This window comes from Isoptericola haloaureus, assembly GCF_036689775.1.
Taxonomy (GTDB): Bacteria; Actinomycetota; Actinomycetes; order Actinomycetales; family Cellulomonadaceae; genus Isoptericola; species Isoptericola haloaureus.
Genome location: NZ_JBAGLP010000110.1, coordinates 1 through 57,167, shown reverse-complemented (window position 1 = coordinate 57,167; position 57,167 = coordinate 1). Strand labels below are relative to the sequence as shown.

Annotated in this window: 51 protein-coding genes and 1 tRNA gene (1 of these 52 running past the window's edge); 20 read left to right on the top strand and 32 right to left on the bottom strand. The window is 73.3% G+C overall.

Going from position 1 to position 57,167, the window contains the following annotated elements; translation table 11 throughout:
• On the top strand, window positions 1-814 hold the 3' portion of the coding sequence (locus tag V5O49_RS04170; protein ID WP_332901122.1) for an NAD-dependent epimerase/dehydratase family protein. The gene continues 104 nt to the left of window position 1, outside the view; only the last 814 of its 918 coding nucleotides appear in the window; its start codon lies off the left edge, out of view; it ends in the stop codon at window positions 812-814.
• 127 nt (window positions 815-941) lie between these two features.
• Entirely contained in the window at window positions 942-3,251 is a 2,310-nt protein-coding gene (locus V5O49_RS04165; RefSeq protein ID WP_332901121.1) for a helicase-associated domain-containing protein, read from the top strand.
• 56 nt (window positions 3,252-3,307) lie between these two features.
• Here V5O49_RS04165 and V5O49_RS04160 read toward each other — a convergent pair whose 3' ends face one another.
• From V5O49_RS04160 to V5O49_RS04110, 11 genes are read right to left on the bottom strand one after another with little or no spacing between them, the layout of a single operon-like run.
• On the bottom strand, window positions 3,308-4,423 hold the full coding sequence (locus V5O49_RS04160) for an oxidoreductase (RefSeq protein WP_332901120.1): 1,116 nt from the start codon (window positions 4,421-4,423) through the stop codon (window positions 3,308-3,310).
• On the bottom strand, window positions 4,420-5,802 hold the full coding sequence (locus tag V5O49_RS04155; protein ID WP_332901119.1) for an MFS transporter: 1,383 nt from the start codon (window positions 5,800-5,802) through the stop codon (window positions 4,420-4,422). The genes V5O49_RS04160 and V5O49_RS04155 overlap by 4 nt, the downstream gene beginning before the upstream one ends.
• The gene (locus tag V5O49_RS04150) at window positions 5,799-6,713 is read right to left on the bottom strand and encodes a polysaccharide deacetylase family protein (RefSeq protein WP_332901118.1); all 915 of its coding nucleotides are present in this window, start codon (window positions 6,711-6,713) and stop codon (window positions 5,799-5,801) included. The genes V5O49_RS04155 and V5O49_RS04150 overlap by 4 nt, the downstream gene beginning before the upstream one ends.
• Window positions 6,710-7,651 carry a polysaccharide deacetylase family protein gene (locus V5O49_RS04145; RefSeq protein ID WP_332901117.1) on the bottom strand — a complete coding sequence of 314 codons (942 nt, stop codon included), beginning with the start codon at window positions 7,649-7,651 and terminating at the stop codon, window positions 6,710-6,712. Before V5O49_RS04145 ends, V5O49_RS04150 begins: the two co-directional genes overlap by 4 nt.
• The gene (locus V5O49_RS04140) at window positions 7,648-8,325 is read right to left on the bottom strand and encodes an isochorismatase family protein (protein WP_332901116.1); all 678 of its coding nucleotides are present in this window, start codon (window positions 8,323-8,325) and stop codon (window positions 7,648-7,650) included. Before V5O49_RS04140 ends, V5O49_RS04145 begins: the two co-directional genes overlap by 4 nt.
• A complete protein-coding gene (locus tag V5O49_RS04135) occupies window positions 8,322-9,662 on the bottom strand; it encodes an MmgE/PrpD family protein (RefSeq protein ID WP_332901115.1) in 1,341 nt (446 codons plus the stop codon). Before V5O49_RS04135 ends, V5O49_RS04140 begins: the two co-directional genes overlap by 4 nt.
• Window position 9,663: 1 nt before the next feature.
• Complete coding sequence (locus V5O49_RS04130; RefSeq protein WP_332901114.1) at window positions 9,664-10,362, bottom strand: ABC transporter ATP-binding protein; 699 nt, start codon at window positions 10,360-10,362, stop codon at window positions 9,664-9,666.
• Window positions 10,355-11,086 carry an ABC transporter ATP-binding protein gene (locus V5O49_RS04125; protein WP_332901113.1) on the bottom strand — a complete coding sequence of 244 codons (732 nt, stop codon included), beginning with the start codon at window positions 11,084-11,086 and terminating at the stop codon, window positions 10,355-10,357. The genes V5O49_RS04130 and V5O49_RS04125 overlap by 8 nt, the downstream gene beginning before the upstream one ends.
• Window positions 11,083-12,153 (bottom strand): branched-chain amino acid ABC transporter permease, encoded by a 1,071-nt coding sequence (locus V5O49_RS04120; protein WP_278235373.1) that lies wholly within the window; start codon window positions 12,151-12,153, stop codon window positions 11,083-11,085. Before V5O49_RS04120 ends, V5O49_RS04125 begins: the two co-directional genes overlap by 4 nt.
• The gene (locus V5O49_RS04115; protein ID WP_332901112.1) at window positions 12,150-13,154 is read right to left on the bottom strand and encodes a branched-chain amino acid ABC transporter permease; all 1,005 of its coding nucleotides are present in this window, start codon (window positions 13,152-13,154) and stop codon (window positions 12,150-12,152) included. Before V5O49_RS04115 ends, V5O49_RS04120 begins: the two co-directional genes overlap by 4 nt.
• Before the next feature lie 41 nt (window positions 13,155-13,195).
• Window positions 13,196-14,455, bottom strand: a complete 1,260-nt coding sequence (locus V5O49_RS04110; protein ID WP_278235375.1) for an ABC transporter substrate-binding protein — start codon at window positions 14,453-14,455, stop codon at window positions 13,196-13,198.
• A gap of 235 nt (window positions 14,456-14,690) precedes the next feature.
• On the opposite strand from V5O49_RS04110, the gene V5O49_RS04105 reads away from it, so the two are divergent.
• Entirely contained in the window at window positions 14,691-15,461 is a 771-nt protein-coding gene (locus V5O49_RS04105; RefSeq protein ID WP_278235376.1) for an IclR family transcriptional regulator, read from the top strand.
• Between the two features lie 88 nt (window positions 15,462-15,549).
• On the opposite strand, the gene V5O49_RS04100 is transcribed toward V5O49_RS04105, so the two are convergent.
• The gene (locus V5O49_RS04100; RefSeq protein WP_332901111.1) at window positions 15,550-17,226 is read right to left on the bottom strand and encodes a tannase/feruloyl esterase family alpha/beta hydrolase; all 1,677 of its coding nucleotides are present in this window, start codon (window positions 17,224-17,226) and stop codon (window positions 15,550-15,552) included.
• Between the two features lie 217 nt (window positions 17,227-17,443).
• On the opposite strand from V5O49_RS04100, the gene V5O49_RS04095 reads away from it, so the two are divergent.
• Together V5O49_RS04095 and V5O49_RS04090 are read left to right on the top strand one after the other, a co-directional pair.
• Window positions 17,444-19,123: a DNA repair helicase XPB gene (locus V5O49_RS04095; protein ID WP_332901110.1), complete on the top strand. Its 1,680-nt coding sequence runs from the start codon at window positions 17,444-17,446 to the stop codon at window positions 19,121-19,123.
• A 138-nt stretch (window positions 19,124-19,261) separates the two neighbouring features.
• On the top strand, window positions 19,262-20,515 hold the full coding sequence (locus V5O49_RS04090; RefSeq protein ID WP_332901109.1) for an AI-2E family transporter: 1,254 nt from the start codon (window positions 19,262-19,264) through the stop codon (window positions 20,513-20,515).
• Window positions 20,516-20,532: 17 nt separating this feature from the next.
• Here the strand turns inward: V5O49_RS04090 and V5O49_RS04085 are convergent, their stop codons facing one another.
• Window positions 20,533-21,312, bottom strand: a complete 780-nt coding sequence (locus tag V5O49_RS04085) for an SCO4651 family lipoprotein (RefSeq protein WP_332901108.1) — start codon at window positions 21,310-21,312, stop codon at window positions 20,533-20,535.
• A gap of 148 nt (window positions 21,313-21,460) precedes the next feature.
• Between V5O49_RS04085 and V5O49_RS04080 the strand changes: the two genes are divergently transcribed.
• Together V5O49_RS04080 and V5O49_RS04075 are read left to right on the top strand one after the other, a co-directional pair.
• Window positions 21,461-23,620 (top strand): TPM domain-containing protein, encoded by a 2,160-nt coding sequence (locus V5O49_RS04080; protein ID WP_405001138.1) that lies wholly within the window; start codon window positions 21,461-21,463, stop codon window positions 23,618-23,620.
• A gap of 79 nt (window positions 23,621-23,699) precedes the next feature.
• Window positions 23,700-24,440: a PspA/IM30 family protein gene (locus tag V5O49_RS04075; protein ID WP_332901106.1), complete on the top strand. Its 741-nt coding sequence runs from the start codon at window positions 23,700-23,702 to the stop codon at window positions 24,438-24,440.
• 251 nt (window positions 24,441-24,691) lie between these two features.
• Here V5O49_RS04075 and V5O49_RS04070 read toward each other — a convergent pair whose 3' ends face one another.
• Window positions 24,692-25,546 carry a type 1 glutamine amidotransferase gene (locus V5O49_RS04070; RefSeq protein ID WP_332901105.1) on the bottom strand — a complete coding sequence of 285 codons (855 nt, stop codon included), beginning with the start codon at window positions 25,544-25,546 and terminating at the stop codon, window positions 24,692-24,694.
• A gap of 73 nt (window positions 25,547-25,619) precedes the next feature.
• On the opposite strand from V5O49_RS04070, the gene V5O49_RS04065 reads away from it, so the two are divergent.
• Window positions 25,620-26,222, top strand: coding sequence for an NYN domain-containing protein (locus tag V5O49_RS04065; protein ID WP_332901104.1), 603 nt, complete (start codon window positions 25,620-25,622; stop codon window positions 26,220-26,222).
• A 69-nt stretch (window positions 26,223-26,291) separates the two neighbouring features.
• Here V5O49_RS04065 and V5O49_RS04060 read toward each other — a convergent pair whose 3' ends face one another.
• Complete coding sequence (locus V5O49_RS04060) at window positions 26,292-27,683, bottom strand: hypothetical protein (RefSeq protein ID WP_332901103.1); 1,392 nt, start codon at window positions 27,681-27,683, stop codon at window positions 26,292-26,294.
• Between the two features lie 132 nt (window positions 27,684-27,815).
• Here V5O49_RS04060 and V5O49_RS04055 point away from each other — a divergent pair, with 132 nt between their 5' ends.
• The 4 genes from V5O49_RS04055 to V5O49_RS04040 all read left to right on the top strand — a co-directional run bounded on the left by V5O49_RS04055 (window position 27,816) and on the right by V5O49_RS04040 (window position 31,369).
• Complete coding sequence (locus V5O49_RS04055) at window positions 27,816-28,562, top strand: response regulator transcription factor (RefSeq protein WP_332901102.1); 747 nt, start codon at window positions 27,816-27,818, stop codon at window positions 28,560-28,562.
• The gene (locus V5O49_RS04050) at window positions 28,559-30,052 is read left to right on the top strand and encodes a sensor histidine kinase (protein WP_332901101.1); all 1,494 of its coding nucleotides are present in this window, start codon (window positions 28,559-28,561) and stop codon (window positions 30,050-30,052) included. Before V5O49_RS04055 ends, V5O49_RS04050 begins: the two co-directional genes overlap by 4 nt.
• A gap of 104 nt (window positions 30,053-30,156) precedes the next feature.
• A complete protein-coding gene (locus V5O49_RS04045) occupies window positions 30,157-30,885 on the top strand; it encodes an HD domain-containing protein (protein ID WP_278235388.1) in 729 nt (242 codons plus the stop codon).
• Between the two features lie 193 nt (window positions 30,886-31,078).
• Window positions 31,079-31,369 (top strand): WXG100 family type VII secretion target, encoded by a 291-nt coding sequence (locus V5O49_RS04040; RefSeq protein WP_278235389.1) that lies wholly within the window; start codon window positions 31,079-31,081, stop codon window positions 31,367-31,369.
• Between the two features lie 197 nt (window positions 31,370-31,566).
• Here V5O49_RS04040 and groL read toward each other — a convergent pair whose 3' ends face one another.
• The 3 genes from groL to V5O49_RS04025 form a co-directional block, all read right to left on the bottom strand.
• Entirely contained in the window at window positions 31,567-33,198 is a 1,632-nt protein-coding gene (gene groL, locus V5O49_RS04035; protein ID WP_278235390.1) for a chaperonin GroEL, read from the bottom strand.
• A 438-nt stretch (window positions 33,199-33,636) separates the two neighbouring features.
• Complete coding sequence (locus tag V5O49_RS04030) at window positions 33,637-34,287, bottom strand: LytR C-terminal domain-containing protein (protein WP_332901100.1); 651 nt, start codon at window positions 34,285-34,287, stop codon at window positions 33,637-33,639.
• Window positions 34,288-34,368: 81 nt separating this feature from the next.
• Window positions 34,369-34,683 (bottom strand): DUF3263 domain-containing protein, encoded by a 315-nt coding sequence (locus tag V5O49_RS04025; protein ID WP_405001137.1) that lies wholly within the window; start codon window positions 34,681-34,683, stop codon window positions 34,369-34,371.
• A gap of 206 nt (window positions 34,684-34,889) precedes the next feature.
• Here V5O49_RS04025 and V5O49_RS04020 point away from each other — a divergent pair, with 206 nt between their 5' ends.
• Together V5O49_RS04020 and V5O49_RS04015 are read left to right on the top strand one after the other, a co-directional pair.
• Window positions 34,890-35,540, top strand: a complete 651-nt coding sequence (locus V5O49_RS04020) for a uracil-DNA glycosylase (RefSeq protein WP_405001141.1) — start codon at window positions 34,890-34,892, stop codon at window positions 35,538-35,540.
• Window positions 35,541-35,575: 35 nt separating this feature from the next.
• Window positions 35,576-36,409 (top strand): SGNH/GDSL hydrolase family protein, encoded by an 834-nt coding sequence (locus V5O49_RS04015; RefSeq protein ID WP_332901099.1) that lies wholly within the window; start codon window positions 35,576-35,578, stop codon window positions 36,407-36,409.
• A gap of 51 nt (window positions 36,410-36,460) precedes the next feature.
• Here V5O49_RS04015 and V5O49_RS04010 read toward each other — a convergent pair.
• From V5O49_RS04010 to V5O49_RS04000, 3 genes are all read right to left on the bottom strand, one after another.
• Window positions 36,461-36,536: transfer RNA gene (locus V5O49_RS04010), tRNA-Thr, on the bottom strand.
• 111 nt (window positions 36,537-36,647) lie between these two features.
• Entirely contained in the window at window positions 36,648-37,517 is an 870-nt protein-coding gene (locus V5O49_RS04005; protein ID WP_332901098.1) for a DsbA family protein, read from the bottom strand.
• Window positions 37,518-37,665: 148 nt separating this feature from the next.
• On the bottom strand, window positions 37,666-39,543 hold the full coding sequence (locus V5O49_RS04000) for a serine/threonine-protein kinase (RefSeq protein ID WP_332901097.1): 1,878 nt from the start codon (window positions 39,541-39,543) through the stop codon (window positions 37,666-37,668).
• Window positions 39,544-39,697: 154 nt separating this feature from the next.
• On the opposite strand from V5O49_RS04000, the gene V5O49_RS03995 reads away from it, so the two are divergent.
• From V5O49_RS03995 to V5O49_RS03980, 4 genes are all read left to right on the top strand, one after another.
• On the top strand, window positions 39,698-41,170 hold the full coding sequence (locus V5O49_RS03995) for an alpha,alpha-trehalose-phosphate synthase (UDP-forming) (protein ID WP_332901096.1): 1,473 nt from the start codon (window positions 39,698-39,700) through the stop codon (window positions 41,168-41,170).
• Entirely contained in the window at window positions 41,163-41,996 is an 834-nt protein-coding gene (gene otsB, locus V5O49_RS03990; protein ID WP_332901095.1) for a trehalose-phosphatase, read from the top strand. The genes V5O49_RS03995 and otsB overlap by 8 nt, the downstream gene beginning before the upstream one ends.
• Window positions 41,997-42,210: 214 nt before the next feature.
• Entirely contained in the window at window positions 42,211-43,332 is a 1,122-nt protein-coding gene (locus V5O49_RS03985) for an ABC transporter ATP-binding protein (RefSeq protein WP_332901094.1), read from the top strand.
• 125 nt (window positions 43,333-43,457) lie between these two features.
• On the top strand, window positions 43,458-44,744 hold the full coding sequence (locus V5O49_RS03980) for a DUF4032 domain-containing protein (protein ID WP_332901093.1): 1,287 nt from the start codon (window positions 43,458-43,460) through the stop codon (window positions 44,742-44,744).
• A 180-nt stretch (window positions 44,745-44,924) separates the two neighbouring features.
• Here V5O49_RS03980 and rlmB read toward each other — a convergent pair whose 3' ends face one another.
• Genes rlmB through V5O49_RS03965 form a run of 3 tightly spaced genes read right to left on the bottom strand, consistent with a single transcriptional unit; the run spans window position 44,925 to window position 48,568 of the window.
• Window positions 44,925-45,911, bottom strand: coding sequence for a 23S rRNA (guanosine(2251)-2'-O)-methyltransferase RlmB (gene rlmB, locus V5O49_RS03975; protein WP_332901092.1), 987 nt, complete (start codon window positions 45,909-45,911; stop codon window positions 44,925-44,927).
• Window positions 45,911-47,341: a cysteine--tRNA ligase gene (gene cysS / locus V5O49_RS03970; RefSeq protein ID WP_332901091.1), complete on the bottom strand. Its 1,431-nt coding sequence runs from the start codon at window positions 47,339-47,341 to the stop codon at window positions 45,911-45,913. Before cysS ends, rlmB begins: the two co-directional genes overlap by 1 nt.
• Before the next feature lie 42 nt (window positions 47,342-47,383).
• A complete protein-coding gene (locus V5O49_RS03965; RefSeq protein WP_332901090.1) occupies window positions 47,384-48,568 on the bottom strand; it encodes a type III PLP-dependent enzyme domain-containing protein in 1,185 nt (394 codons plus the stop codon).
• Between the two features lie 45 nt (window positions 48,569-48,613).
• Between V5O49_RS03965 and V5O49_RS03960 the strand changes: the two genes are divergently transcribed.
• Window positions 48,614-49,978, top strand: a complete 1,365-nt coding sequence (locus tag V5O49_RS03960; protein WP_332901089.1) for a D-arabinono-1,4-lactone oxidase — start codon at window positions 48,614-48,616, stop codon at window positions 49,976-49,978.
• Between the two features lie 96 nt (window positions 49,979-50,074).
• On the opposite strand, the gene ispF is transcribed toward V5O49_RS03960, so the two are convergent.
• From ispF to V5O49_RS03945, 3 genes are read right to left on the bottom strand one after another with little or no spacing between them, the layout of a single operon-like run.
• On the bottom strand, window positions 50,075-50,557 hold the full coding sequence (gene ispF, locus V5O49_RS03955; RefSeq protein ID WP_332901088.1) for a 2-C-methyl-D-erythritol 2,4-cyclodiphosphate synthase: 483 nt from the start codon (window positions 50,555-50,557) through the stop codon (window positions 50,075-50,077).
• Window positions 50,554-51,291 (bottom strand): 2-C-methyl-D-erythritol 4-phosphate cytidylyltransferase, encoded by a 738-nt coding sequence (gene ispD / locus V5O49_RS03950; protein WP_332901331.1) that lies wholly within the window; start codon window positions 51,289-51,291, stop codon window positions 50,554-50,556. Before ispD ends, ispF begins: the two co-directional genes overlap by 4 nt.
• Complete coding sequence (locus V5O49_RS03945; protein WP_171247024.1) at window positions 51,288-51,770, bottom strand: CarD family transcriptional regulator; 483 nt, start codon at window positions 51,768-51,770, stop codon at window positions 51,288-51,290. Before V5O49_RS03945 ends, ispD begins: the two co-directional genes overlap by 4 nt.
• Window positions 51,771-52,015: 245 nt before the next feature.
• On the opposite strand from V5O49_RS03945, the gene V5O49_RS03940 reads away from it, so the two are divergent.
• Window positions 52,016-52,480 (top strand): hypothetical protein, encoded by a 465-nt coding sequence (locus V5O49_RS03940; RefSeq protein WP_332901087.1) that lies wholly within the window; start codon window positions 52,016-52,018, stop codon window positions 52,478-52,480.
• 150 nt (window positions 52,481-52,630) lie between these two features.
• Here the strand turns inward: V5O49_RS03940 and pstB are convergent, their stop codons facing one another.
• From pstB to V5O49_RS03915, 5 genes are all read right to left on the bottom strand, one after another.
• The gene (gene pstB / locus V5O49_RS03935) at window positions 52,631-53,410 is read right to left on the bottom strand and encodes a phosphate ABC transporter ATP-binding protein PstB (protein ID WP_332901086.1); all 780 of its coding nucleotides are present in this window, start codon (window positions 53,408-53,410) and stop codon (window positions 52,631-52,633) included.
• 44 nt (window positions 53,411-53,454) lie between these two features.
• Entirely contained in the window at window positions 53,455-54,414 is a 960-nt protein-coding gene (pstA, locus tag V5O49_RS03930) for a phosphate ABC transporter permease PstA (protein WP_332901085.1), read from the bottom strand.
• A complete protein-coding gene (gene pstC, locus V5O49_RS03925; RefSeq protein WP_278235406.1) occupies window positions 54,414-55,397 on the bottom strand; it encodes a phosphate ABC transporter permease subunit PstC in 984 nt (327 codons plus the stop codon). The genes pstA and pstC overlap by 1 nt, the downstream gene beginning before the upstream one ends.
• 136 nt (window positions 55,398-55,533) lie before the next feature.
• Window positions 55,534-56,673: a phosphate ABC transporter substrate-binding protein PstS gene (pstS, locus tag V5O49_RS03920; RefSeq protein WP_332901084.1), complete on the bottom strand. Its 1,140-nt coding sequence runs from the start codon at window positions 56,671-56,673 to the stop codon at window positions 55,534-55,536.
• 393 nt (window positions 56,674-57,066) lie between these two features.
• Window positions 57,067-57,167 (bottom strand): winged helix-turn-helix domain-containing protein (locus V5O49_RS03915; protein WP_332900460.1); only part of this gene is annotated, 101 nt, incomplete at its 5' end.

Sequence of the window (57,167 nt, the reverse complement as noted above, 5' to 3'; positions counted from 1 at the left end):
GGACACCGGCCTGGACCGCGTGCGCCACGTCGCCGTCGACGCGGCCGATCCGGACGCCCTCTGCGCCGTCGACCCGAACGCCGACGTGCTCTACAACTGCGCCAACCCGGCCGACTACACCCGCTGGGACGAGCTCTGGCCGCCGCTGGCCGCCTCGCTGCTGACCAGCGCCGAACGGCTCGGCGCCGTGTACGCGATCACCGGGAACCTCTACCCCTACGGCCCCGTCGACGGCCCGATGACCGAGGGGCTCCCCGACGCCGCCACCGACCACAAGGGCCGGCTGCGGGCCCAGATGTGGGCCGACGCGCTCGCCGCGCACCGAGCCGGGCGCCTGCGGGCCGTCGAGGTCCGCGGCTCCGACTACGTCGGGCCCGGCGTCGGCGAGAACGGCCACGTCTCGCGCGTGCTGCCCGCCGCCCGGCAGGGCCGCGCCGTGAGCATGCTCGGCCGCACCGACCAGCCGCACACCTTCACCGACGTGCGCGACGTCGCCCGCACCCTGGTGGCCGCCGCCGCGGACCACGACGCGCACGGACGGGTCTGGCACGTGCCCTCCAACCCGCCGGTCAGCCAGCGCCAGGTGCTCACCGACGCGCTCGCCGCCGTCGGGAAGCCGCCCGTGAAGGTGCGCGAGCTGCGCGGCGCCACCGTCGCCGTGGCCTCCTGGTTCTCCCCTCTGGTACGAGAGCTGCGCCAGCTGATGTACCAGTGGGAGCGGCCGTACGTGCTGGACTCCACCGCCGCCCGGGAACGGTTCGGGATCGCCCCGACCCCGTGGCCCGAGGTGTGCCGGGGGACCGCCGCGGACTGATCCCCCTCGGCCCCCCCGTTCCCCGTGGCGTCCCCGCTGTGGGCATGAAATCTGCAGTCCAACCGGCAGCGGGATCTGCAGATTTCATGCCCACAACTTCGGGGGGAGCGGGCGTAGCATCGATCAGATGGCCGGTACGTTCACCGAGTGGGTGCGCTCGCGCACGGACGACGAGCTCGTGACGTTGCTCCGCGTGCGCCCCGACCTCGGCACCCCCTCCCCGTCGACGCTGCGCTCCCTCGCCGCGCGCGCCGCCAGCCGCACCAGCACCGAGCGGGCCGTCGCCCACCTGGACGCCGGCACGCTGCAGGTCCTCGAGTCGCTGCTCGCGCTGTCCGACGGCGACACCCCCGTCGGGGCGGGAGCGGTCACCGACGCGCTCGGCGCACCGGGGTCCGCAGACGCCGTCGGTCGCGTCCTGGCCGCCGCCCGCGACGCGGCCCTGGTGTGGGACGACGACGGCGGGGTGCGGCCCGCACCCGGCCTCGACGAGGTGCTCGGCCCCTACCCCGCCGGCCTCGGCCCCGTCCGGGAGGACGACGCCCCGACCGTCGACGTCGGGGCCCTGTCCCCCGCCGCCCGGCAGGTCCTCGACGCGCTCGCCTGGGGACCGCCCGTCGGCGTCGTCCCGCCCGCCGGCTCCGCGCCCCGCGCCGCCGTCGACCAGCTCGTCGGCGACGGGCTGCTGCAACGCTCCGACGCCCGGCACGTGGTGCTGCCCCGCGACGTCGGTCTGGCCCTGCGGGGCGGTCGCACCCACCGGGCACCCGACCTCGACCCGCCCCGTCCGGACGGACGCACCGTCCCGGAGCCGACCGTGGACGCCGAGGCCGCCGGCGCCGCGCTGGAGATCGTGCGTCAGGTCGCGCACGTCCTCGTCGCCTGGGACGACACCCCGCCCGTCGTGCTGCGCGCCGGCGGGCTCGGCGTCCGCGACCTGCGCCGCACGGCGCGGCTGCTCGAGACCGACGAGGCCACCGCCGCGACCGTCGTCGAGCTGGCCGCGAGCGCCGGACTGGTCGCGGACGACGGCGACGCTCCCGCGTCGTTCCGGCCGACCACGCGCGCCGACGGCTGGGAGGAGGCCGACGACGCCGACCGGTGGGCCACGCTGGCCGAGGCCTGGCGACGCTCCCGCCGCACAGCGTGGCAGGTCGGTACCCGCGACGAGAGGGGCACGGTGCGCGCGCCGCTGTCCGCGGACCTGCAGCGACCCTGGGTGCCGCGGCTGCGCCAGCAGGTGCTCGAGGTGCTCGACGCCCAGCCGGGCGTGGCGCTCGGGGTCGACGACGTGCTCGCCGTGCTGCGGTGGCGGTCGCCGCGGGCGGTGCCCCCGGAGGCCGCGGTGGCGGGGCTGCTGCGCGAGGCGGCGATGCTGGGCGTCACCGGCGCCGGGGTGCTGTCCACCCCCGGGCGCGCGGTGCGCGAGCCCGGGGACGACGCCCCGGCCACGGACCTGGGCACGGTCATGCGGTCGGTCTTCCCCGAGGAGGTGCACGAGTTCCTCCTGCAGGGCGACCTGACCGGGATCGTGCCCGGGCGTCCCTCGCCCGACCTCGCGCGGCTCATCGACCAGTCCGCCGAGGTCGAGTCCCGGGGTGCCGCCACCACGGTGCGGTTCACCACCGGGTCCGTGACCCGGGCGCTGGACCACGGCCGCAGCGGGGAGGACCTGCTGGCCGAGATCGCCCAACGGTCCGCCGTCCCGGTGCCGCAGCCGCTGGAGTACCTGGTCAAGGACACCGCACGCCGTCACGAGGCGCTGCGGGTCGGCTCGGCGCAGTCCTACGTGCGGGCCGCCGACCCCGCGATGCTCGCCGGCCTGGCCGAGGACCCGCGGCTGTCGGCCCTGGGACTGGTCCGGCTCGCCCCGACGGTGCTCGCGGCGTCGGTCCCGGCCGCCGAGCTGCACGAGGTGCTGCGCGACCGGGGCCTGCTCTCGGCGCTCGAGGGTCCGGACGGCCGGCCGCTCGGCCGGGTCCGCCGTCCCGACCGGCTGGACCGCGACGCCTGGTCACGACGCCGCGGGACCGGGGCGGTCCGCGGCGTCACCGACGCCGCACGGCGCGAGCTGGTCGACCGGATGCGGGGAAAGAGCACGGGTCGCGGTGCCGGGACACCGTCGGACGGCGCGGGCCAGGATCTGCCGCCGGCGACCGGGGGCGCCCCACCCGGCCCCGGGGGCGCCGTCGGACCGGGTGCCGTCGTCGGGGAGCCCGTGCGCGAGCCCGGGGACGTGCAGGCCGAGCTGAGCGAGGCGCTGCGCGACGGGCGCTCCGTGTGGGTCGAGCTGGTCGGGGCGTCCGGCGGGCTGGAGCGGCGCGAGCTGCGTCCGATGCGGCTCGAGGGCGGTCGGCTGCGCGCGCTGGACGCCGTGCGGGAGGCCGAGCTGACGATCGCCGTGCACCGCATCGCCTCGGTGCAGCCGACCGACTGAGCGGGCGGGCCGCGCCGGCCCCGGACCTCAGACCCGGGCCGCACCGGCCCCGGACCTCAGACCGGGGTCGGCACGGTGAGCCCGTCGAGGACGGTCCCGCGCCACGCCCGGTAGTAGCGCGGCTCGACCGGCGCACCCGGCGCGTCGAGCTCCGCAGCCGCGTGCCGGGCCCAGTGCGGGTCGCGCAGCATGGCGCGCCCGATCATCACCGCGTCGGCGCTGCCGTCGCGCAGGACCTGCTCGGCCTGCCACGCGTCGGTGATGCGTCCGACGGCGGCCGTCGGCACACCGCCCTCCGTCCGGACGACCGCGGCGCCGGGCACCTGGTAGCCGGGCTCCTCGGAGTAGTCGGCGCCCGCCACGAGCCCGCCCGAGGAGCAGTCCACGAGGTCGACCCCCACCTCGCGCAGCCGACGGGCCAGTCGGGCGGTGTCGTGCGCGTCCAGCCCGCCCGGGGCCACGTCCTCGGCGCTGACCCGCACGAGCAGGGGCACCTCGTCGCCGATCGCGACGCGCACGGCCGCGGCAGCGGCCACGAGCAGCCGCTCCCGCCCGCCGCCGCCCCAGTCGTCCTCGCGGCGGTTGGTCACGGGCGACAGGAGCTCGTGCAGCAGGTACCCGTGCGCGCCGTGGAGCTCGATGGCGTCGAACCCGGCCTCCACCGCGCGGCGAGCCGAAGCGGCGAACGCCCGGACCACCTGGTCGAGCTCGTCGCCGGTCGCCGACCGCGGCGGCGCGTAGTCGCCGAACGGCTCGTCCGAGGCGCCGAGCGTCGACCAGCCGCCCTCCTCGACCGGCACGGACCGGTTGCGGTGGGCGTCGCCGGGCAGACCGCGGTACTTGCCGCCCTTGCGGCCGGCGTGGGCGAGCTGGACCGCGATCTTCCCGCCCACGGCGTGCACGGCCTCGGTGACGGTGGCCCACGCCGCCGTCTGGCTGTCGTTCCACAGCCCGGCGTCCTGCGGGGTCACGCGACCCTCGGGCAGCACGGCCGTGGCCTCGGTGACGACGAGACCGGCCCCGCCGAGGGCGAACTGGGCGTAGTGCGCGCGGTGCCAGGCCGTGACGCGGCCCGTGCGGTCCTCGCAGGCGTACATGCACATCGGCGACGTCCAGGCGCGGTTGGCGAACGTGGTGCCGCGCAGCGTGAGGGGGGTGAACAGGGCAGTCATCGTGCGGTGGACCTCCGGGTGACGAGGAGCGCGGCGAGGGAGAGCAGGACGAGCAGCAGCCCGATCCCGCCGACCCAGGCGCCGAGGGCGTGGATGCCGTCGTCGCCGCCGGGGGTGACGCCGGCGGCGACGACGACGGCGGCCAGCGCGGCGCCGACGTACTGGGACGTGCGGTACAGCCCGCTGGCCACACCGGCCTGCTGCTGCTCCACCGCGGAGTGCAGCTGGAGCTGGTTGCCGATGTTGTTGAACCCGTTGGGCAGCCCGAGCAGCCCGCCCAGCAGGACGAACAGCCACACCGGCGAGTCGACGGTCACGGCCCAGACGGCGAGCGCCCCGGCCGCCACCATCGCCGCCCCGCCGACCACCAGCAGCAGGTGGGCCGGGACGCGGGAGCCGAGCCGGGTGGCGACCACGGTCGACACGACGCCGACGCCGAACACCGGGACCATGAGCAGCCCGGCACCGACGGGCCCGAGCCCGCGCGAGGCCTCGAGCCACTGCGGCAGGCCGTAGAAGATCGTGTAGAAGGAGACGAAGGTGACCATGGCGCGCACGCAGGTGCGCCACAGCGCCGGGTTCCGGGTGAGCAGCCGCACGTCGAGGAACGGCTGGGGCGACCGTGCGGACCACAGGACCAGCACGACCACGCCGACGGCGGCCGCGACGAACCACCACCACCGGGCACCGGTCTCCAGGGACAGCAGGCCGAGCATGAGCGTGGCCAGCGTCGCCACGAACGCGACCAGCCCGACCGGGTCGATGGCGCGCAGCGTCCCGACGAACCCGACGGAGGCGCGGGGCGGGTCGGCGGGCACCGTGCGCAGCACCCAGAAGGCCGCGTTGGCCACCATCGGGACGTTGACCCAGAAGATGCCCTCCCAGCCCCAGACCGCCACGATCGGCCCGCCGACGGCGGGGCCCAGGGCCGCGGTGGTCTGGCCGCACAGGGCGATGACGCCCAGCGCCGACGCCGGGGACGTGCGTCGACGCTGCGCCTCGCGGCGGATGATCGCCATCGCCGTCGGGAACTGCAGCGCCGTGCCCACCCCGAGCAGGAACCGGTCGGCGACCAGCCACTCCAGGCTGGGCACGAACGGCCCCGCCACCGAGGCCACCAGCGTGATCGCCAGGCCGACGAGGTAGACGCGGCGCGGGCCGAACAGGTCGGCGAGCCGGCCGCCGGTCGGCGAGCAGACCGCCGCGGACAGGTACAGCGCCGACACGATCCACGCCGTCGCCGGCCCGGTGCCCAGGTCGGCACCGATGGAGACCAGCGCGACGGCCAGGACCGCCGAGTTCAGGCCCTGCAGGATCGTGCCCGAGCCCAGGGCCCAGCTCATCGGCCGCGGGAGCTGTGCCGCCGTCGTCGTGGTCACGGGGCGACGTCCCCCGGCGGGACGACGACGACCCCGGGCTCGGCCGCCAGACGCCGCAGCACCCGCTCGGCCACGTCGGCGAAGCAGGCCTGGCCGAGCACCCAGCCGAACCAGCTCAGCCCGAGGAACCGCGGTCCGAGCACGTCGGCGTCGGCCAGGAGCTGGTCGATCGTGGCGTGCAGGATCCGCTCGTACGCGTCGGCGGTCACGCCGCGCGTGTACAGGGCGAACACGTCCTCGGTCTCCAGCGAGAACGGCAGGGCGGTCAGCCCCGTCGCGTCCCCGTCGAGGGCCACCGGTCGCTCGTCGACCGGCCAGTCGCCGAACCAGCGCAGCCCGGCGTCGCGCAGGGCGCGGGTGGTCCGCGGCGTCTCGGCGCGCTCCGGGGAGAACCAGCCGGTGACGTCCCGCCCGGTGGCGGCGGCGACCGTGTCCACGCTCGCGCGCACGGCGGCCGTCTCGGCGGCCAGGTCGGCGTCGGGCGGGGTGAGCACGTTCGCGGCCCGGCCGCGCGCGACGACCTCGGCCGCCCGCTCCCCCACGAGCCGCCCGAGGCCCGGCATGCGCCGCACCCCCCGCTCGTCGAGCGCGACGGCCACCGGGACGCCGGCGTCCGCCGCGGCGTCGAGCAGCCGCCAGACGCCGACCGTGAGCCCGAAGTCCCACTGCGAGAGCCGGGCCACCTGCCCGTGCCGCGGTTCGGACGTGTCGCGGCCGACGCCGCCGGGCATCGACTGCGGCGTGGTGGTGCCGGCCGGCACGACGTCCTGGTAGGCCGGGGCGTGCAGCAGCACGCTCACGACCAGCCGGGCGTCCTGGCGGGGCGCCCACGGGTCACGCCGCAGGTCGTTGCTCGGGGGAAGGGTCGGCGCGAGGACGACGGCGTCGTCCGGGTTCGTCACGAGGCTCACGCGGCCACCTCCTCGGCCAGGGCCCGCGCGTGGGCGAGCTGGGTGTCGTAGTGGTGGGCCAGGTAGTGGTCGGCGATGTCGCCGGCCCGCGTCAGCCACAGCCGGTCGTCGCCGCGCAGCCGGTCGAAGATCTCCTCCAGGTACCGCAGCATGTGGGGCTGGCCCAGCAGGAAGGGGTGCGTGGCCAGGCAGGCCACCCGCGCCTGGCCGTCCCGCTCGGCGTCCCGGGCGAGCCGGTCGACCTGGGCCAGCACGAGGGACACGAAGTCCTCGGGCGACAGGTTCTTGGCGTGCAGCATCGGGACGTCGTTCAGCATGTAGCTGTAGGGCATCGACACCAGCCGGCCGCCGTCGCGGGTGACCAGCGGCCGCGGCTGCTCGTCGTGGATCCAGTCGGCGTGGTACGTCATGCCGTGCGCGACCATGAGGTCGGGCGTGGCGTCGGTGCCGGAGATCTTCGGGCCGAGCATGCCCCGCAACCGCGTGCCGTAGTACGTCTCGGCCAGCCGCTGCGACTGCGCGAGGAAGGCGTCCTCCTCGGACCACGACAGGTCGTAGATCGGCCGCAGGTTGGAGATGCCGTGGCTCATGACCTCCCAGTCACGCTCGCGCATCGCGTCGCGCACGTCCGGGTCGTCCTCCAGCAGCGTCAGGCTCAGCGACACCGTGGACGGGATCTCGTAGCGGTCCACGGCGCGCAGCATCCGCCACAGCGCCACCCGGTTGCCGGCCGCGCGGTGCATGTAGTGCTGCACGTCCGGCGCGGCGACCCGGCCCTGGGGGCTGCCGCCGCCCGGCGGGACGTAGTCGTAGTGCTCGACGTTCGGGGCGTGCCACACGGCCACGCCCTTGCCGCCGGGCCAGGTGACCTGCGGGCGCAGGGGCAGCGGGGCGTAGACGAGCCGGTCGTCGGTGGTCAGCGGGGCCGCGGGCGTCACGCGTGCACCGCCGCGTCGTCGACCGTCCGGCCCGGTCCCGCCGCCCGGGCGGCGAACCGCTCGAGCGTCTCGTCCAGGGAGACGACGTCGCCGAACCGGTCCTGCATGTCCCACAGGCTGGTCTCGCCGGACAGCACGCGGAAGTCGTCGCAGCACTCCTCGACGACGCTCACGCGCAGGCTGCGGTAGGCCGCGTCGACGACGGTGGCACGCACGCAGCCGCTGGTCGACGTGCCGGTCATGACCAGCTCGTCGACCCCGAGCTCGGCGAGCAGGTCGTCCAGGCGGGTGCGCCAGAAGCCGGACGCGACGGTCTTCTCCACGACGTGGTCCTGCGGGGCGGGCGGCACGACGGGGCTGATCTCCGTCCACGGGTCGCCGCGCAGGCAGCGCTCGGTCAGCGACGAGCGCACCCGCTGGGCGAGCATCCGGTCGTCGAGGTCGTCGAGGACCATCACCAGGTAGATCACCGGGACGTCCGCGGCGCGGGCCGCCGTGAGCAGCCGCTGGGTGTGCTCGAGGGCGACGGCGGTGCCCGGACCGATGTTCTCGTGCTCGGTGAAGGCGCGCTGGAAGTCGACGACGACGACCGCGGGACGCTCGCCCGGTCCGACCTTCGTGCGCTCGGCGCGCCGGCGGCGGATGGTCTCGACCTCCGCGTTCCAGTCCGTCATGGGTGGTTCCTCCTCGTGGTCGGGCGGGGCCGCAGCCTCGCGAGCGGCTCGTCGCACCGCGGTGCGTCGGCGAGCGAGCGCACGACGTCGGCGACGTCGTCCGCGGTGACGCGCGACGCCCCGGCGGCGAGCGCCTGGGTGAGCAGACGCCGCCGGTCGGCGGCGTCGAAGGGGGTCAGGTCGCGGTCCCCGGCCGGGTGGTCGACGGCGGCCTCGAGGACCGTGCCGTCGTCCAGCGTCAGCCGGACGCGCGCCGGACGGGTGCCGGGGTCGCCGGGTTCCACCGTCTCCAGCTCGACCCGGTCGGCGACCCCGTACACGGCGGGCGCCCGGAGGGGGTCGGACCGGTGCGGGGCCACGTCGCCGTGCACGAGGGCGCTGGCGACGGCGAACGGGGTGGAGAAGTGCGCACCGTGCGGGGTGCTCCACCGACGGGCGGCGAGCCGCGCCCCGGCCGGGGCCGTGGCGACGGTGATCGAGGTGACGTCGTCGAGGTCGCGTCCGGCGGCGGCCAGCCGCTCGCGCACCGCGAGCGCGGCGTCCGCAGGGGCGTGCGTGTACGCGCAGGCCGCGTGCTGCTTCAGGTAGCCGTGGGCGAGGAGCAGGTCGGTGCCGACGGGCACCAGCTGCTCCGGGCCCAGGTCGCCGACGGCCGGCGGCATCCCGGTGCCGGGTGCCGCCCAGCCGGCTCGCGCGACGCGGGCGGCGGCCAGGCCGGCGACCGCTCCGGTGCCCGCCCAGGTGTCACGGACGTCCGAGCCGGCGAGCACCGGGGTCCAGGAGGTCGCGACGAGCCCCCCGAGCGCGGTGCGCACGGCCCGTTCGACGACGTCGGCACCGGCGTCGGCCAGCACCGCGCACCCGGCCGCCGTCCCCGGTGCACCGAGCGTGCCGTGGGTGTGCACGTCGGCCGCGAGGGTGGTGGCCCGGCCGATCCGCGCGGAGACCTCGTACGCCACGACGAGCGCCTCGAGCAGCTTGCTGCCGCTCGCGCCCGTCGCCTCGGCCTGCGCCAGCACGCCGAAGAGGCTCAGCGCGGCCGGGTGACCGGCGGCGAAGCGGTTGCCGTCGTCGAGCTCGGTCCGCACGGCCGCGGCCGAGTTCAGCCACGCGGCGGCCTCGACGGTGACCCCTGCCGCGGGGACACCGACGAGCGTGCACGGTCCGGGTGCGGGGTCCCAGACGTCCACGAGCCGGCGCATCGCCGGTGTCCCGTGCCCGCCCGCGGTGACGGCCAGCAGGTTCGCCAGCACGTCCTCCAGGGCGGTCCGCGCGTCCGGGGTGACGTCGTCGAGCCGCAGCGCGGCGGCCCAGGACGCCAGTCCGCTGAGCGTCATGTCAGCCCCCGAGGTAGGCGGCCTGGACGCGCGCGTCGTCCGCCAGGTCGGCACCGGACCCCTCGAGCACGACCGACCCCGACTCGAGCACGTAGGCCCGGTCGGCGAACGACAGCACCTGGGAGGCGTTCTGCTCGACGATCAGCACGCTGACCCCGCGGTCGCGGATCGCCGTGACGGCGTCGAACACCGTCCAGGTCAGCTTCGGCGACAGGCCGGTGGACGGCTCGTCGAGCAGCAGGAGGTCCGGCGACCCCATGAGCGCCCGGGCGATGGCGAGCATCTGCTGCTGACCGCCCGACATGGTCTCGGCGAGCTGCGTGCGCCGCTCGCGCAGGATGGGGAAGAGGTCGAGGATCCAGTCCTTCTCGAACCCCCAGCGCCCCTTGCGGGCGCGGGCGCCCATGGTGAGGTTCTCGTCGACCGTCAGCGACCCGAACAGCGCCCGGTGCTCGGGCACGAGCATGAGCCCGCGGCGGGCGAGCTCGTGGCTGCGCCCGCCCACGACGGGCTGGTCCTTGAAGGTGACCGACCCGCCCTGGAGCTTCACCTCGCCGACGATCGTGCGCAGCGTGGTGGACTTGCCGGCGCCGTTGGCACCGACGATCGCGACGATCTCGCCCGGCTGCACCGTCAGGTTCACCTCGTGGAGGATCTCCAGGCCGTGGTAGCCGCTGCGGACACCCGTGAGCTCAAGCATCGGAGGCCTCCTTGCCCAGGTAGGCCTCGACGACCTGCGGGTCGGTGAGGACCTCGTCGGCCGAGCCGGTGGCCAGCACGGCACCGGAGTCCATCATCACGACGTGGTCGGACAGCCGCCGGACCGCGGCCATGATGTGCTCGATGAAGACCATCGTCATCCCTTCGGTGTCACGGAGGTTCTCCAGCAGGTCCAGCACGGGAGCGCGCTCGGCCGGGACGAGCCCGGCGAGCACCTCGTCGAGCAGCAGGACCCGAGGACGCATGGCGAGCGCGCGGGCCAGCTCGAGACGCTTCTGCATCGCGGCGGGCAGCGAGCCGGACAGCTGGTCGGCCCACTCCCCCAGCCCGGTCCGCTCGACGGTCTCGCCGGCTTCCCGGCGGGCCGTGCCGCCGCGCGCGCCGCGGCTCATCGCCGCGATCTCCACGTTCTCCAGCACGGTCATGGTGTGGAACGGCCGCATGAGCTGGAACGTGCGGACCATGCCGCGGTGCGCCAGCCGGTGGGCCGGCTGCCCGGTGACGTCCGCGCCGTCGAGCCGGACCGTGCCGGACGTCGGCGGGAAGTTGCCGGTGATGCAGTTGAACAGGGTCGTCTTGCCGGCGCCGTTGGCGCCGATGATGCCCAGGATCTGCCCCTCCTCGACGGAGATGTCGACCCCGCGCAGGGCCTGCAGGCCGCGGAAGGACTTGCTGATGCCGGTGGCCTCGAGAACAGCGGTCACGACTTCCTCCGACGGGACACGAGCGTGCCGTACACGCCCTTGGGGAGCAGGATCACGACCGCGACGAGGATCACGGCGTAGAGGATGATGTCGAGGCCGCCGTGTCCGGCGAGCCACTCGAACCCGGGCGGCGGTGTGCGCAGGAACCCGGTGACGACGTCCGACAGCGGCGCCATGATGATCGCGCCGACGATCGGGCCCCAGATGGTGCCCGTGCCGCCCACGACCGCGGTGATGATGGCGTCGTTCGAGGCGGCGGCGCCGAAGGCGATCTCCGGGTCGACGAACATGTAGTACTGCACGTAGTACGTGCCGGCGACGGCGGTGATCGCGGCCGAGACGGCCACGGCGAACAGCTTGTGCCGCAGCACGTCGATGCCGAGCGCGGCGGCGGCCACGTCGTCGTCCCGGGCGGCGATGGTGAAGCGGCCGGGCCGGGACCGGACGAAGAGGATGGAGGCCAGCAGGCACATGCCGAGCAGGCCCAGCCCGATCCAGTAGTACCAGGGCGAGCCCGCCGGGAACTGGAAGTCCACCAGGGACGAGCCCTGCTGCACGGGGATCGTGAAGCCGACCGTGCGGTTCAGCGCGTCGTTGCCGATGACGAACAGGCGCAGCGCCTCGGCGAACGCGAACGTCGACATCGTGTAGTAGGCCCCGGTGAGCTTGTACCGCAGCGCCAGGTAGGAGATGCCGACACCGGCCGCGACGGAGATCGCGATGCCGAGGAGCATCCCGAGCCAGGGACTGAGGCCCAGGACGACGACGCCGTAGGCGGTCGCGTAGGCCCCGATGCCGAAGTAGGCGGCGTGGCCGAAGGAGAACATGCCCCCGAACCCGGCCATGATGTTCCAGCCCACACCCATGATCGCGAAGATCAGGACGCGGTTGGCGATGGCCATGTCCGAGGCGGACAGGACGAACGGCACGGCCGCGGCGACGGCGACGAACACGGCGAGGACGACGTAGTCGCCGCGCGAGCGCTGCGACCCGGTGTCCGTGGTGAGGCGGCCGGTCAGCCCGCCGCCTGCGGAGGTCGAGGTGCGTGGGGTTGCGGTGGTGGTCACGAGGCCCTCCCGAAGACACCCTTGGGGCGGATGAACAGGACGATGAGGAAGACGACGAACACGGCCAGCAGCGGGCTCTCGTCCGGCAGGATCAGACCCGCCAGCTGCTCGGTGAGCCCGACGACGAGCCCGCCGACCAGGGCGCCGGGGATGTTGCCCATCCCGCCGAGGACGACGACGACGAACGCCGTGAGGTTGAAGATCGCCCCGCTGGTGGGCTCGATCGTCGTGAAGGGGGCGACGAGCACGCCGGCGGCTCCGGCGGCCATGGCGCCGAGCGCGAAGGTCACCGAGTAGATCGCCTTGGTGTTGATGCCGACCAGCCGGGCGCCCTCGGGGTTGGCGGCCACGGCGCGGATCGAGGTGCCGATCGCCGTCCTCTGCAGCACGAGCGACAGGATCGCCACGAGCACCAGCGCGCCGACGAACGCGTAGATCCGCGACAGCTCGACGGTGGCGCCGAGGATGCTGACCCCGACGTTGCCGGGCAGCTGGACGGAGCGCGGGGTGGGCCCGAACACCAGGAGCAGGACGTTCTCGATCGCCAGCGCGAGGCCGATGGTGACCAGGAGCTGGATCTGGATCGGCGCCCGCATGACCGGGTTGAGCAGCGACGTCTGCAGCAGGGCGCCGAGCACCCCCATCGCGGGGACGACGACCAGCAGGGCGGTGTAGGGGTGGACGCCCATCGTGTCGACGGTGACGAACGTCAGGTACATCGCCAGCGCCACGAGGGCGCCGTTGGCGAAGTTGATGATGTGCAGGACCCCGTAGATGAGCGTGAGGCCCATGGCCACGAGGCTGTAGATGCCGCCGGTGAGCACGCCGGTGACGAGTGCCTGGACCAGCACGGTGCTGCTCCCGGCGCGGAGCGCGGCGACCGCGGTCACGACCGCCAGGACCGAGACCGTGACGATCGCGACCTTCTGGCGTTCGGACAGGGTGGGCCGCCGCGCGGCCGAGCCGGTGGTCTCCGGCGCGTTCTGCAGGCTCGTGGCCATGGGACCTCCTCAGGAGTCGTGGACGGGCGCGGGGAGCGCGGTCACTCGGTCGGCGGAGCGGGGAAGACGTAGTCCGTCTCGGCGAACTCCTGCGGGAAGACCTGGACGATGTCGCCGTCCTGGATCTGCATCACCACGACGGCCGCGTTGGTGTTCTGGCCGGTCTCGTCGAAGGTGACGGGTCCGTCGGCGACCATCAGCGGCGCGTACCCGGTCTCGGTGACCGCGTCGCGCACGGCCGTGGTGTCGGTGGACCCGGCGCGCTCGAGCGCCTCGGCGATGACCATCACGGCGTCGTAGGACAGGACGGCGGAGCTGCGGATCGGCTCGCCGTGCTCGGCCTCGAACGCCTCGGCCAGCGCCTGGGAGTCGGCGTTGGTGACGTCCCAGTGGTAGTTGGCGTCGAAGTAGCCGTCGCCGCCGTTCGGGGCGTCGTTGACGAAGTCGGGCTGGTCGTAGGCGCCGTTGGCGACGCCGTACACGGCCTGCAGGTCCGGCTCGACGATGTCGACCGCCTGCGCCACGAGCAGGGAGTCGCGGTAGTAGCCGGTCACCACGAGCGCGTCGGCGTCCGAGGCGGCGACCTGCGTGATCTGCGTGGTCATGTCGTTGACCGCGGCGGGGTCGTACTGGATCACCGGGTCGACGGTCAGCCCGGCCTCCTCGGCCTCGGCGAGGAAGGTCTCGTAGGCCGCGGCACCGTAGTTGCCCTGCTCGTACAGGTAGGCGACCTGGTCCACCTCGGCGCCGGAGTCCTCCACGAGCGACAGCAGCGACTCGGCTCCCTGGGTGCCCATCTGGCTGGCGCTGGGCTGGAGACGGAACGAGTAGGTGTAGCCCTGCTCGAGGATCTCGTCGAGGGCGGAGACGTCCATGACGAACGGCACCTGGTTGCGCTCCGCCACCGAGGCGACGTTCGCGCTGGTGCCGCTCTGGAAGGTGCCGAGCAGCGCGACGGCCCCCTCCTCGATGAGGCGGGTGGCCTCGCTCTGGCCCGTCTCGGCCTCGCCCTGGGTGTCCGCCGAGTCGAGGACGAGCTCGGCCCCGCCGAGCGACTCGATGCCCCCGGCCTCGTTGACGGCGTCGACGGCCATCTGGGCCGCAGCGGCCATCTGCTGGCCGTCCGCGGCGTTGGACCCGGTGAGCGGGTGCAGGGCGCCGATGTGGATCTCGGCCACGTCCTCGGTGGTGGCCTCCGCGTCGCCGCCGGCCGCGCTGACGGCCGAGCCGGCGCACCCGCTCAGTGCGAGCGTCGCTCCGGCCAGTCCGACCACGGACCAGTTCCGCAGGCTGCGCTTCATGTCTCCTCCTGGGGTGGGCTTGTTCCGAAAAACGGAACAAATGTCGATCCGCCACGCGATCCGAGGCGTCTCGGCTCGCATCAACGTTCTGGCGTGATTGCTCGCCCAATCTAGGCTCCACCAACCACTTGGTTGGTTTCTAGGCTGTTAAGTCTTGGTTTCCATGCGCATACACGTTCCGTTCAATGGAACACCCGCTGCTAGGGTCGGCAACACCACGACCAAGGAGGATCACGTGCCCGAGGACCACCGTTCGTCGACGACGCACCGCGTCGCACAGGTGCTGCTGGCGTTCACGGGGCAGCAGCGCTGGCTGGGTGTCACGGAGCTGGCCCGGCGGCTCGGGCTGGGCAAGGCCGTCGTGCACCGCATCCTGCAGGCGCTGGTGGAGACGGGCCTCGTCCGCTACGACGAGAACCGCCGGCTGTACGCGCTCGGCCCCACGGCGGTGGCGCTGGGCCGCGGTGCGGACGCCGGCAACGAGCTGCTGACCGCGGCACGCCCGGTGATCGCCCACCTCAGCCACGCCACCGGCGAGACGACCACCGTCACCCAGCGCACCGGGCACACCCGGACCTACGTCGGCCAGGTGGAGAGCGCCCAGCACATCCGGATCGCCATCACGCTCGGCGAGCACCAGCCGCTGACGAACGGGGCGAGCGGGCTGAGCATCCTGGCCTTCCTGCCCGAGGAGGACGTCGACCTGGTCCTCCAGGTGCCGCTGCCGCAGTTCACCCCTCGCACCGTCACCGACCCGGACGCCATCCGCGAGCGCCTGGCCGAGATCCGCGAGCGCGGCTGGGCCTACACGGCGTCCGAACGCGTGCCGCACTCGAGCAGCGTGGCCGCGCCGATCCACGACGTCACCGGTGCCGCCGTCGGCTCCCTGTCCGTGGCCTACCTCGACTCGCGCTTCGACGAGCGCGAGGTGCCGCGCCTGGCCGACCTCGTCGTCGAGGCGGCGGAGTCGGCGACGCAGCGGCTCGTCGCCGCCCAGCGCGGCTGAGACGACGACGCCCCGGGATCCCGTGCGGGATCCCGGGGCGTCGTCCGGCGGGAACGCCCGTGGGCGGGCCCGCCGGTCGTCACGCGCCTCAGCCGTCGTGACGTCCCGCGGCGGTCACGGTGAGCCCGGGAGCCGTGCCGGCCCGGCCGGGCGCGGTCCCGCCGTGGCCGGGGTTCTGCCCGGTGCGACCCGGGGCGTCGCCGGACGCGCCCGGGGCCGGGGCCTGCGGCGCACCGATCCAGTCGACCGTCTCGACGCCGCCGGCCTCGTACCGCTCGACCACGCGGGTCGCGCCGTTGCCGGTCGCGGTGACGGACTCGGGGGCGACGTCGTCCTCGACCCAGGCGGAGATCGCGGACATCCAGTCGACCTCGTCCTGCCCGGGCCCGCCGCTGCAGTGGTAGACGCCCGGCAGCATGAAGGTGCGCAGGTAGGAGTCGGTCACGCGCGCCCCGCCGTCGGCGTCGACCACGCGCTCGTAGTAGTCGAGGGTGCCGTACGGCGTGATGAGCGGGTCGGCCCAGCCGTGCCAGAGGATGAGCTTGCCGCCGCGCTCGCGGAACGCCGACAGGTCGACGTCGTCGGCGTTGTAGACCGCGGCCTGGGTGTGCAGCAGGTCGGCCTCGGTCGACGGGTCGAAGTCACCCAGGGAGTACGCGACGCCCGGGTCCTCGGGGAAGGCCAGGTAGCGCAGCACGTTCTGGGCGTAGTCGCCGCTGATGGACATCGAGCCCTCGCTCGTGGCCACGGTCATGAACGGCCAGCCGGCCTCCGAGCCGACGGCGAGGCCGTCGGGGTAGAGCAGCTCGCCGTCGTCGGTGGTGGGCGCGCTGTAGAGCGCCTCGAGGGTCTCGACCTGGGTGGCGGTCAGGCAGTCCGTGCCGTCCCCGCCGTCGGCGCACAGCAGGGTCGCCGGGTCGAAGGCACAGGACAGCGGGTCCCCCACGACGCCGTCGGCCCGGCCGTCGTCGAGGTCGCAGGACGCCAGCACGGCGTCGGACACCAGGCCCACGTCGGTCGTGTCGAGGATCAGGCCACCGTCGGCGTCCCGGTTGACGGTCTCGAAGTGCCCCTGGGAGAGCACCGCCAGGTAGTTCTGGTAGAGCGCGGGGGCGCCGGCGACGATCCCGTCGAAGTCCTCCGGGTAGCGCTGGGCCTCGCTGAGGGCCTGGCGACCGCCCGTGGAGCAGCCCATGAAGTACGAGGTCGACGGCGGCGTGCCGTACAGCTCGGCGAGGGTGGCCTTGGCGACGACGGCGAGCACGTGCGGGGACCGGTAGCCCCAGTCCGCCTCGGCCTGGGCGTCGTCGAGGAACGCGTCGGCGCTGGAGCCGACGTGCCCGGTGTTCTCGGCCCCGACGGCGAACCCGTCGGCGAGCGGCTCGGCGCAGTCCGCGATGGGCACATAGCCGCAGAAGCCGCCGCAGCCCGTCTGGAAGTAGCGGCCGTTCCAGTCCTCCAGCGGCAGCTGCAGGGTGAAGCCGACGGTGCCGCCGGCCGTCCCGCTCAGCGCGCAGGACCCGTCGACGACCTCGGCGGTCTCGACGACCGCGGACAGCGTGCCGGACTCCTCGGCGTCGTCGGGGGCGGTGATGGTGGTGCCGGCCATGGCCGTGCAGTCGGCGGCGGCGAGCGTCACGTCGACCGTGCCGGCGTCGTCGGTGGCCGTCGCGGGGGCGAGCGGCGCGGCGAGCGCCAGCATCGCGGCCAGCGCGGCGACGAGGCGTGCGCCGCGGCGCAGGCGAGATCGGGGATGGTTCGTCATGATGACCCTTTGTTTCGATGAACGGAACAGCCCCCTGGTGGGTTCACGACAGTAGGTCGGCATCTCCGATCAATGGTTACCACTCGGTAAACTTGTCGCGTTGTTCCCCCTGGTGGAACAGATCCAGGGTCGCGGCGGAGACGCAGGAACACGACGGCGCCGCGCGACGTTGGCATCCTGGACGTCTGCCCGGCGTCCAGCCCGCGGAAGGACACGCATGCCCGACGGCCCCCTGATCGTCCAGAGCGACAAGTCGATCCTGCTCGAGGTCGACCACGCGCGCGCCGAGGAGGCGCGCCGCGCCATCGCGCCGTTCGCCGAGCTCGAGCGCGCCCCCGAGCACGTGCACACCTACCGGCTGACGAACCTCGGCCTGTGGAACGCGCGCGCCGCCGGCCACGACGCCGAGCAGGTCGTCGACACCCTCATCGCGTACTCGCGCTACCCCGTCCCCCACTCGCTGCTGGTGGACGTCGCCGAGACGATGGGCCGCTACGGCCGCCTCACGCTGCACTCCCACCCCACCCACGGGCTCGTGCTGGAGTCCACCGACGCCGCGGTGCTGGCCGAGGTGCTCAAGTCCAAGCGGACCACCGGGCTCGTGGGCGAGCGGGTCGACGGCAGCTCCGTGGTCGTCCACCCCTCCGAGCGCGGCAACCTCAAGCAGGCCCTGGTCAAGCTCGGCTGGCCCGCCGAGGACCTCGCCGGGTACGTCGACGGCGAGGCGCACGCGATCGACCTGCGGACCACCACGACGCCGGTCTACCCGGGCGAGGAGGCCTCCGACTGGACGCCGCGGCCCTACCAGCAGCAGGCCGTCGACGGGTTCTTCCACGGCGGGTCCGGCGTCGTCGTGCTGCCCTGCGGTGCCGGCAAGACGATCGTCGGGGCCGGGGCGATGGCCGAGGCGAAGACCACCACGCTGATCCTGGTGACCAACACCGTCTCCGCGCGCCAGTGGCGCGACGAGCTGGTGCGCCGGACCTCGCTCACCGAGGACGAGATCGGCGAGTACTCGGGCTCGCGCAAGGAGATCCGCCCGGTCACCATCGCGACCTACCAGGTGCTGACGACCAAGCGGAAGGGCGTCTACACCCACCTGGAGCTGCTCGACGCCCGCGACTGGGGCCTCATCGTCTACGACGAGGTGCACCTGCTGCCCGCCCCGATCTTCCGCATGACCGCCGACCTGCAGGCCCGGCGTCGGCTCGGCCTGACGGCGACGCTCGTGCGCGAGGACGGCCGCGAGGACGAGGTGTTCTCCCTCATCGGCCCCAAGCGGTACGACGCGCCGTGGAAGGACATCGAGGCGCAGGGCTACATCGCGCCCGCCGACTGCGTCGAGGTGCGGCTCACCCTGCCCGAGCACGAGCGGATGCTCTACGCGACGGCCGAGCCGGAGGACAAGTACCGGCTCGCCGCGTGCGCCCCGGGCAAGAACCGCGTCGTCGAGCAGATCGTCGCCGACCACCCCGACGACCAGGTGCTGGTGATCGGGCAGTACATCGACCAGCTCGAGGAGCTCGCCGAGCACCTGGACTCCCCGCTGATCACCGGGTCGACCACCGTCCGCGAGCGCCAGAAGCTGTTCGCGGCGTTCCGGGCCGGCGAGATCTCCCGGCTCGTGGTGAGCAAGGTCGCGAACTTCTCCATCGACCTGCCCGAGGCGTCGGTGGCGATCCAGGTCTCCGGGTCCTTCGGCTCCCGGCAGGAGGAGGCCCAGCGCCTCGGCCGGGTCATGCGCCCCAAGCAGGACGGCCGCACGGCGCACTTCTACGCCGTCGTCGCCCGGGACACCGTCGACCAGGACTTCGCGGCGCACCGCCAGCGGTTCCTGGCCGAGCAGGGCTACGCCTACCGCATCGTCGACGCCGAGGACCTGGACGCCGTGCCGTAGCGGGTCAGGGCCGAGGAACGAGGCCTTCGACGTTGTGGGCGTGAAATCTGCAACTCTGAACCGGTTCAGAACGGCAGATTTCACGCCCACAACGGGCGGGGGCGGGCGCCGTCGGGCTCGGGGCCATACGGTGCTGGCATGGCTGATGACGACGCCGCACCGGAGACGGACCCGGACGCGGCGGAGGCCGGTTCGCCGGCAGCACCGCCGCACGACGACGACCGCCCGCTCCAGCACGACGACCGGCGTCCACCGCGCTGGGTGCCGCGCGTGCTCGTCATGGGCGCCGCCGCCGTGTTCGCCGCCGTCTGGGTCTGGGGGGCGATCCAGCAGCTCAACACTCTCTTCGTCTACCTGCTCATCGCAGGCTTCGTCGCCCTCGCCCTCGAACCGGTCGTCGTGTGGCTCGTGCGGCACGGCTGGCGGCGCGGTGTCGCGGCCGCCGCCGCGTTCTTCGGGTCCGTCCTCCTCGGGATCGGGATCCTGGCACTGTTCGGCAACCTGTTCATCCAGCAGCTGATCCAGCTCGTCGGCACCCTGCCCGACGTCTACGTGGCGGCCCAGGAACGCCTGCAGGCCAACCTCGACGTCGAGCTGCCGTCCTCCGACGACCTCCTGCAGCAGCTCGTCGAGGAGTACGGCTCCGACGTCGCGTCCGGCACCCTCGCCGTCGGCACCACCGTCGTCGGGTTCGTGTTCGCCGCGCTGACGATCGGGCTCGTCACCTACTACCTCATGGCAGCCGGGCCGCAGTTCCGCGCCGCCGTGTGCCGGTGGCTCAGCCCGGACCGGCAGACCGAGGTGCTGCGGATGTGGGAGATCACGCAGGTGAAGGTCTCGGACTTCATCAGCTCCCGCGTCGTGCTCGCGGCGCTGTCGGCGGCGTTCACCGCGGTGTTCCTCATCATCCTCGGCACGCCCTACGCGCTCCCGCTGGCCCTGTTCACCGGACTGGTCTCGCAGTTCATCCCCACCATCGGCACGTACATCGGCGGCGCGCTGCCCGTCGCCGTCGCGCTGACCTCGCAGGGCGTGCCCCAGGCCCTCGCCGTGCTGGCCTTCATCATCGCCTACCAGCAGCTGGAGAACCTCTACTTCTCGCCGAAGATCTCCGCGCGGGCGCTCGAGATGAACCCCGCCGTCAGCTTCGTCGTCGTGCTCGCGTTCGGGGCGGTGTTCGGGGCGCTGGGGGCGTTCCTGGCGCTGCCGGTGGCCGCGACCATCCAGGCGATCGCCAACACGTACCTGACGCGGCACGAGCTGGTCGACTCCGACATGCTGCGGGACCCGGACCGGCAGCCGCCGAAGGGGTCACGCCGGTCGCGCAACCTGCGCGCCGCGCGGGAGGCCGCGCGCACGGTCGCCGAGCGCCGGGCCGACGGCGTCGGGTGACCCCGGGCCGGTGCAGCTCAGCCCATCAGCTCGCCGTAGTCGGTGACCCGGTCGGCGGGCGGCGCCTCGATCTCGACCGGCTCGCCCCAGCCCGAGAAGGTGGTCGCGGTCACGAGCTCCTGACCGTCGATCTCCACCGTCGTGTCCACCGCCAGCGGCAGGCCGTCCTCGGTGACGCGGAACTCCGCCGTCATGTCGTCCATCTGGTCGACGGCCGCCGGCGCGGCTCCGGCCGCGGCCTCGAGACGTGTCGGGTCGAGCGTCATCGTGTACACGTCCACCGTCCGCCCGTCGAGCTCCTCGGTGCCCCCGTGCGCGAACGCCGTCACGGCGTCGGCCATCATCTCCGCCTGCCCGGCGGGGTCCATCGCGAGCATCGAGTCCATGGTCCCGGCGAACGTCGGGTCCTGGGCGACCTCGTCCGCCGACATGGCGACCCAGTCGACCTCGCCGCCGCTGAGGGTGCTCATGTCGACGTACATGGTGCCCTCGAGCAGGATCATCTCCATCTCGGTCCCCACCGCGCCGATCGACATCGCGAAGGCGGAGTCCTCGAGGCCCTCCCCGACGATCACGTCCCCGCTCTGCGCGGACTCGGTCATCCCGGTCCGCTCGGCGAGCTCCCCGGCGAAGGTGGTCTCGACGTGCACCGACCCCTGCTCGGCCTGCGCCTCGTCCATCCGCTGCGACAGCGCCGCCAGGTCGACGACGTCGGCCCCCTCGTCGGCCCCGCAGCCGGTCAGCACCAGCGTCACGGCCCCGGCGCCCAGCAGGGCGGTGGTTGCGGTTCTCAGCACGTCTCAGCTCTTCCCTCGTCGATCGACGGGTCCACGGAACGACCCGCCCCCCATCGAAGCAGCACCAGGTCACGCCCACGTCACGACCGCGCCGCCGGGGTGAACGTCACCCGCCCCGCGATTGCATCGCACCAGGGGTCGCGCAACGATGCAGATCGTGATCCCCTCTCTCCGGACCGAGCGGCGACGCCCGGTCTCACCGGTCGTCGCCGTCCTGACGCTCGCCGTCGCGGTCGCCGCCCTCGGGGCGGTCGCCACCGGCCCCGCCCACGCCGTCGGCCCCGTGACCGCCGAGGCTCCGCTCTCCGAGCTCGACGGAGACGTCACCGACGTCGCCGGCGTGCTGGACGAGACCGGTGCCGCGGCCGTGCAGAGCTCCCTGGACGAGCTCGCCACGGAGACGCCGTACCAGCTGTTCGTCGTCTACGTCGACCGGTTCGACGGCCTCGACGGCCGCGAGTGGGCGGACGCCACCGCGAACAACGCCCGGCTCGGCACCGAGGACGTCCTGCTCGCCGTCGCGACCGAGGACCGGCTGTACGGCATGAGCTGGGACAACAACATCGACCTCAGCGAGCAGCAGCTCGACGCCGTCCGCGACGCCGCCGTCGACGCGCTGCGCGCCGACGACTGGGCCGGTGCCACCGTCGCCGCCGTCGACACCCTGCTCGCCGTCACCGGGTCCGACGGCGCCTCCAGCGGGGCCGCTGCCGGCACAGGTACCGACGACGGAGGCGGCGGGGGCGTCCCCGGGATCCTCGTGTGGGTCGCGATCGGTGCCGTGGTCGTCGTCGGCGGATTCTTCCTCGTGCGCCGCGCCCGGCAGAAGGACGCCGACCTCGCCCGGCGCGGGGCCGCCGCGGCAGCACGCCGACGTCGGACCGCCTCCTCCGCAGCGAAGCGCCCCGGTCGGGGCCGTACCGCGGGACCCGACCCGGACCGCTTCGCCGGGCTCGGCCTGGAGGAGATGCGGCAGCGGGCCGGCAGCGCGCTGGTGGCGGTCGACGACGCCGTCAAGACCTCCGAGCAGGAGCTCGCGTTCGCCGAGGCCGAGTTCGGTGTCGAGGAGACCCGCGAGTTCAGCGCCGCTCTGGACGCCGCGCGTCAGGAGGTCGCCGCGGCCTTCCACGCCCGCCAGGTCCTCGAGGAGACACCGGACGACACGTTCGGCGAGCACGAGGGGCTGGCAGCGATCATCACCCGCTGCGAGACCGCCGCCGCCTCCCTGGACGCCCAGACCGACGCCTTCGACGAGCTGCGGCGCATCCGGGCCCGCGCGCCGGAGATCCTCGACGAGGCCGAGCGGCGTGCCGGGGAGATCAGCGCGCGCATCGAGATAGCCCGTCACACCGTCGCCGGGCTGGCCGCGACCTACCCGGCCTCGGCGCTGGCCTCGATCAGCACCAACCCCGACCAGGCCGAGTCGCTGGTGGCCAACGCCCGCGAGATCGTCGCCTCCGGCCGCGAGGCGCTGCGCCGGCGCAAGCGGGCCGTCGCCGTCACCGACGCGCGGGCCGCCCAGAACGCGCTCGGCCAGGCCATGACCCTGCTCGAGTCCGTCGCGAGCGCCGGGGACGTCCTCGCCGACGCCGGCACCCGCCTCGAGACGGGGATCGCCTCCATCACCCAGGACATCGTCGACGCCGACCGGCTGGCCCCCGGCGACGAGCGGGTCCGGTCCGCCGCCGCCGAGGCCCGCGAGGCCGCGGACCAGGCCCGGGACGCGAAGGAGGGCGGAGACCCGCTGGCCGCCCTCACGCGGCTCGCCGCGGCCGAGGCCGCCCTCGACGACGCCCTCGCCCCGTCACGGCAGCAGGCCGAGTCCGACGCCCGCGCCCGCGCCCTGCTGCGCGACGTCCTCGGGCGCACCGAGTCCCACCTGCGCTCCACGCGGGACTACATCACCACCCGGCGTGGCGCCGTCGGAGCCGACGCCCGCACCCGGCTGGCCGAGGCCGAGCGGCTCGTCGCCGAGGCCCGGTCGCTGCAGCGCACCGACCCGCAGGCGGCCCTGGCCGCCGCGCAGCAGGCCGAGCGCTACGGGCAGCAGGCCGCGCAGATGGCCCAGCAGGACACCACCGGGTGGGACATGCGCTACGGCAGCGGCGGGCCACGCCGGGGGGCCGACGTCGGCGGCATGATCCTCGGCGGCATCCTCATCGACTCGATGATGCGCGGCGGGCGGCGGCGAGGCCGCTTCGGCTCGACCGGCGGGTTCGGCGGCGGCTTCGGTGGTGGTCTCGGTGGTGGCGGCCGCGGTGGCTTCGGCGGCGGCTTCGGTGGCGGCGGAGCCGGAGGCCGGTTCTGACCCCCGGCCGTCGGGAACGTCCGGGGCACCGCCGTCGTCGGACGTAGTGACGGGCAACCTGGCACCAGAAAGGCACCTCATGAACCAGAAGCAGAGCATCCTCGGCCGGATCGGCCAGCTCGCTAAGGCGAACATCAACGCGCTCATCGACCGCGCCGAGGACCCGCAGAAGATGCTCGACCAGCTCATCCGCGACTACACGAACAACATCGCCGAGGCCGAGCAGGCGATCGCCCAGACCATCGGCAACCTGCGCATGGCCGAGCAGGACTACCACGAGGACACCCAGTCGGTGCAGGAGTGGGGCGCCAAGGCGCTGGCGGCGTCACGCAAGGCCGACGAGCGGCGGGCGGCCGGCGACACCCCGAACGCCGACAAGTTCGACCAGCTCGCGAAGATCGCGCTGCGCAAGCAGCTCGACGCCGAGAACGAGGTCACCACCGCCCGGCCGATGATCGAGCAGCAGCGGGTCACGGTCGAGAAGCTCAAGACCGGCCTGGCGCAGATGAAGGACAAGCTGGTCGACCTCAAGTCCAAGCGCGACCAGCTCGTCGCGCGGCAGAAGGCGGCCGAGGCGCAGCAGACCGTGCAGGGTGCGATCAGCTCGATCAACGTCATGGACCCGACCAGCGAGCTCAACCGCTTCGAGGAGGCCGTCCGGCGCGAGGAGGCGCAGGCCATGGGGCAGGCGGAGATCGCGGCGTCGTCGCTGGACTCGCAGTTCGCCGAGCTGGAGGGGTCGATGGAGGACCTCGAGCTCGAGGCCCGGCTCGCGGCCCTGAAGTCCGGGTCCCCGAAGCCGGGTCAGATCGAGTCCTGAGGCGCTGGTGCCCCACGCCCCGATCCCCGCGAGGTAGGCCACCTCTTGGCGAGGTAGGCAACTCTCCGCCCAGGTAGGCAACCATCAGCCCAGGTAGGCAACCTCCTGGCGAGACGGAGCGCGGCGACCTTGCCTACCTCGAGCGAAAATCGCCTACCTCGACGGAGAGTTGCCTACCTCGAGGGCGAATTGCCTACCTCGCGGGCGAATTGCCTACCTCGACGGAGAGTTGCCTACCTCGCGGGAGGGCGTCAGGCGGCCTCGGCGTCGGCACCCGCGTCGTCCGCACCCGCGTCGTCGGCACCCGCGTCGTCCGCACCCGCGTCGTCGGCCCGTGCATCGGCGCCGCGTCCGACGCCGGCGGCCACCTGGCCCAGGAACGCCTCGGCCAGCATCGCCCCCGAGCGCGCGAGCTCGGCGTCGTGCTCGACCATCTGCGCGTGCACGGCGGCCGTCTCCACGTCGACGTGCGCGAGCGCCCAGCGCACCGCCGTCGTCGGGCCGGCCTCGGGGTGGAACTGCACGCCGAGCGCCGACCCCCACCGGAACGCCTGGTAGGGGTACATCTCCGACCACGCCAGCCACTGCGCGTCCTGCGGCGGCTCGATCACGGCGTCGGCGTGCATCTGCACGAAGGACGTCGCAGCGCCCCGACCGTCGAGGTCCTCGGTGTCCTCGGCGCCGGCGGCCCGCGCGAGCGGGGCGACGACGGGGTCGGCGAGGGCCTCGGTGCGCCAGTGGACGGGGACGACGCCGGCCTCGCGCCCGGGCGGGGCGGCCACCGTCACGCTCCCACCGCCGGCGACGGCCAGGAGCTGCGCCCCGAGGCAGATCCCGAGGGTGGGCAGGTCGGCGGCGACGGCCTCGGCCAGGAGCGACCGGACGCCGGGCAGCCAGGGAGCCTCGTCGTCGGCGTAGGCGTTCATCTGTCCGCCGAGCACCACGAGTCCGTCGCCGCACTCCGCGAGCGTCGGGACGGGCTCGCCGGCGAACAGCCGGACCACGCGGGTGTCGCCGAGCGCCGACCGCCACCGGTCGACGGGGACGTCGGAGCTGTGCTGCAGGACGGCGACTCGAGGCACCGCGGAGAACTCGAACTCGGACACGAGCGACGAGACTACTCCGCACGCGCCCGTCGGTCACCCCCCCCGGTCACGCCCCCGCGCGTACGCTGTGTCCATGGCCTCCCCCTTCTCCGAGCCGACCACCGTGCCGGCGCGCGGCACCGCGCGCACCACCTACCTGCTGGTGGACGGCGAGAACATCGACGCCACCCTCGGCATGAACGTCCTCAACCGCCGCCCGAACCCCGAGGAGCGGCCCCGCTGGGACCGGATCACCGGGTTCGCCCAGCGTGTCTGGGGGCAGGACGTCGTCCCCCTGTTCTTCCTCAACGCCACCAACGGCCAGATGCCGATGTCGTTCGTCCAGGCGCTGCTGGCGATGGGCTACCGTCCGATCCCGCTGGCCGCCAGCGGGGACGAGAAGGTCGTCGACGTCGGAATCCAGCGCACCCTGGAGGCCATCGCCGACCGCGACGCGGACGTGCTGCTGGCCAGCCACGACGGCGACTTCCTGCCGCAGATCGAGCGGCTCCTCGACGAGGACCGGCGGGTCGGCCTGCTGGCGTTCCGCGAGTTCGTCAACATGCAGCTCGCGGGGCTGACCGCCTCCGGCCTGGAGATCTTCGACCTGGAGGGCGACGTGGACGCGTTCACGAGCCCGCTGCCGCGCGTGCGGATCATCCCGATCGACGAGTTCGACCCGCTGCGCTTCCTCTGACCGGCGTCCGACCGGGCCCGCGGCCCCCGGGCCGCCCGGGTCCCCCGGACCGGGGGCCGCGCCGTCGCGCTACGCGACGTCGGCGGGCACGTCCCGTCGGCGCTCGCCGGGCAGCGCCGCGGACCGCTGGGCGATCGTGATCGCCCACAGCGCCGCGATCGCGCCCAGGACGGTCAGCACGAGCACCACCCACAGGAATCCGGTCAGGACCACGACGAGGACGGCCGCGACCAGCACGGCGACGCGCAGCGCGTCGGCGTGCGCGCCGACCCAGCGGGCGAGCCGGCCGTCCTGAGCGGTGACCGTGGCCACCCACGGCCAGCGGCGGCCCGCAGCGACCAGCCAGCGCGGACGACCGAGCAGCACGCCGACCACGACGGTCACGACCGCGACGACACCCACGAGCCAGAAGATCTGGTGGATCTCCCCGGCGACGGCCTCGTAGAGGGTGGTCGCGACCCGCTCGCCGTCCGCGGTGCGCGCCACGTCCACCACCAGGGTGCGCAGCTGGGCGACGAGCGCCGTGACCACGACGACGCCGGCGAGCACCCCGAGGGCGAGCTGGACGGCGCCGCGGCGCCGGTCCGGCGCGACCCACACCGTGGCCACGATCGCCAGCACCGTCAGCGCCACCAGCGCCCAGACGGCCCGGTCCACGATCGTCACGGCGCCCTGGACCCCGTCGAAGGTCTCCCGGTCCATCAGCTCCACCTGGCCGAAGCCCTCGGGGAGCTGCCGGCCGAGCGCCTCGACGAGCTGCTCCCGCGCCTCCGGCGCTCGCTCGGACACCGCGTCCGGCACGGGGAGGTCGCCGACGACGGCCCCCGCCTCCCCGAGCGCCTCGCGCAGCGCGTCGGCGACCAGCGGCAACGTGTTGAGCATGACGGCGTCGTCGGTCAGGTAGACGTTCGGTCGTTCGTCGACGTCGGCCCGTGCCACGGCGACCACCCCGGCGTGCGCACTCTCCACGAGCTGCGGCACCCGGTCCGCGACGGCGTCGGAGGTGAGGGCGCGGTCCACCGCGGAGTCGACCCGGTCCTCGAGCGGTTCGACGATCAACGGGGTCAGGGCGGCGAGCGACGGCCGCTCGACCTGCCCGCCCAGCGCCTCCAGCAGCGGACCGGGTTCGACGTCGACACGGGCCGCCAGGGCTGCCACGAGCGCGGCGTCGAGCTGGTCGAGACGCTCCGCGACCCGGGTGTCGAGGTCGAGCGCGAGCAGCACCTCGTCGGAGACGGTGTCGGCCAGGGCGTCGTAGAACGCCGGGTCGTCGAGCGCGGGCTCGACGGTGTCCATGAACTGGTCGGTGTCGAGCACCGTGCGGTGGGCCCACAGGGCGAGGCAGGAGGCCACCACCAGCAACGTGGTGATCACGACCATCGCGCCGGCGACCCAACGGCGCACCACGGGTCCGCGACCGACGGGACGGACGGGCTGCTCAGGCGGGGACTGCTGGGTCACGAGGGTGTCCTCCCTGGTGGTGGTTGCCGGATCGAGCCTACCGACGTCGGGCACCGTGCGGCGCGTGCTGCCCGTACCGCGGACCGGGCCGGCGTTCAGGAAACTTCCAGCCCCACGGCGCACACTGGAGTCATGGCCACCACCGACGCCAACGCACCCGAGGCACGCCTCGTCGTGGTCGACGACGAGCCGAACATCCGCGAGCTGCTGTCCACGTCGCTGCGCTTCGCCGGCTTCGAGGTGCACGCCGCCGAGGACGGGGCCGGTGCGTTGCAGCTGGTGCGGGACACCGAGCCGGACCTGGTGGTGCTCGACGTGATGCTGCCCGACATGGACGGGTTCACCGTCACCCGACGCATGCGTGCCACCGGTCGGCACACACCGGTGCTGTTCCTGACCGCGCGCGACGACACCCAGGACAAGGTCCAGGGGCTGACGGTCGGCGGCGACGACTACGTGACCAAGCCGTTCAGCCTCGAGGAGGTCGTGGCGCGCATCCGCGCCGTCCTGCGCCGCACGGCCGGCGGCGAGCCCGAGGACGACGCCGTGCTGCGCGTGGGGGACCTGGAGCTCGACGAGGACTCCCACGAGGTGCACCGCGCCGGGGTGGAGATCGACCTCTCCCCCACCGAGTTCAAGCTGCTGCGCTACCTCATGCTCAACGCCGGCCGGGTGCTGTCCAAGGCGCAGATCCTCGACCACGTCTGGCAGTACGACTGGGGCGGGGACGCCAACATCGTCGAGTCCTACATCTCCTACCTGCGCCGCAAGATCGACCACGTGACGGTCCCCGGACCCGACGGCGCCGACGTCGACCTCCCGGCCCTCATCCACACCAAGCGGGGCGTGGGCTACCTGCTGCGGACCACGCCGCGATGACCGACCCGCGTCCCGACAGCGGGCGCCGCTGGAGCTGGGTCGCGCGCACGCCCCTGCGCGTCCGCCTGGTGGCGATCATCGTCCTGCTGCTCGGCGCCGGGCTCGTGCTGGCCGGGCTGACGACCCGGACGGTGGTGTCGAACTACCTCGTCGACGAGCTGGACAGCCAGCTCACCCAGTCCGCCCAGAGCGTGGCGCGCCTGACGACGCTGAACCCGGCCGAGGGCGGCCAGCGCATCCCCAGCGACTACGCGGTGACGCTGCGCAGCTGCAACGGGCTCGACGGCGGCCCGGTGGGCTGGGAGGAGACCCTCGACCGCTTCGGCGAGCCGGAGATCCCCGACGAGTCGCTCGACACCGTCGTGGCCCGCGGGATCAAGCCGTTCACGGTGGGCTCCTCCGGCGGCGGCGACCCGTCCCAGTGGCGTGTCGTGTCGATCCCGTGCAGCCCGTTCCGCGGGGCGGAGGTGCAGGGCGCCGCCTACGTCGCGCTGCCGATGGCGGACGTCGAGGAGACGAGCGAGTACCTGGGCCGTTCGCTGCTGTGGATCGGCCTCGGCATCGTGCTGCTCGGCGGGGCCCTGGCGCTGTGGCTCGTGCAGCGCGCCTTCCGGCCGCTGCGCCGGATCGAGGCGACGGCGGCCGCGATCGCCGAGGGCGACCTGTCGCAGCGCGTGCCGGAGGACCAGCCCGCCAGCACCGAGGTCGGGTCGCTCTCGCTGTCCTTGAACGCGATGCTCACCCAGATCGAGGCGGCGTTCGCCGCGCAGGAGGCCTCGGAGCAGCGCATGCGCCGGTTCGTCTCCGACGCCAGCCACGAGCTGCGCACGCCGCTGGCCACCGTCAAGGGGTACGGCGAGCTGTACCGGATGGGCGCCCTGGACTCGCCCGACAAGGTCGAGGACACCATGGGCCGGATCGAGGACTCGGCACGCCGGATGGGTTCGCTGGTCAACGACCTGCTGGTGCTCGCCCGGCTGGACGAGGGCCGTCCGCTGCGCCGGGAGCCCGTGGACCTGGCCGCCCTGGCACGGGACACCGCCCAGGACCTGCACGCCCTGGACCCGGGACGCTCCGTCCACGTGACCGGGCTGCGGCCCGGCGACCCCCCGCCGTCGGCCCTGCCGGTCACGGGTGACGCCGACCGGCTGCGGCAGGTGCTGACCAACCTGGTGGGCAACGTCGCCCGGCACACGCCGGCCGGCTCGCCGGCAGAGCTGGCCGTGGGCACGTCGCCCGAGGGCGACGCCGTGGTCGAGGTCCGCGACCACGGACCGGGGGTCTCCGCGGAGCAGGCGGACAAGATCTTCGAACGGTTCTACCGGGCCGACTCCTCGCGCAACCGGGAGTCCGGGGGCTCGGGCCTCGGCCTGGCGATCGTGGCCGCGATCCTGGGGGCCCACGGGGGGTCTTCGTCGGTGCACGAGACGCCCGGGGGCGGTCTGACCGTGCGGGTTCAGCTTCCGCGCGCGGGCGGCTACGATGCGTGACGGCCTGGTTCCGGGTCGCCTCTCCGGCAACGTCGGTGGGGCGGCGTAATCTGGAACTACGGCTGGTCACAACATCCGGCCCCTAGGTGAAGGTCTTGATAGCGATGGGCGTGCTCCACGCCGACGCACCACAGTGGTTCCTCTCCGCGTTCGTCCGGACGTGTCACGGAGCCGGCGCCACCGCCTCGGAGGACGACGTCCGAGCGGTCGGGACCGAGCTCATCGACCGATGGTCGGAGACGGATCGCCACTTCCACAACCTGCGCCATCTCGCCGCCGTCCTGCACCGGGTCGACGAGCTCGCGCACGAGACGCACGAGCCGGACCTGGTCCGCCTCGCGGCCTGGTACCACGGCGCCGTGTTCGACGCCGACCGCAAGATCGCCTACGCGACGCGCGGCGGCGAGCAGACCACGTTGAGCGCCGAGCTGGCACGCGACCAGCTCACCGGGCTCGGAGTGCCCGCCCCGCGGGCCGATCGCGTCGCCGAGCTGGTCGAGACCATGGCCCGCCACAAGGCGCTGCCGGGGGACTTCGACTCGGCGGTGCTCAACGACGCCGACCTCGGCATGCTGGCCGCGGAGCCGCAGCGCTACAAGGAGTACGTGGCGGCGATCCGCGCCGAGTACGCGCACATCCCGCTGCCGGACTACCTCGACGCGCGGATCAAGGTGATCTCGAAGCTGCTCGGGCGGCCGCAGCTCTTCGTCAGCCCGCTGGGGCTGACGTGGGAGGAGCCGGCCCGGCAGAACCTCGACGCGGAGCTCCACCGGCTGGTCAAGGAGCGTCGTCGGCTCGAGGCCCAGACCCCCGCGGGGCCGGCCCGCCAGTAGTAGCCCCCGCAGCCGCCCCTCGCCGAGGTAGGCAAGTTCGGGCCGAGGTAGGCAAGTCCGGGCCGAGGTAGGCAACCTCTCGGCGAGGTAGGCCGTCTTCCACAGGCTGTGGACGACGGCGGCGCGCCCGCACGCACCCGCCTAGCGTCGTGAGCAGCCCGGTCCACCGGGACCCACGACGAAGGAGCAGCACGTGCGATACGAGGTCGACAGCGATCGGGTGGCGCAGGCGAGCGCGGCGGTGAACGGTTCCGTCGGAGCGATCCGCGCCGAGGTCGGCGCGATGATGCGTCACCTGCAGGATCTCCAGGCGAGCTGGCACGGCAGCGCGGCGACGTCGTTCGCCGGCGTGATGACGCAGTGGCAGTCTGCCCAGACCCAGGTCGAGACCGCCCTGGACTCGGTCACCACCGCTCTGCAGGCGGCGTCGCAGACCTACTCCGACGCGGAGAGCCAGGCGACCCGCCTCTTCGCGACCCGCTGACCCCCGATCCCCGCACCACCGCCCCGCACCCACCGTTGTGGGCATGAAATATGCACCTCGGACGTCGTCCGGGGTGCATATTTCATGCCCACAACGACGAGGGCTCCACGCACGACGGCGGCCGGCCACCTCCGCAGAGGTGACCGGCCGCCGTCGTGCAGCGAGACGCGGTCAGGACCGCGCCGGGCGCGTCGGGATCAGAAGCCCATGCCGCCCATGTCGCCCATGCCGCCGTCACCGGCCGGCGCCGCGGCGGGCTCCGGCTTGTCGGCGACGACCGCCTCGGTGGTGAGGAACAGCGCGGCGATGGACGCGGCGTTCTGCAGCGCCGAGCGCGTGACCTTGACCGGGTCGTTGACGCCCGCGGCCAGCAGGTCCTCGTACTCGCCGGTCGCGGCGTTCAGGCCGTGGCCCGAGGGGAGGTTCTTGACCTTCTCCGCCACGACGCCGCCCTCGAGGCCGGCGTTGATGGCGATCTGCTTCAGCGGGGCCGAGATCGCCGCGTTGACGATCTGCGAACCGGTCGCCTCGTCGCCGTCCAGCTCCAGCTTCTCGAACGCCACGGCACCGGCCTGCAGCAGCGCGACGCCACCACCGGCGACGATGCCCTCCTCGACGGCAGCCTTCGCGTTGCGGACGGCGTCCTCGATGCGGTGCTTGCGCTCCTTGAGCTCGACCTCGGTGGCCGCGCCGGCCTTGATGACGGCCACGCCGCCGGCCAGCTTGGCGAGGCGCTCCTGGAGCTTCTCGCGGTCGTAGTCGGAGTCCGACTTGTCGATCTCGGAGCGGATCTGCTGGACGCGGCCCTCGATGAGGTCGGCGTCGCCGGCACCCTCGACGATCGTGGTCTCGTCCTTGGTGACGACGACCTTGCGCGCCTGGCCGAGCTCCTCGAGCGTGGCGTTCTCCAGCTTGAGGCCGACGGTCTCGGTGATGACCTGGCCGCCGGTCAGGATCGCGATGTCCTGCAGCATGGCCTTGCGGCGGTCGCCGAAGCCCGGGGCCTTGACGGCGACGGACTTGAAGGTGCCGCGGATCTTGTTCAGCACCAGGGTCGCCAGGGCCTCGCCCTCGACGTCCTCGGCGATGATCAGCAGCGACCGGTTGGTCTTCATGACCTGGTCGAGCAGCGGCAGCAGGTCCTTGACGTTCGAGATCTTCGACTCGACGATCAGGACGTACGGGTCCTCGAGGACGGCCTCCTGGCGCTCCGGGTCCGTCTCGAAGTAGCGGGCGAGGAAGCCCTTGTCGAAGCGCATGCCCTCGGTGAGCTCGAGCTCGAGGCCGAAGGTGTTCGACTCCTCGACGGTGACGACGCCCTCCTTGCCGACCTTGTCGAGGGCCTCGGCGATGAGCTCGCCGATCGCCGGGTCGCCCGCGGAGATACCGGCCGTGGCCGCGATCTGCTCCTTGGTCTCGACCTCGGTGGCGGCGTTGAGCAGCTGCTCGGTCACCGCGGCGGTCGCCTTCTCGATGCCGCGCTTGACGGCGATCGGGTTGGCACCGGCGGCGACGACGCGCAGACCCTCGCGCACGAGCGCCTGGGCCAGCACGGTGGCGGTGGTGGTGCCGTCACCCGCGACGTCGTCGGTCTTCTTGGCGACCTCCTTGACGAGCTCGGCGCCGATCTTCTCGTAGGCGTCCTCGAGCTCGATCTCCTTGGCGATGGAGACACCGTCGTTCGTGATCGTGGGGGCGCCCCACTTCTTGTCCAGGACGACGTTGCGACCCTTGGGGCCGAGCGTCACCTTGACGGTGTCGGCGAGCTGGTTGAGCCCGCGCTCCATGCTCCGACGAGCTTCCTCGTCGAACGCAATCATCTTGGCCATGGGGATTGATCCTCCGCTGTGGCGTGTCAGTGGTCTGCCGGTGCCCGCGACGGACGACCCGTCCCCGTGCGTTCACATCACGCGCGGAGGCGAGCCTCACCGTTCGACCGAGTGGGTCACTCCGGGTCGACTGTCACTCGACAGTCGAGAGTGCTAAGACATTATTGGCACTCTCACCCCGAGAGTGCAAGATGTTCGCCCGCGGCGCACAGCGGCGGTCACCCCCGGCCCGACGCGCGTCCCGGTCGTACGGGATGTCCGACCCGAAACCCGCAGATCCGGGACGTCCGTCCGCCGCGCGGGGGCGGCACGGCCCGGGCAGCGGGCGCCGCGCGCGGAGACAGCGCGTCCCCCCGCCAACGACGAAGGCCGGCACCCGCGACGCGTGGGGCGTCGTCGGGCACCGGCCTCCGCTCCCCCGCGGGGGACGCGTGGGTGCTACGGCATCTCGTGCAGGATGGCGAGCACGTCACCGCTGGCCACGGCGACCTCCGTGACGTTCTCGGCGGGGATGCCGAAGGAGCTCGCCACCGCGAGCGCCGTGTCCTCGTCCTCGGCCGTCGCGTACCAGATCGTGTCGACCTCGGGCGGCGTCTGGCCCTCCGGGTAGTCCTCCGGCGAGACGTTGGTGTACCCCTCACCGACGAGGACGTCGGCGTTGGCGCCGGCCAGGCCCGGGGTGCCGGCCGCGTTGAGCACGCGGACGAAGGCGTCGTAGTTCGGCTCGGGGGCCGGTTCCTCCGTCGGCTCCTCCGTGGGCTCCTCGGTGGACTCGCCCTCGCCGGACCCCTCGGTCGACCCGTCGCCGGACCCCTCGCCGGAACCCTCGCCCTCGGACGACTCCGGGCTGGCGGAGGTCTCCGGCGCGGCCGACTCCTGCTGCGCGGCCGGCGGGTTCTCGGTGCCCCGGCCGTCGGACAGGAAGGACACGATGCCGACCGCCAGCCCGGCGAACACGACGGCGACCAGCAGGAACGGCCAGGCAGAGCTCCACCCGCTGCGGGGCTCGCGGTGCACGCCCACGGGCGACCCCTCGGGACCGCGGACGTCGAACTCGTCGGGCGGGTACGGGTAGTGGCTCTTCGTCACGCCGCACAGGGTAGCGGGTCGAGATGGGCACGAGTACAGAGCTTGTTCAGCACCGTGCCAAACCTGTTCAGCGCCGTGGCGTCAGCCCCGCGTGCCGTCGAGGCGACGCGAGCTGCGCGCGCGCTGACGGGTCGACCGCATGCGGCGCAGCCGCTTGACCAGCATCGGGTCGTGGGCGAGCGCCTCGGGGGTGTCGATCAGCGCGTTGAGCACCTGGTAGTAGCGCGTCGCGGACAGGTCGAACAGCTCGCGCACGGCCTGCTCCTTGGAGCCGGCGTACTTCCACCACTGCTTCTCGAAGGCGAGGATCTCGCGGTCGCGGTCGGACAGCGCCGCGGCGGCGTCCGACGACGGAGCCTGCGTGGAGTCGACCTCGTGGACCAGCATCTCGCTCATGCGCCCCAGTATGGGGCACTTCGGACGTCGTCCCGGGGAGCCGCGGCCCGCGCGTCGCCCCTCGCCCGGGCCCTGCTAGCGTCGCCGTCGTGGAGACGACGCCGGACACTGCCGCCACCGCACCGCCCGCGCCCCCCGCGGCGCCGCCGTCGGGCCCCCCCGCCCCCGGAGCCCCGCCGTCGGGCCGCCCGCCGCTGGACCAGGTCATGGCGCCCGACTGGGCCGCCGCCCTGGCCGACGTCGAGCCGCAGATCCACGCCATGGGCGACTTCCTGCGCGCCGAGGTCGCCGCCGGCCGCCAGTACCTGCCGGCCCCGGGCGACGTCTTCGCGGCGTTCCGGCGTCCGCTCGCGGACGTCAGGGTGCTGGTGGTGGGCCAGGACCCGTACCCCACGCCCGGCCACCCCATGGGACTGTCGTTCTCGGTCCAGCCGGACGTGCGACCGCTGCCGAAGTCGCTGGTCAACATCTTCACCGAGCTCGCCGACGACGTCGGCGCACCGGCACCGAGCACCGGCGACCTGAGCCCGTGGGCGGACCAGGGCGTCATGATGCTCAACCGGGTGCTGACGGTGCAGCCGGGCCGGCCGGCGTCGCACCGGGGCCAGGGCTGGGAACAGGTCACCGAGGCGGCGATCAAGGCGCTGGTGGCCCGCGGCGGCCCCCTGGTGGCGATTCTGTGGGGCCGCGATGCGGCGTCGCTCACACCCTGGCTCGGCGGCACCCCGACCGTGGAGTCGGCGCACCCCAGCCCGCTGGCGGCCTACCGCGGGTTCTTCGGCTCGAAGCCGTTCTCGCGCGTCAACGACCTGCTCGAGCAGCAGGGCGGGACACCCGTGGACTGGCGACTGCCCTGAGCAACCGTCGGCGCGAACGGGTGCAGAATGGTCGCGTGGCTTCGCACGACAGCATCCCCCCGTGGTCCCGCTACGTCGCGATCGGCGACTCGTTCTCCGAGGGCCTGTGGGACCCGTACCCGTACGACGACGGCACCCGCGCCCCCGCCGGCACCGAGACGACCGCGGTGCAGCGCGGCTGGACGGACCGGCTCGCCGACCACCTGGCCGAGCGCCGGGGCGACGAGGGTCTGGAGTACGCCAACCTCGCGATCCGCGGCAAGAAGCTGCGCCAGATCGTCGACGAGCAGCTCGACGTCGCCCTCGCGATGCAGCCGGACCTCGTCTCGATCGTCGGCGGCGGCAACGACATCCTGCGTCCCCAGGCGGACATCGACGGGCTGACCGCGACCCTGGAGGAGTCCGTCGCCCGCCTGCGCGCGTCCGGGGCGGACGTGCTGATGGGCACCGGCTTCCGGGCCGGCGGCGCCCTGAGCCTCACCAGCGGCCGGGTCGGGCAGTACAACGCCACGATCTGGTCGATCGCGCGGCGGCACGGCGCGTACGTGCTGGACAACTGGGGCCTCGGCGCGCTGCACGACTGGCGCCTGTGGTCCGACGACCGCATCCACCTCACCGACGAGGGACACCGCCGCGTGGCGAACGCCGCCCTGGTCGGGCTCGGCCTCGCACCCGACGACGACACCTTCGACGACGCGCTGCCGGCCGCCACGGCGCGGCGTCTGCGCGAGCGGGCCCGCGAGGACGCCCAGTGGGCGCGGGCGCACGTGATGCCGTGGGTGCAGCGGCGGCTGCGGGGCACCTCCAGCGGCGACGGACGGGCGCCGAAGTGGCCGACGCCGCTGCCGTGGCCCCCGTCGGAGCGCTGAGCTTGGCTCAGGACCCGTCCGGGACGGGGACCCGCGCGGCGCCGGGAGGCGTGGAGCCGCCTGTCGGGTTCGAACCGACGACCTTCCGTTTACAAGACGGGAGCTCTACCAGCTGAGCTAAGGCGGCGAGGCGGGACCCATCGTACCGAGCACGACGGCCCCGCCGAAGCGCTGTGGGCATGAAATATGCAGCCCGGCTCGCGCTCAGGCTGCATATTTCATACCCACAGCGAAGGGGTTACTCGTCGGCGGACTCGTCCTCGGTCGCCGTGTCGCCCGCGGCACCGCCGCCCTGGACCGCCGCGAGCAGCGCACCGGGCTGGTTCCAGGTCTCGAAGCGCTCGCCGTCCACCAGGATGGTCGGCGTGCCGAAGCCGCCGTTGGCGTTCCACAGGTCCTCGTTGGCCGAGGCCTCATTCGTCAGCGAGAACACGTACTGGCCGAAGGTGGCGCGGGCCGTCCCGTCGGCGATGCCGGCGGCGACGTCGGCCGGGACGCCGGCCTGCTCGGCGATCGCGGCCATCTCGTCGTCGCTCAGCCCGGAGGTGTTCTCCGACGGCTGGTTGGCGAACAGCGCCTCGTTGAAGGCGTAGAAGGACTCCGGCGCGCGGTCGGCCACCCAGTACGCCGCCGAGGCCGAGCGCGTCGAGAAGTCCGACCCGCTGGACATCCGGTCCAGGATCGACACCGGGTGGAAGACGACGGTCGCGTCGCCCTCGGTGAGCATGGTCTCGACGTCGGCGCCGTTGATGTCCTCGAACTGGCCGCAGATGGGGCACATGTAGTCGAGGTACTCGTCGACGACGGGCCCGCCCTCGTTCTCGCCGCCGGCCACGAGATCCGAGCCGACGGGGATGCCGCCGCCCTCGAGCGCCGTCGCCGGCACGTTCTCGACCTCGGCGAGCGGGACGTCGTCCACGGCCGTCCGCTCCGCCTCGTTCATCAGGATGAAGACGGCGACGGCGACCAGCGCCGCGACGGCCACGCCGAGCGCGCCGAAGACGATCAGCCGGTTGCGGCGGTCGCGCTGCGCCTGCTGCTGCTGGATGGCGAGCGCCTGGGCACGGGCCTCGTCACGGCGCTGCGCCTTGTTCTGCTTGTTGGACATCTCGGTGCGGGTCCTTCGGGTCGTGACGGGCGGGGCGATCCGGCGGCCAGCCTACCGGTGCGGCCGGGAGGGTGACCGGGGCGCGCGGGCGCGCTGCCCGCGCCACGACGCTAGGAAGAGAACCTGGACGGAACCTGGGAAACAGGTCTCAGAACAGTGACGGCGGCCCGTCCATCGGCCACCAGACGATCTCGACGGGGTCGGCGAGCAGCTCGGAGTACAGCACCCACGAACCGACCAGGCAGATCGCGATCACGACGACGGCCCCCACCAGCCCCGGAGCGAGGTTGTTGAGCAGCCGCCGGGCGCCGTCGCGGGCGGTGCGACCGGCCGGACCGAACCAGGTCGCCACGACGGCGAGCAGCATCGCCCCCGCGAGCACCCCGGCGAAGACGATGGGCGCGTTGCGTCCGCCGACGGACCGGGACTCGACGTCCTCCAGCGGCGCCACGATCCAGTTGCCGTCCCCGAACAGCCAGTAGCCGCCCATCATCGCCAGCAGGCCGACGCAGCCGCCGACCACCGCCGCCGGGATGACCCCGAGGGCGCCGATCACGGCGTGGTACGGCAGCAGCAGGCCGGCCACCCAGCCGTCGGAGGACCGCACCCCGCGCCGCTCGCGCCGCTCGTGGAACCGCTGGGACGACGTCCCCACGATCCTGCACAGCACGGTCACCCCGCACAGGGCCCCGAACGCCACCAGCGGGTAGAAGGCCGCGAGCACCACGAACGGCACCCCGAGCGCGAGCACGGTGCCCCACCGCCGCCGGTGGACCGGCGCGACGTAGGGGCCCTGCGGCTCCTCGGGGGTGGGGTCGACGTCCTCGGCCGCGTCCGCGATCTCCTCGTACGTCCGGTACCGCACCTCGCCGAGCGGGATCGCGCGCGTGGCGCCGTCCTGCGCCCCGGCACGGGCCCGCTCGTCGGAGGTCATGGTCTGCGCGGTGCCGGCCGGCACCTCCGCCGGCGGCACGGGCGGGCCGACGACGGCGGTCTCGTCGGGTGCGGGCGACGCGGTCGGCGAGCCCGCCCCGGGCGACCCCTCCTCCGGCGTGCCGGCGCTGCCGACGGCACCGGCCGCCGTCGCCGCCGTCGCGGCACCGGCCGCGACGACGATCCGCTGCGTGGCCTGCGGGTCCGCCTCGATGTCGACGACCTCCCCGGCCCCCTCCTCGAGGTCGCGGCGGATGGCGCGGACGACGTCGGTCGGACCCCACCGCTGGGCAGGGTCGGGCTGCAGGGCACCCGCCAGCGCACGGGCCGTGCGGGCCGGCACCCCGACGAGGTCCGCGCGGCCCTGCCGGGACCGCTGCAGCACGACGTCGGTGGGCCGCACCCCGAACGGCGACCGGCCCGTCGCGGCGAACGCGAGCAGGGCTGCCCAGCTCCACCAGTCCGTCTCCGGGACCGGGTCGCCGCCGTCGAGCAGCTCGGGGGCGATGTAGCCGGGGGTCCCCATGACGAAGCCCGTGATCGTGGTCCGGGTGTCGCCGGAGCTCTGCGAGATCCCGAAGTCGATGAGGCTGGGCCCGTCCCCGGTGACCATCACGTTGGAGGGTTTCAGGTCCCGGTGCACGACCCCGGCGGCGTGCACGGACTCCAGGGCGTCGGCGAGCTGGTCGGCCAGGGAGAACAGGTCGGACACGTCCAGCGGGCCGCGGGCGTCGATCTCCTCCTCGAGGGTGAGGCCCTCGACGAGCTCGGTGACGACGAACGCGTGCGGCCCCTCGAACTCGGCGTCGAGCACCTGGGCCACGGCAGGGTGCCGCAGGCGCTGCAGGGCGGCGACCTCGCGGCGCAGCCGCTGGCGTCCGGCCGGGTCGGCGTCGACGTGGGCGTGCAGGACCTTCAGGGCCACCCGTTCACCCGCGCCGTCCCGGGCCTCGTAGACGGCGCCCATGGCACCGCGGCCGAGCGCGGCGACGACGGTGTACCCGCCGACGTCCGTCCCCGGGGCCAGACCACCGTCCGGTCCGGGCGCGGCCGTCTCCTGGGTCAGTACCTCCGCGTCGTCACCCACAGCCATGACGGACACCGTAGCGTCGCGCCACCGGCTGCGCGCCCCGGCCCGCCGCGGTTCACCCCGCGCGTCGCCGCGAGAGCCTGGATAAGGTGCGCCCAGGACTCCGCACTACCCTGTGCATCGGGTCGGCGTCCACCAACCTTGGGAGAGAACACCTTTGACAGGTCAGGGATCGTCCAGCAGCACGACCGGCAGCACCGAGTCACCCGGCTACGACCTCGTCGTCGTCGCGAACCGGCTCCCCGTGGACTTCGCCGTCGACGACCAGGGGAACCTCGACTGGAAGCGGTCGCCCGGCGGCCTGGTCACCGCCCTCGAGCCGGTGATGCGGGAGAACGACGGCGCGTGGGTCGGCTGGTCCGGCGCCCCCGACCTGGCGCACGAGCCCTTCGAGGCCGACGGCATGCTGCTGGTCCCGGTGACACTGTCGGCCAGCGAGATCAACAAGTACTACGAGGGGTTCTCGAACGACACCCTCTGGCCCCTGTACCACGACGTCATCGCGCCGCCGACCTACCACCGGCAGTGGTGGGACGCCTACCGCAAGGTCAACCAGCGCTTCGCCGAGGCGGCCGCCGCCCAGGCCGCGCGCGGCGGCGTGGTGTGGGTGCACGACTACCAGCTCCAGCTCGTGCCGAAGATGCTGCGCGAGCTGCGCCCCGACCTGCGCATCGGGTTCTTCGACCACATCCCCTTCCCCGCCGTGGAGCTCTTCCAGCAGCTCCCCTGGCGCAAGAACATCGTCGAGGGCCTGCTCGGCGCCGACCTCATCGGCTTCCAGCGCGGCGGTGACGCCTCGAACTTCGTGCGGGCCGTGCGCCGGCTCACCGACCACCCGACCCGTGGCTCGATCATCTCGATGGGGTCCGACGACGCGACGCCGGGCCGGCGCGTCCGGGCGGCGTCGTTCCCCATCTCGATCGACACCCAGCACTTCGACGAGCTCGCCCGCAAGCCGGAGATCCAGGCCCGCGCCAAGGAGATCCGCGCCGACCTGGGCGACCCCGAGGTCGTCATGCTGGGCGTGGACCGGCTCGACTACACCAAGGGCATCCGGCACCGGATCAAGGCCTACGGCGAGATCCTCCAGGACGGCCGCATCGACGCCGCGAACACCACGCTGGTGCAGGTCGCGAGCCCGTCGCGGGAGAACGTCGGCGCCTACCAGGAGCTGCGCCAGCACGTGGAGATCCTCGTCGGGCGCGTCAACGGCGAGTTCGGCGAGCTGGGCCACTCGGCCATCCACTACCTGCACCACTCCTACCCGCCCGAGGAGATGGCGGCGCTGTACCTGGCCGCCGACGTCATGCTCGTCACCTCGCTGCGCGACGGCATGAACCTCGTCGCCAAGGAGTACATCGCGGCCCGCTCCGACCTGGGCGGCGTGCTGGTGCTCAGCGAGTTCACGGGCGCCGCCGACCAGCTCGCCCCCGGGCCGCTGCTGTGCAACCCGCATGACATCGACGGGATGAAGAACATCATCGTCGCCGCGGCCGAGATGCCGGCCAAGGAGAAGCGTCGCCGCATGCGGAACCTGCGCCGCAAGGTCATGGGCGACGACGTCGCCAAGTGGTCGAAGTCGTTCCTCGGGGTGCTCACCGCCGTCCCCGCCCGCGACACCTATGTCTGATCGGCACGACCACGACCACGACCTGGCGGAGACCCTGCTCGGCGCGCTGGACCGCTTCGCCGCCGACGACGGCGCGGCCCTGCTCGTCGCCCTCGACTTCGACGGCACGCTCGCCCCGCTGGTGGACGACCCGACGGCCTCGCGCATGACCCCGGCCGCCCGGGACGCCGTCGACGCCCTCGGGGCGACGGCCGCGGAGCGGGTGCGCCTGGCGTTCGTCTCCGGCCGGGACCTGGAGGACCTCGCGCTGCGCGCCGCTCCCCCGGTCGGCTCCTACCTGGTGGGCAGCCACGGCGCCCAGACGGGGCACGCGACCTCCGACGGGCTCGAGGCGGTGCCCCTGGAGCTCACGGCCGAGGAGCACGAGACGCTCACCGCGCTGCGGGCCGCCCTGGACGAGGCGGTGTCCGGCCGCGAGGGCGCCTGGGTGCAGCACAAGCCGAGCGCCGCCGTCCTGCACACCCGCCTGGCCGGCACGGAGGACACCGAGGCCGCGGTCGAGGCCGCGGACGCGGCCGCCGCCCGGCTTGGGCTGGAGGCGATGCACGGCAAGGACGTCGTCGAGATCGCGGTGCTGCACACGTCCAAGGGCGAGGCGCTGGAACGGCTGCGCGACGTCGTCGGGCACGACGTCGGCACCGGCCGCGTGCGCGTGCTGTACGCGGGGGACGACACCACCGACGAGAAGGCCTTCGCCGTGCTGGAGGCCGGGGACCTGGCGCTCAAGGTCGGCGACGGTGACACCCTCGCGCCGCACCGCGTCGCGGGAGCGGACGACGTCGCGGCGGTGCTGGACCGGCTGCGCGCGTCGTTCGGGGCGCGCTGAGCCGGCCGGGCACCGAGACGCCGGACGTGTGACCTGCACGATGGCGTGATCCGGGTCACGGCCGTGTACTATCGATCCGCGCGACGCCGCCGGAACGGTCCGGCGAAGCCGCGCACACAACACAATGTGTCGCCGCTGACACGCCAGTCGTGAACGCAGCACACCCGACCACAACGGATCGTCCGGCACGTACCTGCCGGTGGAGGGAATCATCATGGCTTCGGTCACCTATGACCACGCGACGCGCGTCTACCCGGGCACGGAGCGCCCGGCCGTGGACCAGCTCAACCTGCAGGTCGAGGACGGCGAGTTCCTCGTCCTCGTCGGCCCCTCGGGCTGCGGCAAGTCCACCTCGCTGCGCATGCTGGCGGGCCTCGAGGACGTCAACGGCGGGCACATCTACATCGGCGACCGCGACGTCACCGACGTGCAGCCCAAGGACCGCGACATCGCGATGGTCTTCCAGAACTACGCGCTGTACCCGCACATGTCGGTCGCCGACAACATGGGCTTCGCGCTGAAGATCGCCGGCACCCCGAAGGCGGAGATCCGCCAGCGGGTCGAGGAGGCCGCCAAGATCCTCGACCTCACCGAGTACCTCGACCGCAAGCCGAAGGCGCTCTCCGGCGGTCAGCGTCAGCGTGTCGCCATGGGCCGCGCCATCGTGCGTCAGCCGCAGGTGTTCCTCATGGACGAGCCGCTGTCGAACCTGGACGCCAAGCTGCGTGTCCAGACCCGTACGCAGATCGCCTCGCTGCAGCGCCGCCTCGGTGTCACCACCGTCTACGTGACGCACGACCAGACCGAGGCCCTGACCATGGGCGACCGCATCGCCGTGCTCAAGGACGGTCTGCTGCAGCAGGTCGGCACCCCGCGCGAGATGTACGACACCCCGGCGAACACCTTCGTGGCGGGCTTCATCGGCTCCCCGGCGATGAACATCGGCACCTTCGAGGTCCGCGACGGCAAGGCGGTCGTCGGCCACGCCGCGGTGGCGCTCGAGCGCGACGTGCTCGACCAGCTCTCCGACGCCGACAACGGCAAGGTCGTCGTGGGCTTCCGTCCCGAGTCCCTCGACATCGCGCAGGACGACTCGCAGGACGCCTTCCAGGTGAAGGTCAACCTCGTCGAGGAGCTCGGCTCCGACGCGTTCGTCTACGGCGAGCTGCTGTCGGACGGTTCGGCCGGCGACCTGCACTCCGGATCCTCGGACCAGGTCATCGTGCGCATCGACCCGCGCGAGGTCCCGATGAAGGGTGACACCATCCACGTCACCATCAAGCAGGGCCAGGAGCACGTCTTCGCGCCGTCGACGGGTGCTCGCCTCAGCAAGTGAGCTGCTGACCTCTGACACGACGGGGCGGGTCCGGCCGGTGCGCCGGGCCCGCCCCGTCGTCGTCTAGGCTGACAGCCCGTCCCTCGTCGCTGGTGGCGGGGAACCGCAACAGACCTGGAGGTGCCGTGGAGCAGCTCAAGATCACCTCCGCGACCCCGAACTCCGCGCTGCTGGACCTGCCGTGGCGCCTCCCGCTGATCGACTGGCCGGCCGACGTCCTCGCGGCGCTGCCGCGAGGCATCTCGCGGCACGTGGTCCGCTTCGTCCGGCTCGACGGCCGCGTGCTGGCGATCAAGGAGATCAGCCAGGACGTCGCCTTCCGCGAGTACGGGATGCTGCGACAGCTGCGCAAGCTCGAGATCCCGTCGGTGCGCCCCGTCGGGGTCGTCACCGGTCGGACGTCCGACAGCGGTGAGCCGCTGGAGGCCGCCCTGGTCACCGAGCACCTGGCGTTCTCGCTGCCGTACCGGTCGGTCTTCAGCCAGTGGCTGCGCGACGAGACCGCGAACCGGCTCATCGACGCGCTCGCCGTCCTGATCGTGCGCCTGCACCTCGCGGGCTTCTTCTGGGGCGACGTCTCGCTGTCCAACACGCTGTTCCGCCGCGACGCCGAGCAGTTCGCCGCCTACCTCGTCGACGCCGAGACCGGTGCCCTGCACCGCGAGCTCACGCGCGGCCAGCGCGAGCACGACCTCGAGATCGCCCGCGTCAACATCATCGGCGAGCTCATGGACCTGGCGGCCGGCGAGCTGCTCGACAGCGAGATCGACGAGGTGGCCTTCGGCAACTCCCTGGTCGACCGCTACCGGGACCTGTGGGAGGCCCTGACCGGCGTCGAGGCCTTCGCCGCCGACGAGCGGTGGCGCGTCGCCGCCCGCATCGAGCGGCTCAACGCCCTCGGGTTCGACGTCGGCGAGCTCGACATCACCACCGACATCGACGGCACGACGGTGCGCATCCAGCCCCAGGTGGTCGACGCCGGGCACCACTCCCGCCGACTGCTGAAGCTGACCGGGCTGGACGTGCAGGACAACCAGGCACGGCGGCTGCTCAACGACCTGGACTCGTACCAGGCGGCGACGGACCGGCAGGAGGACGACCCCCAGCTCGTCGCCCACGACTGGCTGCAGAACGTCTTCCACCCCACGGTCCGGGCGGTCCCCCGCGAGCTGCGGCGCAAGCTCGAGCCGGCGCAGCTGTACCACGAGATCCTCGACCACCGCTGGTTCATCTCCGAGCAGTCCGGGCACGACGTCCCGATGCCGGAGACCGTGGCGTCGTACGTGAAGAACGTCCTGCGCTACCGCCCGGACGAGAAGGCGATCCTCGGCATGGAGCCGGGCGACGCGCCCGAGGGGCCGGAGGCGGACTACTTCCACTACGCCGCGGCCGAGCCGGGCGACCGCGACTGACCGCGAGGTAGGCAACTTTTCGGCCAGGTAGGCAGGTTACTGCCGAGGTAGGCAAGATCTCAGCCAGGTAGGCAATCTCCGGCCGAGGTGGGGCCGATGCCCACCTCGCGGGAACCTTGCCTACCTCGGCAGTAGGTTGCCTACCTCGGCAGTTTGTTGCCTACCTCGCGGAGAGGTTGCCTACTTCGCGGCGCGGGCCTGTGCGACCTCGTACAGCGTGATCCCGGCCGCGACACCGGCGTTCAGCGACTCCACGTCCGACGAGATCGGGATCGACGCCACGGCGTCGCAGGTCTCGCGCACCAGGCGCGAGAGCCCCTTGCCCTCGGAACCGACCACGACCACCAGCGGGTCCGTGGCGAACGCCAGGTCGCGCACGGCGACGTCGCCGCCGGCGTCGAGCCCGACGACGAACAGCCCCGACTTCTTCAGGTCGGCCAGCGTGCGCGACAGGTTGGTCTCCTTGGCGACCGGCACCCGCGCGGCGGCACCGGCGGACACCTTCCACGCCGACGCCGTCACGGACGCCGTCCGCCGCGACGGCACCAGCACGCCGTGCGCACCGAACGCGCCCGCGGAGCGCAGCACGGCCCCGAGGTTGCGCGGGTCCGTGATCGAGTCCAGCGCCACGATGAGCGGCGGCTCCCCCGCCTCGGCCGCGGCGTCGAGCAGGTCGTCGACCGACGCGTAGTCGTACGGCGGCACCTCCAGGGCGACACCCTGGTGCACGGACCCCTCGGTGAGCTGGTCCAGCGCCCCGCGCGAGCTCTCCAGCACCTGGGCGCCCTGGATCGAGGCGAGCTCGAGGATCTCCCGGGTGCGGTCGTCGTGGTCGATGCGCTCGGCCAGGTGCACGGCGGTCACCGGCACCTGGGAGCGCAGCGCCTCGAGCACGGCGTTGCGTCCGGCCACGACCTCCGCACCGCCGGTGGCCTTGCGCGTGCCCCGGGCCACGCCCTTGCGGGCACCCGTGGGCGCCTGCGCCGCGGCACGCTTCTCGGCCGCGACCTTGCGCTTGTACGCCGGGTGGTACGTGCGCTCCTCGGCCTTCGGCGTCGGCCCCTTGCCCTGCAGGCCCTTGCGGCGCTGACCGCCGCTGCCGACCTGCGCGCCCTTCTTGGTGCCCGCCTTGCGCTTGGCACCGGGTCGCTGCGAGTTCCCCGCCATCATTCCCCCTTCGCGTCGGCCAGCGTCCAGCGGGCGCCGTCCGGTGAGTCCTGCACGACGACGCCGGCCGCCGCGAGGCGGTCCCGGATCGCGTCGCTCGTGGCGTAGTCCTTGGCGGCCCGGGCCGCGGAGCGTGCGTCGAGCTCGGCCTGCACGACGGCGTCGAGCGCGTCGGCCACGCGCGTGTCGGCGGCGCTGGCCCACTGCGGGTCGGCCGGGTCGAGCCCGAGCACGTCCAGCATCCCCCGCAGCGCGACGAGCGCGTCGCGCGCCGCGGCGTCGTCGGAGGAGGCGAGCGCCGAGTTGCCCGCCTTGAGCGTCTCGTGCACGACGGCGAGCGCCGCGGGCACGTTGAGGTCGTCGTCCATCGCGGTGACGAACCCGGCGGGCAGGTCGGCGGCGAGGACCTCCGCCCGCGGGACCTCCCCGACGCGCTCGCCCGCCCGGGCGACGAACCCGGTCAGCCGCTCCCACGTGGCCCGGGCCTCGTCGAGCGTGTCCGGGCTCCACTCGAGCATGGAGCGGTACTGCACGGCCACGAGGGCGTAGCGCACGACGGCGGCCGGGACCTGGGTGAGCAGCTCGCTCATGAGCAGCCCGTTGCCGAGCGACTTGCTCATCTTCACGCCCTGCTGGGTGACCCAGGCGGAGTGCATCCAGCGGTCGGCGAACCCGTACCCGGCGGCGCGCGACTGCGCCTGCTCGTTCTCGTGGTGCGGGAAGCGCAGGTCGAGGCCGCCGCCGTGGATGTCGAACGCCTCGCCGAGGTAGCGGTGCGCCATCGCCGAGCACTCCAGGTGCCAGCCGGGACGTCCGCGCCCGAAGGGCGTGTCCCAGGCGGCGGTCTCGGGCTCGCCGGGGCGGGACGCCTTCCAGAGCGCGAAGTCGTGCGGGTCGCGCTTCTCGGAGGTGACGGCGTCGTCCCCGCCCTCGGGGTTGAGGTCCTCGAGCCGCTGGGTGGTCAGCTCGCCGTAGGCGGGCCAGGAGCGGACGTCGAACCAGACGTTGCCGGGGCTGCTGCTGTAGGCGTGCCCGCGCTCGACGAGGCGCTGCATGAGCGCGACCATCTGCGGCACGTGGCCGGTGGCGCGGGGCTCGTAGGTGGGCGGCAGCACGCCGAGGGCGTCGTAGGCGGCGGTGAACGCGCGCTCGTAGGTGGCGGCGTGCGCCCACCACTCCACGCCGGCGGCCTCGGCCTTGGCGAGGATCTTGTCGTCGATGTCGGTGACGTTCCGGATCAGGGTCACGTCGAGCCCCGACCGGGTCAGCCAGCGGCGCAGCACGTCGAAGGCGACGGCGGGGCGCAGGTGGCCCACGTGGGGCGCCGACTGGACGGTGGCGCCACAGAGGTAGATGCCGACCTTGCCGGGTGTCCGAGGTGCGAACTCGCGCACGGAGCGCGTGGCGGTGTCGAAAAGCTGCAAGGTCACCGGTCCAGGGTACCGGTCAGGTCCTCGAGGACCTGCTCCGGCTCAGCCGAAGGCCTGTCCTTCGCCGCGGTAGGTCGGCACGGTGCCGACGACCTCGTCGCCGCGCACGAGGTGCACCGCCGCGAACCGCTCCATCAGCTCGCCGGCCTTGGCGTGCCGGAACCAGACCCGGTCCCCGACGCGCAGGTCGCGCCCGCCGCGCCGGAGCCGCAGCGGCGTCTGCACCTCGCCGGCGCCCTCGCGGCGCGTCAGCGCCCAGCCGGGCGTGGCCACCCGGGGCAGGCGGGACGGCCCGGCGGGGCCGGAGGCGACGTACCCGCCGCCGAACGCCGTCGCCCAGCCCGGTCCGGGGGTGCGCACCACGTCGAGGCCGAAGAACGCGGCCGGACGCGCCTCGAAGGACCGGTAGTGGTCGAACGTGCCGGGGACGAACAGGCCCGACCCGGCGCTCACCTCGGTGACCCCGGTGCCGGCGGCGGAGGACTCCAGCGACCCCGTGCCCCCGGCGTTGACGAGCTCGACGTCCCGGCCGACGGCGGTCCGCACGGCGGCGAGCACATCACGTCGGCGACGGTCGACGTCGGGGACCGACAGCCGCTTCACGGCCCGCACCGCCGGGCTCGCGTCGGGCAGCCCGGCGACCTGGGCCTCGTAGAACATCAGCCCGCGCACGCGCAGCCCCTCGGTGGTCTCGACGGCGGCGGCCAGGTCCGCGACCTGCGCGGCCGTCCGCAGCGGCGAGCGGCGGGTGCCCAGGTGCGCCCGCCACCGCCCGACGCCCAGCCGGAGCGAGCAGTCGACGTCGAGGCAGACCGAGCCGGCCGGTCCGGCGGCGGGGGCGTCGCGCAGGGCCGCGGACGCGAGCGCGACCTGGGCGACGTCGTCGGCCATGAGGGTGATCTCGCGGCGGGCGACGGGGTCGGCAGCCCACCGGGCGAGGGCGTCGGTGTCGACGGTCGGGTAGCCGACGAGGACGTCCCGGGTGCCGCCGCCGACCAGCCAGAGCGCCTCGGCGAGGGAGAACGCCATGACACCGGTGAACCCGGCCCCCAGGGCGCGGTCGAGGAGGGCGCGCACGCGCACGGACTTCGCGGCCACGCGTGCGGGGGTGCCGGCGGCCCGCCGCAGCAGGTCGGCCGCGTTGACGTCGAAGGTGTCCAGGTCGACGACGGCGAGCGGTCCGGGCAGCCCGGCGGTGGCGCGGGACAGCCGGTCCGTCAGCCTCATGGCCGTCACCGTACACGGGCGTCCGGCCGTGGCAGAGTGTCCGCTGTGAACTTCACCACCTGGGGTCGCACCTACGCCGCCGCACCCGCCCGGCACGCGGAACCGCAGGACGAGGCCGAGCTGCGCGCCCTGGTCGCCCGGGCCGCCGCCGACGGTCTGCGCGTGCGGGCGGTCGGCGCCGGTCACTCGTTCACCGACGCCGCCGTCACCGACGGTCTGATGCTCGGCCTCGACCACCTCAGCGGGCTGGAGTCCCTGCAGCGGCGGCCGGACGGCACCGCCCTCGTCACCGTCGGTGCCGGTACGCGGCTGCACCGGCTCAACCGGCTGCTCGCGTCGTGGGGACTGGCGATGCGCAACCTCGGTGACATCGACCGCCAGTCGATCGCGGGGGCGATCTCCACCGGCACGCACGGCACCGGCGCACGGCTCGGCGGGCTCGCCACGCAGGTGCGCGGGGTGCGCCTGGTGCTGCCGGACGGGTCGGTGCGGTCGGTGTCCGACGGCGACGCCCCGGGGTCGCCCGACCGCGAGCTGTTCGAGGTCGCGCGGCTCGGGCTGGGCTCGGTCGGGATCCTGTCGGCGGTGACGCTCGAGGTCGTGCCGGCCTACCTGCTGCGCTCGACCGAGCGGGTCCGCCCGTGGGACGAGGTGGTCGGCGGCATCGACGCGCTGTTCGACGGCCACGACCGGTTCGACGCCTACTGGTTCCCGGGCACCGACCGGATGCTCACGTGGAGCCACGACCGCGTCTCCGCCGCCGAGCGGGCCGAGCACGAGGCCTCCCGCCGCGGGCCGGCCGGTGCGCTCCGGACGGCCGGGGCCGCCGCCCGGTCCTTCCTCGACGACGAGGTGCTGGCCAACGGGGTCCTCGGCGGCGTGATGCAGGTGGCGGCCGCCGCGCCGCGCACGGTGCCCCGGCTGAACGCCGCGTGCGCGGCGGTCCTCGGCGACCGGACCCACGTGGCGCCGTCGGACCGGGTGATGGTGACGCGCCGGCGGGTACGGTTCGCGGAGATGGAGTACGCGCTGCCGCGCGCCGCGCTGGGCGAGGTGCTGCGCGAGCTGGACCGCTGGCTGCGGGCCGCGGGCGAGCCGGTGCCGTTCCCGGTCGAGGTGCGCTGCACGGCCGCGGACGACGTGTGGCTGTCCACCGCCCGGGGCCGGGACACCGCCTACGTCGCGGTGCACCAGTACCACCGGATGCCGCGCGAGAGGTACTTCCGGGCGGCGGAGGAGATCTTCGTCGCGGCCGGCGGGCGTCCGCACTGGGGCAAGCTGCACACCCGCACGGCGGCGGACCTGGCCGACCACTACCCGCTGGACGACGTCGCGCGGGTGCGGGCCGCCGTCGACCCGGGCGGGGTGCTGCGCAACGACTACACCGACCGGGTGCTCGGTCTCCCCTGACCCTCCGACGCCGCCCGCGTCGCTGTGGGCGTGAAATCTGCAGCCTTCGAGGATGTCGGGACTGCAGATTTCATGCCCACAACGACCGGGACGGGGTCAGCGGGGGACGACGAGGGCGGTGGCGATCGCGGCGATCCCCTCGCCGCGGCCGGTCAGGCCCAGCCCGTCGGTCGTGGTGGCACTGACGGAGACGGGCGCGCCGGCGGCCTCGGTCAGCGCGGCTTCGGCCTCCGTGCGGCGGGGCTCGACCTTGGGCCGGTTGCCGATCACCTGGACGGCGACGTTCCCGATCTCGAACCCGGCCTCGCGCACCCGTCGCGCGGCCTCCGCGAGCAGCACGGCCCCGCTCGCCCCGGCCCACTCGGGCTCGCTCGTGCCGAAGTGCGTGCCCAGCCCGCCGATGCCGGCCGCGGAGAACAGCGCGTCCGCGGCGGCGTGCGCGGCCACGTCGGCGTCGGAGTGCCCTTCCAGGCCGCGCTCCCCCGGCCAGCGCAGCCCGGCGACCCACAGCTCGCGGTCGGAGCCCTCGGGGGCGAGGGCGTGCACGTCGACACCGATCCCGGTACGCGGCAGGATCATCGGCCCTCCAGCAGCAGCTCGGCCACCGCCAGGTCGTGCGCGGTGGTGATCTTCAGGGCGGCGGCGTCGCCCCGCACCATGTGCACCGGGACGCCGAGCGCCTCGACCAGCCCGGCGTCGTCGGTCGCCGCCAGGTGCTCGGCAGCCGCCCGGGCCGCCCCCTCGGCGTGCGCGCGCTGCAGCAGCTCGCGGTCGAAGCCCTGAGGGGTCTGCACGGCCCTCAGCGCCGTCCGGTCGAGGGTGTCGACGACGCGCTCGACCGGCTGGGCGGACTCCCCGCCGGGTGCGGCCGGGCTGCCGCCGTCGGGCACCACGCGCTTGATCGTGTCCGTCACGGGCAGACCGGGGACGACGGCGGACCGGCCGCTGCGCACCGCGGTGACGACCCGCTCGACGAGCGCCGGCGGGGCGAGCGGGCGGGCGGCGTCGTGCACGAGGACGACGTCGGTGGCGGCGTCGGCGCGGCCGAGACCGGCTGCGACGGACGCCTGACGGGTGGCCCCACCCTCGACGACGTCGCAGGGGACCGAGAGAGGGCCGACGGCGGCGACCATGTCCGCGGACCGTCCGGGCGGCGCGGTGATCACCACCGCGTCGACGACGCCGGAGGCCGCGAGGCCACGCGCCGCCAGGGCGATCATGGGCACGCCACCGACGTCGACGAAGGCCTTGGGGATCTCCCGCCCGAGCCGCGTGCCGGAACCGGCCGCGGTGAGGATCGCGAGGGTCGTCAGGAGGCGAGCACCTCGTCGATGATGGCGCCGGCCTTCTCCTCGTCCACGCCCTCGGCGAGGGCGACCTCGGACTCGAGGATCTGGCGGGCCTTGGCCAGCATGCGCTTCTCACCGGCGCTCAGGCCACGGTCGGAGTCACGGCGGGACAGGTCGCGCACGACCTCGCCCACCTTGATGACGTCGCCCGACGCCAGCTTCTCCAGGTTGGCCTTGTACCGGCGCGACCAGTTCGTGGGCTCCTCGGTGTAAGGCGCGCGCAGCACGTCGAACACCTTGTCCAGGCCCTCCTGGTCCACCACGTCACGCACCCCGACGAGGTCGACGTTGTCCGCCGGGACCTCGATCGTCAGGTCGCCCTGGGCGACCTTGAGCTTGAGGTACATCTTCTCTTCGCCACGGATCTTCCGGGTCTTGACCTCTTCGATCAGCGCGGCGCCGTGATGAGGGTAGACAACCGTCTCGCCTACTGTGAACGTCATCTTCAGATGTCCCCTTTCCCAGTGGCCGAGTCTATCACGGAGGGCGCCGCCCACCGCGGGCCCCCGGGCGCCCGCCACACTCCCCCACACCCTGTTTTCGCAGGTCAGAGCGGTGACGTGAGACGGCTGGGTCTGCGCCCCCGGGCCCCACTAAGATGGGGCGGGGCGCGTCGCGTCCTGCACCCTGTGACACCTCGTGCGAGCGGGTCCGACTCCGCCGCACCGCTCCAGCAGAAGGAGAGCACGTGGCTCGCTCCGCCCGCACCGCCCGTACCGCACTCGCCGCCGGCGTCGCCGTCGGGGCGCTGACGCTCGGCGCCTGCGCACCGATCACCACCGAGCTGCCCTATGCTCCGTCGGACGGCACCCGGGTCGACTTCGACGACCCGCAGGTGCGCGGGCTGAACCTGCTGGTCATCGCCACCGAGGAGGGCGGCGACGGCAACCTGCTGGGCGCGCTGGCGAACAACAGCGGCGAGGACGTCGAGTTCACCCTGACCGCCAGCGGTGCGGCGCCCGTCACGGTCGCGGTGCCCGCCGAGGAGACGGTCTACCTGGGCACCGACGGCGAGGAGACCCTGCTCAGCCCGGTCGCCACGATCCCCGGCGGGAACCTCGAGGCCACCCTCGAGGTCGCCGGCCAGAGCGAGCCGTTCTACCTGCCCGTGTTCGACGGCACGCTGCCGGAGTACGCCGACTACCTGCCCTGAGCTGCGGTGTCGGCCGGCGGGTCCACCCGCCCCCGCCAGCCGACCCGCCGACCGCCGTCGGGCAGCACGAAGGCCCCTGCGCTCCCGAGGGAGCGCAGGGGCCTTCGTCGTGCGGGTCCGGCCGCCCCACGGGGGCGACCGGACGACGGATCACCCGAAGCGGCCGGAGACGTAGTCCTCGGTCGCCTTCTCGGCCGGCGCGGAGAAGATCGTCGCCGTGTCGTCCATCTCGATCAGCTTGCCCGGCTTGCCGGTGCCCGCGATGTTGAAGAAGCCGGTCCGGTCGCTCACGCGCGCCGCCTGCTGCATGTTGTGGGTCACGATGACGATCGTGTACTCCTGCTTGAGCTCACCGATGAGGTCCTCGATCGCGATGGTCGAGATCGGGTCGAGCGCCGAGCAGGGCTCGTCCATGAGCAGCACCTGGGGCTTGATCGCGATCGCGCGGGCGATGCACAGCCGCTGCTGCTGACCGCCGGAGAGGCCCGAACCCGGCTTGTCGAGCCGGTCCTTGACCTCGTTCCACAGGTTCGCGCCGTGCAGCGAGGACTCGACGAGGTCGTCGGCCTCCGCCTTCGAGATGCGCTTGTTGTTCAGCTTCACCCCGGCCAGGACGTTGTCCCGGATGGACATCGTCGGGAACGGGTTGGGGCGCTGGAAGACCATGCCGACGTTCTTGCGCACGGCGACCGGGTCGACGTTCGGGCCGTACAGGTCCACGCCGTCCATCTCCACACGGCCCTCGACCCGAGCACCCGGGATGACCTCGTGCATGCGGTTGAGCGTGCGCAGGTAGGTCGACTTGCCGCAGCCGGACGGCCCGATGAGCGCCGTGACCGACTTGGGCTCGATCGTCATGTTGACGTCCTGCACGGCGAGGAAGTCGCCGTAGTAGATGTTCAGATCCTTGGTGTCGATGCGCTGTGCCATCGTCGTTTCTTCCTTCGTGAGTGTGGCTGATCGTCGGCTGCGCGTCAGCCCAGCTTGGGGGCGAACCAGCGAGTGATCAGGCGGCCGATCAGGTTGAGTGCCAGGACCATGACGATCAGCACGAGTGCCGCGCCCCAGGCGTTCTGCGAGGCGATGTCGGCGACACAGGTCGCGGAGTCCCCACCGGGGCAGGGCGCGTCACCCTGCGAGTACTGACGATAGGCGAACACCGGCAGCGTCATCATGCGGCCGTCGAACGGGTTGGCGTTGATCGAGTCGGTGACGCCGACGGTGACCAGCAGCGGGGCCGTCTCACCGATGACGCGGGCGACCGCGAGCAGCACGCCGGTGGTCAGCCCGGCGACCGAGGTGCGCAGCACCACCTTGACGATGGTCAGCCACTTCGGGACGCCCAGCGCGTAGGAGGCCTCGCGGAGCTCGTTCGGCACGAGCTTGAGCATCTCCTCGCAGGAGCGCACGACGACCGGGATCATCAGCACCGACAGGGCCACCGCACCCATGATCCCGATGCGGACCGCGGGCCCGAAGACGAGCGCGAAGAGCGAGAAGGCGAACAGACCGGCGACGATCGACGGGATGCCCGTCATGACGTCGACGAAGAACGTCACCGCGCGGGCCAGCCAGCCCTTGCCGTACTCCACCAGGTAGATCGCGGTCAGGATGCCGATCGGCACGGAGATGACCGTGGCCAGCGCCGTGATGACGACGGTACCGAGGATCGCGTGGTAGATCCCGCCGCGCGGGTCACCGCCAAAGATGTTGCGCATCGACTGCATCAGGAAGTCCATGCTGATCCGGTCGCCACCCTGGGCGACGACCGTGAAGATCAGCCAGCCGAGCGGGATCATCGCCAGCGCGAAGGCGATGTAGATCAGCACCTGCATGGCACGGTCGGTGCGACGACGTCCCGTGTCGACGGTGGAGAGCAGCCGGGCGGTCTCGGAGCTGCCGCCCGGGGAGGTGTGGTCAGTAGCGGCACTCATCAGTTGGCTCCCGAGAAGTCCTTGCGGCGGGCCACGACCCAGCGCGCGGCCATGTTGACGGCCAGCGTGATCACGAACAGGGCGAGGCCGGCGGCGATCAGCGTGTTGACACCGAGCCCGGTCGACTCCGGGAAGTCGGCCGCGATGTAGGCCGCGATGGTCTGGTGCTGGCCGGCGGCCAGGATGTCGAGGCTGTACGTGAACCCCGGCGACAGGATCATCAGCACCGCCATCGTCTCGCCGAGCGCGCGGCCCAGACCGAGCATCGACGCGGAGATGACGCCCGAGCGGCCGAACGGCAGCACGGCGGTCTTGACGACCTCCCAGCGGGTGGCGCCGAGGGCCAGCGCCGCCTCCTCGTGCAGCTTCGGCGTCTGCAGGAAGACCTCGCGGGAGACGGCGGTGATGATCGGCAGGATCATGATCGCCAGGACGACGCCGACCGTGGCCATCGACCGGCCCGTCGGCGAGGCGTTCCCGCCCCAGAGCGGGATCCAGCCGAGGTTGTCGTTGAGCCACATCCAGATCGGCGTCAGCACGGGCGCCAGCGTGAAGAAGCCCCACAGGCCGTAGATCACCGAGGGGATCGCGGCCAGCAGGTCGACCAGGGCACCGAGGAGCTGGGAGAGCCGGCGCGGCGCGTAGTGCGAGATGAACAGCGCGATGCCCATCGAGATCGGCACCGCGAGGAACAGCGCCAGCACCGCGGCGAGGATCGTGCCGTAGATCAGCGGCCCGAGGTAGGCCAGCAGGGAGGTGTCCTCCGGGTAGCGCGGGACGCCCTCGGCGAGCTCCTCGGGGCTGGCCATGATGGCCGGCCAGGCCTCGGAGACCAGGAAGAGCGCGACCGCGGCCAGGACCGCCAGGATCGTGGCTCCGGCCCCGACGGCGATCCATCGGAAGACGCGGTTGAAGCCCCGGTCGGTGTTGCCGCTGCGGCGTCGCCGGGAACCCTGGGCGGGTGGACTGACGGTGGTACTCACAAGGACCCCTCGTTGGTGCTCGGGCACGGGACTCGGCTCGGTGTCGGGTGCCGGACGGCCGGTACCGGCGGCCGGTCGGGACGCTGCGGTGAGCGTCCCGACCGACCGCCGGTGGCCGGTCGGTCGACGAGTCGGATCAGCCCGCGGAGATCGACTCGATGCCGGGCAGGACGGCCTCGCGGATGGTGTCCGACAGCGGCGCGGAGCCGGCGGCCTCCGAGGCGGCCTGCTGGCCCTCCTCGCTGGCGACGTAGCCGAGGAAGCCCTTGACCAGCTCGGCGGTCTCCTCGTCGGCGTAGGTCGTGCAGGCGAGGCTGTAGGAGACGAGCACGATCGGGTAGGTGCCCGCGATGTCGCGGTCCAGGTCGATCGTGTAGACGTACTCGCTGGTGCCCTCGGTGCGCGGCGACTGGGCCACGACCTCGGCGGCGGCCTCGGCCGAGTACTCGACGAACTCGCCACCGACACCCACCGCGACGGTGCCGAGGTCGGCGACCTGCGAGGCGTCGGCGTAGGTGATCGTGCCCTCACCGGCCTGCGCGGCGCCGACGACACCGGAGGTGCCCTGGGCCGACTCCTGGCCCTCGACCGGCCACACGCCGGACGGCTCGGCCGTCCAGGTGTCGGGGGCGACGGTGTAGAGGTACTCCTCGAAGTTCTCGGTGGTGCCCGACTCGTCGGAGCGGTGCACGACCGTGATGTCGGTGCTGGGCAGCTCGACGTCCGGGTTGTCCGCGGCGATCGCCTCGTCGTCCCAGGAGGTGATCTCGCCGAGGAAGATGTTGGCGATGGTCTCCGGGCCCATGTTCAGGGTCTCGACGCCCTCGAGGTTGAAGGCCACCGCGACCGGGCTGACGTAGCCGGGGAACTCGATGACCCCGCCCTCGCCGCACTGCGCCTCGGCAGCGGCCAGCTCCTCGTCGTCCAGCGGGGCGTCCGAACCGGCGAACTTGTAGGAGCCGTCGCCGAAGCCGGTGCGGCCGCCGCCGGAACCGACGGGGTCGTAGTTCACGGTCGCCTCGGGGTTCGCCCCCTGGAACCCGGCGCGCCAGGCGTTCATGGCGGCCTCCTGCGAGGAAGCACCGCCACCGGAGAGCGTGCCCGACAGGCCACCCTCCGTGTCGCCGGAGTCTTCCGTCGCCTCGGTGGTCTCGTCGCCGGAGGAGCCCGCGGGCTCCGGGTCCGAGCCACAGGCGGCGAGGCTGAAGGCCAGCGCGCCGACGGCGACGGCAGATCCGGCACGGGTGAATCGGCTGAGGTTCACGAGTCGTTCCATCCTGTTCACACGTTGGTGGCACCGGCAGGCGCCGGCGTTCGATGGGAACGTTAAGGAGCGCAGGTGGCTCACCGGCCAGGAGCAGGTGAACGAACGATGAACAGCGATCGGACCCTCAGCAAGGTCCAGATCACGGTGCGGTCACGCCGGTGCGCTCGCACGCTCGCTCCGGCTCAGCCCACAGAACCGACGGTCGGGCCGCGCCTGCACTCGCACGCTCGCTCCGGCTCAGCCCACAGAACCGACGGTCGGGCCGCGCCTGCACTCGCACGCTCGCTCCGGCTCAGCCCACAGAACCGACGGTCGGGCCGCGCCTGCGCTCGCACGCTCGCTCCGGCTCAGCCCACAGAACCGACGGTCGGGCCGCGCCTGCGCTCGCACGCTCGCTCCGGCTCAGCCCTCGGTGTCGGCGAACTTGTAGCCGAGCCCGCGCACCGTCAGCAGCAGGCTCGGCGCCCCGGGGTCCGGCTCGATCTTGGACCGGATGCGCTTGA

Bases quoted from the DNA above. Each gene is read 5' to 3' on its own strand.
- V5O49_RS04140 (WP_332901116.1), bottom strand. From the start codon at position 8,325: ATGACGGACTGGAACGCGGAGGTCGAGACCATCCGCCGCCGGCGCGCC.
- ispF (WP_332901088.1), bottom strand. From the start codon at position 50,557: ATGATCCTGCCGCGTACCGGGATCGGTGTCGACGTGCACGCCCTCGCC.
- V5O49_RS04080 (WP_405001138.1), top strand. From the start codon at position 21,461: ATGCAGATCGTGATCCCCTCTCTCCGGACCGAGCGGCGACGCCCGGTC.
- V5O49_RS04050 (WP_332901101.1), top strand. From the start codon at position 28,559: ATGACCGACCCGCGTCCCGACAGCGGGCGCCGCTGGAGCTGGGTCGCG.
- pstA (WP_332901085.1), bottom strand. From the start codon at position 54,414: ATGAGTGCCGCTACTGACCACACCTCCCCGGGCGGCAGCTCCGAGACC.
- rlmB (WP_332901092.1), bottom strand. From the start codon at position 45,911: ATGGCGGGGAACTCGCAGCGACCCGGTGCCAAGCGCAAGGCGGGCACC.
- V5O49_RS03985 (WP_332901094.1), top strand. From the start codon at position 42,211: ATGGCTTCGGTCACCTATGACCACGCGACGCGCGTCTACCCGGGCACG.
- V5O49_RS04000 (WP_332901097.1), bottom strand. From the start codon at position 39,543: ATGGCTGTGGGTGACGACGCGGAGGTACTGACCCAGGAGACGGCCGCG.
- V5O49_RS04055 (WP_332901102.1), top strand. From the start codon at position 27,816: ATGGCCACCACCGACGCCAACGCACCCGAGGCACGCCTCGTCGTGGTC.
- V5O49_RS04100 (WP_332901111.1), bottom strand. From the start codon at position 17,226: ATGACGAACCATCCCCGATCTCGCCTGCGCCGCGGCGCACGCCTCGTC.
- V5O49_RS04045 (WP_278235388.1), top strand. From the start codon at position 30,157: ATGGGCGTGCTCCACGCCGACGCACCACAGTGGTTCCTCTCCGCGTTC.
- V5O49_RS03945 (WP_171247024.1), bottom strand. From the start codon at position 51,770: ATGACGTTCACAGTAGGCGAGACGGTTGTCTACCCTCATCACGGCGCC.
- V5O49_RS04095 (WP_332901110.1), top strand. From the start codon at position 17,444: ATGCCCGACGGCCCCCTGATCGTCCAGAGCGACAAGTCGATCCTGCTC.
- V5O49_RS04135 (WP_332901115.1), bottom strand. From the start codon at position 9,662: ATGACGCTCAGCGGACTGGCGTCCTGGGCCGCCGCGCTGCGGCTCGAC.
- V5O49_RS04005 (WP_332901098.1), bottom strand. From the start codon at position 37,517: ATGTCCAACAAGCAGAACAAGGCGCAGCGCCGTGACGAGGCCCGTGCC.
- V5O49_RS04065 (WP_332901104.1), top strand. From the start codon at position 25,620: ATGGCCTCCCCCTTCTCCGAGCCGACCACCGTGCCGGCGCGCGGCACC.
- V5O49_RS04025 (WP_405001137.1), bottom strand. From the start codon at position 34,683: ATGAGCGAGATGCTGGTCCACGAGGTCGACTCCACGCAGGCTCCGTCG.
- V5O49_RS04075 (WP_332901106.1), top strand. From the start codon at position 23,700: ATGAACCAGAAGCAGAGCATCCTCGGCCGGATCGGCCAGCTCGCTAAG.
- V5O49_RS04160 (WP_332901120.1), bottom strand. From the start codon at position 4,423: ATGACTGCCCTGTTCACCCCCCTCACGCTGCGCGGCACCACGTTCGCC.
- pstS (WP_332901084.1), bottom strand. From the start codon at position 56,673: ATGGAACGACTCGTGAACCTCAGCCGATTCACCCGTGCCGGATCTGCC.
- otsB (WP_332901095.1), top strand. From the start codon at position 41,163: ATGTCTGATCGGCACGACCACGACCACGACCTGGCGGAGACCCTGCTC.
- V5O49_RS04020 (WP_405001141.1), top strand. From the start codon at position 34,890: ATGGCGCCCGACTGGGCCGCCGCCCTGGCCGACGTCGAGCCGCAGATC.
- V5O49_RS03965 (WP_332901090.1), bottom strand. From the start codon at position 48,568: ATGAGGCTGACGGACCGGCTGTCCCGCGCCACCGCCGGGCTGCCCGGA.
- V5O49_RS04130 (WP_332901114.1), bottom strand. From the start codon at position 10,362: ATGCTTGAGCTCACGGGTGTCCGCAGCGGCTACCACGGCCTGGAGATC.
- V5O49_RS04115 (WP_332901112.1), bottom strand. From the start codon at position 13,154: ATGGCCACGAGCCTGCAGAACGCGCCGGAGACCACCGGCTCGGCCGCG.
- pstB (WP_332901086.1), bottom strand. From the start codon at position 53,410: ATGGCACAGCGCATCGACACCAAGGATCTGAACATCTACTACGGCGAC.
- V5O49_RS04165 (WP_332901121.1), top strand. From the start codon at position 942: ATGGCCGGTACGTTCACCGAGTGGGTGCGCTCGCGCACGGACGACGAG.
- V5O49_RS04110 (WP_278235375.1), bottom strand. From the start codon at position 14,455: ATGAAGCGCAGCCTGCGGAACTGGTCCGTGGTCGGACTGGCCGGAGCG.
- V5O49_RS04090 (WP_332901109.1), top strand. From the start codon at position 19,262: ATGGCTGATGACGACGCCGCACCGGAGACGGACCCGGACGCGGCGGAG.
- groL (WP_278235390.1), bottom strand. From the start codon at position 33,198: ATGGCCAAGATGATTGCGTTCGACGAGGAAGCTCGTCGGAGCATGGAG.